This is a genomic window from Pseudonocardia alaniniphila, from assembly GCF_022524485.1.
Taxonomy (GTDB): Bacteria; Actinomycetota; Actinomycetes; order Mycobacteriales; family Pseudonocardiaceae; genus Pseudonocardia; species Pseudonocardia alaniniphila.
In genome coordinates this window covers 1-57485 of record NZ_JAKXMK010000011.1, presented here as the reverse complement: position 1 = coordinate 57485, position 57485 = coordinate 1, and the positions used below count along the sequence as shown (strand labels likewise).

The following is a 57485-nucleotide window of genomic DNA, read 5'->3' as shown; positions in this document are numbered from 1 at the left end:
CCGGCACGCTTACGGTCATCTCGTCCCGGCGGGAGTGTTGTGGAGGAGCGGAAATGATCGTCGTCACCGGAGTCACCGGCAAGCTCGGGGGAATCGTCGCGAAGGACCTGCTGACCCGCGTGCCGGCCGCCGATCTCGTTGCCGTGGCGAGAACTCCGCAGAAGGCCGCGGCCCTCGCCGAGCAGGGCGTCGAGGTCCGCGCAGGGGACTACGAGGACCCGGAGTCGCTGCGCGCGGCCTTTGCGGGCGCCGACGTCCTGCTGTTCGTCTCCTCGCCCGACATCACCCCGGGCACCCGGGTCCGCCAGCACGGCAACGTGGTCGAGGCGGCGCGCGCTGCCGGGGTCGGCCGGATCGTCTACACCAGCGCCATCGGAGCGCAGGACGGCGTGGGGTTCCTCGCCGACCACACCGCCACCGAGAAGATGCTGCGCGAGTCCGGCGTGCCCCACACGCTGCTGCGCAACACCTTCTACATGGAGGCGCTCGTGAACCCGGGGCTGCGTTCGGCCGTCGGGTCCGGCGAGCTGGTGGCCGCCGACGGCGGGCAGCCGGTCAACTTCGCGACGATCACCGACCTCGCGCTCGCCGCATCGGCAACGCTCACGGGCACGGAACACGAGGGCGTGGCGTACGAGGTGCGCGGCGCACTCTGGACGGTGCCCGACCTCGCCCGCATCCTCGGCGAGGTGTCCGGGCGACCTGTGGCCTACCGCGCGGTGCCGGCCGACGACCTCGGCCCCGCCGCGTTCGTGCACAACCTCATCGCATCGGGCCTGTTCGCGGAGCCCTCCGACGACCTCGAGAAGCTCCTCGGGCGACCGGCCACCGGCATGCGTGACGCCGTGGTCGCGGCGCTGGGCTGAGATTCGATCCCGCCTCGGCGCCGATGGGATCGCGCCTCGCAACCATCGGCTGCGAGGCCCGGCGCCCCCGGCCCTGAGCAACGACGGCAGCGGCGTACGGCCTGCACATCTCGACCGAGCGGATCAGCTCGTGGGACGGCCTGCCGTGAGCACCCGCGGCCCGTCGTCGGTGACGGCGATCGTGTGCTCGGTGTGGGCGGCCCTGCTGCCGTCGGCGGTGCGGAGGGTCCAGCCGTCGGGGTCGGGGCGGTAGTCGTCGGTGCCACCGGCCAGCAACATGGGCTCGATCGCGATCACCAGGCCTGGACGCAGGACGAGGCCACGACCCGCGCGGCCCTCGTTGGGCACGTGCGGGGCCTCATGCATCTCGCGCCCGACACCGTGGCCCCCGTGGTTGGCCAGGAGGCCGTACCCACCGGCGCGACCGACGACGCCGATCGCGTGGGCGATGTCGCCCATGCGGGCTCCCGGCACGGCGGCGGCGATGCCGGCGGCGAGGGCCCGCTCGGTCGTCTCGATGAGCTCGACGTCGCGCGGGTCTGCCTGACCGACCACGGTGCTGAACGCCGCGTCGGCACACCAGCCGTCCAGGTGCACGGCGAGGTCGACGCTGATCAGATCGCCGTCGCGCAGCGGCTGACGGCCCGGGATGCCGTGCACCACCGCGTCGTTCACGCTCGCGCAGATGACCGCCGGATAGGCCGAGGGGGCGGACCTCGGGTGGTAGCCCAGGAAGGTGGGCCGTGCGCCCGCGGCCGCGATCAGGTCGGCGGCCAGCGTGTCGAGCTCGGCGGGTGCGACGCCGGGGGCGACGTGCTCCCGTACAGCGGTGAGGACGTCGGCCACGATCTTCCCTGCGGCCTGGACGGCGTCGACCTCAGCCGGGGTCTTCATCTCAATCATGTCGATAACTATACCGGTATTACTATTGGTGTCATGGTGCGTGTCCCCCTGACCCCGGCCGACCGCGAGCGCGGGGAGCGGCTCGGCGCGCTGCTGCGCGCAGCGCGGGGCGACCGCAGCCTCGCGGACATCGCCGGCGACGCCGGCATCTCCGCGGAAACGCTGCGCAAGATCGAGACAGGCCGCATCCCCACACCTGCGTTCTTCACCGTGTCCGCGCTGGCAGGAGCACTGGGGCTGTCGCTGGACGAGCTCGTGGCCGCCACCACACCGGTGCCCGAGGAACGGAACGCGCAGGCCGTTTGACCTGGCACAACCGTCACGCCCGTCCCTCGGCGGCCCGCTTGATCACCTCCTCCGACGTGAGCGGGCTCGGCGGGTGGTGGCTCAGGCACATCGGCTCGTGCACCCTCTCGAACGCGAGGCCCTCGCTCGCGACGTAGAACTGGCCCGAGCTGAGCCGGGAGATGTCGCTCACCTGGCCGCCCTTGGCCCTGGCGAGCTCGGTGGCGGCGTTGATCTGCGCGCCCGAGTTCAGATAGCCGAAGAACTGGGTGGCGGCGTTTCCGGGGATCCGGTTGTGCAGGCCCTTCGGCGCCTGCGTGGCGAAGACCAGGCCGAGGCCGTACTTCCGCGCCTGCGACGCCAGGGAGATCGTGCTCTCGGTGCACGCGGTCATCGCACCGGACGGCGCGAAAGTCTGTGCCTCGTCCATGACGAAGAGGCCGCCGAGTGGCCGATCGCCCGCCGGGTTCGCCTTCACCCAGGAGAACAGCGCCATCTGCAGTTGGTTGACGAAGCTCTGGCGCTGCTCGTCGGCGGGCAGCCCGATGAAGCTGATCACGGAGATCCGCGCCGTCTTCCCCTCGCGCGGTGTGAGCAGCACCGACGGGTCGGCCGTCTCCCCGGACCCGCCGAACAGCGGGTCGTTGATCATGGCTGCCGTCAGCGCCTCCGCCATCTCGGCGGCGAGCTTCTGGCCGTTGCGCAGCCCGCTGATGCCCTCGGGCAGGTCACCGAGCAGGTCGATGAACCCGTCGAGGGACGAGGCACCGTGGCCGGCGTAGTAGGTGAGCACCTCCCGGAGCACCGCCCTGCCCGACTCGACCTTCCGCCCGGTCAGCTGCGCGCGGGGGGCGAGGCTCGCGACGGCCGCACCGACCGCGATGGCGAACTCGTCGTCGTCACCGAGGACGGCGCCGAAGTCCGGGAGCGGCTGGAACGCCAAGGGCCGCCCCTTCGAGCGGCCGGGCGTCCACACGACCACCTCGGTCTGTTCGAGGTAAGTGGCCGCCTTCTCCGCGTCGCCGTCGTGCCAGTTCTGCGGCGGTTGCGGCCATGCGTCGCCGAGGCGGGCCAGGTCGTTGTTCGGGTCGAGCACGATCGCCGACACCCCGTGGAGGGCGCACTCCTCCACCAGCCGCCGCAGGAGCACGGTCTTCCCCGAACCCGACCCGGCGAAGACGACGGTGTGCTTGCGCAGCGACTCGAGCGGCACGTGGACGTCTCGCTGGTGGGTGTCCGACCTGCCGACCGGCACCGTCGGAACACGGGGCCGGGGCACCGGGCTGGGCCGCCACCGCGGCGGCTCCGGCTGCTCGGCGGTCGACTCCTGGTTCCCGGCGGGCGGAAGATCGTCAGCCGGTGGAGGCAACGCGGGCTCGGCCACCGGCGCAGCATCGGCGTCCTCCGAGGGAGCGGCCGCGACCTGCCGGGGTGCGACATCGGCGAGGGTGCGCCGGAAGAGCTCGGTCGACCCCGCCGGCCTGCGAGCGGCGAGCCACTCCAGGAACCCCGGCTTCTGCGGCCGCTGCATGACCTCCAGCGCCGCGAAGGTGCGCAGGTCGTCCTCGCTGATCGGGACGACGATCCCGCCCTGCTCCTGCAGTTCGGCGACGACCCGGGCCGTCACCGGGCCGCTCGGCCAGGCGGTGTTGCGGATCAACACGAGCGTGCGCTTGTCCCCGCCCGCCCGCAGGCCGGCTTCGGTACTGGCCGAGCTGATCCGGCTCTGCACCGCACGGGCGTGCGTGTGCGCGATCCCGCGGAAGGCGACGTGCGCCTCGTCCTCGGTCCGCTCGTCGAGCGTCCGGCGCAGGCGGGCGTGCAACGCGGGTTTCCTCCCGCGCACCTGATCCACCGCCAGATGCTGTCCGGCCTCGCCGAGCTCGGCGATGTACGCGCTCAACCCCGCCGTCAGCAGCGGCGGCATCCAGTCGTCCTCGCTGTCCTGCCGAAGGGGCGTATCGACGTCGGCCTCATCGCGCAACCGCGCGAACCACGCGTCCATCGCCTGCAGCTCGCGGGGATCAGGCGGCTGAGGTGGGCCGACGGGAGGCTGCTCGTCCGCGAGATCGTCCAGCTCGCTGAGCTCACCGGAGTCGAGGCACGTGCGGATGTGCGCGTCGACGCGCTGCAGGAGGCGCCGCGGAGTGAAGGTCCGCGCGCTCGCGCTCTCGAACGCCGACGGCCGGACGGGCCACGTGTCGTACGGCGGGGTGAACCCGACCTCGGCGTACCACCCGCCGAGATGCTGCGCGACGATCGCCCGCGCGACGTCCGAGTCGGGCATCGCACCCTGCAGCGTCGACTCGCGGAAGCGATCGGCGGCGGAGTTGACCGCGCTGCTCCTGATCGTCTCCCAGGACGCCGGGATGCACGCGAGGATCGACAAGGTGCGCCGCGTCGCCTCCCGCAGCTCCATCAGCCCGTCGGCGATCTCGCCGACCAGTGCGCTGCGCTTCGCCGTGACGGACGCCGCGTCCTTCGTCGCCTCGTCGGACTGGTTGATCAGCCCGTCGATCTGGTCGACCGCGATCACGGTCGGCCCCGTGAGCGCCAGCAACCGGGAGAGATCGCGCAACACGAGCTGGCGCGACCGGGTGCCGCGCCGGAAGCCCCACTCCAGCCGCGCGGACTCCTCGACGTCGCCGTCGAGGGTCAGGTAGCCGTACCCGATCTCCTGCAGCTCCGGGTGGACGGCCCGATAGAGCACCAGCGCCCGCAGGGTGTTCTGGCACTCCATCCACACCTGACGATCGACGCTGCCGATACCGATGACGAGCGCGTCCAGGTCCTCGCGGAAGAGCGGGAGCATTCCTGCGATGCGGGTCTGCGCCAGCGGCGACATTCCCGCGAGCGCAGCGAGGCGGCGCAGGAGGGGCGTGAGCTGGTCGACCTGCCCGGCGAAGAAGCCGTCGACGATCCCGTGGACCGCGCTGCGCCAGAACTCATGGCCTTCGAGCAGCTTGACCAGGAAGAAGTACCCGTCGCTCTCCTGCACCTGCTGACGCACCCACCGCAGCAGGTGCGTCTTGCCCACACCGCGGTCGCCCTGCAGGACCACCCCGATCGGGCTCGCTCCCTGGCTCGCCCGCGCCGCCGACACGGAGTCCAGCACGGACTTCGCAACCCGCTCGTGCAGACCGTCGACGTGGTGCGTGACCGGGCTCCACACGTCGTCCGGAGCGACGGCCCAGTTGAACTGGACGGCTTCGAGCGCCATCCGCTCCTCGTCGGTCATTCCGCCTCGATCATCAGCATGTGCCGCTCGTCGCCCCCGAACCGGACGGCGGCGGCACGGTCGGCCTCGGTCAGCGTCTTCTGGTTGGACTCGGCCTGGATGTGCACACCAGGGCTGCTCGCCATCCGTTCGAGCTCGGCGTCGACCGCGGCTCGGGACACGCCCAGCAGCTTCTCCCGCAGCTCGGCGAGGCCGACCCAGCGGCCGGGTGCATCCGCGAGTTCCCGGTACGCATTCCGGATCAGCACCTCGACGTCCGGCGTGAAGATCTCGTGGAGCAGGCCGCCCCTGGCGACGTACCGCTGCAGCCCGGCGAGCACGGTGTAGAGCGCTCCGCCCAGCGAACCCGCCCGGTCGGGACGCTCCGTGGACAGTTCGGCGGTGCACCAGGCCCAGCCGTCGTCGGTCAGCTCGTGCGCGAAGCCGCGGCCGACCTTTCTGGAGGTCACCAGCTTCTGCTCGTTCAGCCTGCGCCGGTACCGGCCGTCGAGCGTGAAGCCTGCCGCGTCGCGCAGTTCCGCGTTCGTCAGCTCGCGGGCCTCGGCCATCAGGGCCAGCAGGGTGGCTCGCTCGCGCACGGTCAACTGGTCAGTGGGCACTTCTCGTCCTCCGAGATCGGGGTCTTCGAGGGTCGTTGTCCGGGCCGCCGTCGCAGGCCGGTTGCGGCGGCGCGGCTCACTCGGCGGTTGCGGCCGGTTCCCGAGCGCCGCGGACCGTGCCCCACCAGCTGCCTCCGAGCAGGAGCAGCCCGGGAGCCACACCGGCGACGACGGCGACAACCGCTTCGCCTGCACCGATCACAGCGACCAGGAGGCCGAGCACACCGCATGCCGCGAGGCCGGCCCCCACCCACACCAGCGACGGTGCGCGCCACACCTTGGCGAGCCCGAGGAAGTGCACGCCGACGACGAAGGTGATCCAGGGCAGGACGGCGAGCGGGAGGTCGAGCGGCCCGCGCAGCACTGCGGTGCCCGCGAAGAAGGCGACCACCTCGGCTGCGACGACGACCCAGTACCAGCGGCTGAACGCGACGGCATTACGTGCCGTGGTCGGCGACGACGCCGGGCGGGACCGGAACATGACGACCAGCAGCCCGACGAGGGCCGCGACACCCACCACCTGCAGAACCAGGCCGACCGGCGAACCCAGCGTGCCCGCGTTGACCACCACGTAGATCGTGCCGAAAACCGCACCGATCAGCAGGCCCAGCCGATTCGCCGTCACGGCGTCACTGTGCCTGCCTCGGTGCGCAGGCACCGCAGCGGGTGCCGGCGGCCGATCACGTCAGCTGACCCGGATCGCGACCTTGCCGCGGGTGTGCCCGGCTCCACGGTCAGCTGGTCAGTGGGCACGGTCGTCCTCCGGATCCGGGTGGTCGAGGGCCTGGTGTGGACTGCGCAGCTCGCCCCGCATCCGCCGACGTTCGGGGAGCCTTCGGCGGCGGACGGCTCCGCGGGGGTGGCAGCCCGGGACGGAGTCCGCGTCGAACATCCAACCTTCTCGAGCCGATCACACCAGGGCAGCGGAACCCTACGGGTGACGAACCGCCCCGGACAGATCCAACCGGGGGTTCTGTCCCGCCCCGGGCCGCCGGTGGGCCGGACGTCCGCGGCCCGGCCCACCGGTCCCGTCGCTCAGCCCAGAGGGAAGAGCACCTGTTCGTTGCCCGCCACGGCGAAGAGCAACATGTCGACCATCCGGAACGTGGCGGCGTCCGGGCCGAAAGAGGGGCGCCATGCCTGGTCACGCACGATGGAGTTGGCGCTGGCCTCCATCGCCGCGTGGAACACCTCGGCGACGATCCGGGCGCCCACACCTGTCACCTTCCCCTGCGCCACCTCGGCCTCGCGCAGGATGTAGAACCACAGCGGCGTGTGTTCCCCGAACCAGGCCTTCTGCTCGTCGGTGAGGCCGGGCTGGGTGTCCGAAGCGGTCGGCAGCACGGCACCGCCGTTGCCGGCGAGGATGACGTCCGGCTTGAGCACCTCCACACCGAGGAAAGCCGCCATCTGCTGTCCGGTGGCGAGCCTGACCATCCCGGCCCGCGTGAGGTTGCGGAAGGCCAGGTTGAGACCCCGCCCCACGGTCGACACGGCCGCGGTCCGCCCGTCGAACGCCCCTTCGGGCAGCTGACGCAGAGGGTCGACGAGGAGGGTGTCGATCCGCTTGGTCACGTTCACGAGGCCGTCCGCCGGCTTCAGGTCGGGCCGCTGGGCCTCCGAGAAGTCGTAGAGCCGGCGGAAGTCCGCGATCCAGTTGCTCGGCAGCCGCTCCGGGCCGGCAGCGTTCACGTCGTTGAGGTCGCTGAGGTCGGTGGCCGATCCGGGTGTGAAGTTCCCGCTGGTGCCGGTGAACCGGAACAGCAAGCCGAGCGGCGCCACTCCACCGGGGCCGCCCGTCCGGAACACGGCGTTCCATTCGTACGCGTCCCGCACCATGCTGTGCCCGAGCCGATAGGAGGCAACCGAGAACTCCACCGGCATCGTGGGCGCATCAATCGTTTCGCGGGTCTGTTGCTCGCCCGCACCGTCCGCCGACGTAGGCGGGACCTCGAAGAACTTGCGCCCGTTCGTGAAGACGTCGTCCAGGACCGCCTGGTCGACGATTCGCGGGAGGAAGTCGGTGCGCAGAATCCACTGGTAGTGCTTGGTGACCTCCGCACGCGCTTTCTCGAAGAGCGCGGTTCCGGTCAATCCCTGCTCGGCGAACTTGCCGGCCACGGTGTTGTGGAACCGAATGAACATGAGATGCGTCTGCGCCACCACGAGGTTCTCGTCGTTGCGCGAATCCGGGATGACCGGCGCACGTCGCTCCGCCGGCGTGGCCCCCTGTCCCGAACGCGGGAGGTCGAACCCGGCCTGATCGGCGTTCGCCACCGGGGTGTCCGGCGGAAAGGCGACGCCAACGGTCGAACCGGTGCGCAGGTGCACACCGTCGGGGTCGTAGAACTGCGGATCGCGCGCCGGCCCCAGCCCGTACAGCGAGTCGAGGTCCAGCGAGACCGAGCGGCCCTGGATCAGCTCGGCGACCGAGACGTCCTGGCCGAGGTGCACCGCGGTCTTGTCGAGGGTGAGATCGTGGTCGACGAACTGACCGAGATAGGTGAATCCGGCAGGAATGACGGGATCGTGCGAATCCGGATCTGTCACTCCCTTCCCGGCCATCACATCGGCCACTTGTTCGACGATCTGCCGCGCGGCGTCGTCCATCGGATCGCCCATCGGCCCGAGGCGGGAGAACCGGAACTTTCGATACTGATCCAGTGTGGACGGACGAGCGAGCAGCTGCGCGCCGTTCTGATCAGTTCGATAGACACCTTCCCCCACGACGTAGTAATCGTCCCGTTCATGTCGATTCATGCGTCACCCCTGATCACACCGCTGCCGGGCCGGCGTTCGTGCGGGCGCGACGGTAAGCAGTGGTCTGGGCACCGTAGTACGGATCTTGATCGAAGGGACAGCCGCCATTCACACCCGCGATACCACCGTCCACATCAGTCCCGGTCTTCCCTGTTGACCCGCACGGCGAACAGGGAGCAAAACCACCAAAGGGATCGATCTGCCACGGCGACTCCTGACTGTTCGCCAGAATGAATGCCGCGACGATCACCTCCCGCCACGGATGACATCTTGCCGAGGTCACGCGTGATGAGAATTCGCCGGCCGTTTATCGGCCCGGAACCGACCCACCGGAGAGGGGCGGAACGGGCAATGTCAGGAATGCTGCGGAAAAGCCTGGCCGGCACCGGCGCACTCGCCCTGACCGCGGCTGACGGCGAAGAACGTGCTGACCTACCTGTCGGTCGGGCCGGTCGCCCCCGGGCAGCGCGGTGACCATCTCCCGGGAGCTTTCGGTGCCGGGTTCGCCGAGGTCGCACGAGCCGCCGAGAGGCTGGGCGTGAACAACGTGGGCTGTGACGTCAGCGCGGAAGGGACCAGCCCGTTGCCGGCGAGAGGAGAGATAGCGATCGGGCAGACCGGGGAGAGCGGGCGGTGGTGGTCACGATGGACCAGGTGCTCAGACCGCTCACATGACCACCACTGCGGCGCGATCACCCGACCTCGATCACCACCTTGCCCCGGGTGTGCCCCGCCTCCACGGTGGCGAGCGCGGCACCCGCCTCGTCGAGGGGCCGGGTATCGGTGACGTTCGGGTCGAGCGCTCCGTCGGCGACCAGCTGCGCGAGCGCGGCGAGCACTCCCGTGCTGCGGTCGCGCTCCACCCCCTTGCCCCCGAGCTCGGCCGCGAGCGCCCGGTCGGCGATCGTCGCCAGGCGTGAGCGGTCGGCCAGCACCTCGGCCACAGCGCGCAGTGCGTCGCCGCCGACGGTGTCGAACACCGCGTCGACGCCCTGGGGTGCGGCGGCGCGGATCCGCTCGGCCACCCCGTCGCCGTACTCCACGGGAGTGGCGCCGTAGGACGCGACGAGATCGTGCTTGCCCTTGCTGGCCGTGCCGACGACGACGAGCCCACGGGCCCGGGCGAGCTGCAAGGTCACCACACCGACCCCACCACCGGCCCCGTTGACCAGCAGCGTCGAGCCGGGTGCGAGGTCGAGCCCGTTCAGAGCGTCGTAGGCGGTGCCGGCCGCCACCGGGAGCCCCGCCGCATCCGCCGGGCTCACACCCTCAGGACGGTGCGCGGCGAACGACGCCAGCACCAGCGCCTGCTCGGCCCAGCCGCCCACCATGCCCGGAGTGCCGCCGAACACCTCGTCGCCGACGGCGAAACCGCCGCAACCGGGACCGGCCGCGACGACCGTGCCGGCCACCTCCCGGCCCAGCACCGCGGGCAGCGCGGTGTTGCCGTAGCCACCGTCGCGCAGCTTCCAGTCGCCCGGGTTGACGCCGGCGGCGCGGACGCGCACCAGCAGCTCGCCCGGCCCCGGCGAGGGAACCGGCAGGTCGAGCATCGTCTCGTTCTCGGGGCCGCCGAACGCGGTGAAGCCGTACGCCCTCATGCCTGCACCGCCGATCGCAGAGCCGCCAGGCGGGACACGGCTTCCGTGAGCACCTCGTCGCGCTTGCAGAAGGCGAAGCGGACCAGTGAACGCCCGAGATCGGGGTCGGCGCAGAACACCGACACCGGGACAGCGGCGACGCCGATCCGTTCCGGCAGGCTCCAGCAGAACTCGGCCCCGTCGCTGAACCCGAGCGCCGTGACGTCGGTGACGACGAAGTACGTGCCGCCCGTGTCGAACACGGTGAAGCCCGCCTCCCGCAGCCCGTCGGAGAGCAGGTCCCGTTTGCGCTGCAGATCGGCCGCCAGGCCGGTGTAGAAGGAGTCGGGCAGCGCGAGCGCGGCGGCGATGGCGGGCTGGAACGGGGCACCGCTGACGTAGGTGAGGAACTGTTTCACCGCGCGCACCGCCGAGACGAGCTCCCCGGGCCCGTGCACCCAGCCGACCTTCCAGCCGGTGACCGAGAACGTCTTGCCGACCGAGGAGATCGTCAGCGTGCGCTCGGCCAGGCCCGGAAGGGTGGCCATCGGCACGTGGGGCCGCCCGTCGTAGGTCATGTGCTCGTAGACCTCGTCGGTGACGATCACCGCGTCGTGCTCGGCGGCCAGCTCGCCGATCAGGGTGAGCTGTTCACGGTCGAACACCGCGCCCGTCGGGTTGTGCGGGGTGTTCACCAGCACGAGCCGGGTGCGGGCGGAGAACGCGGCTCGCAGCTCGTCGGGATCGAACCCGAACGACGGAGGCCGCAGCGCGACCGCGCGCAGCTCCGCGCCGGCCAGGGCGATCGTGGCGGCGTAGGAGTCGTAGTAGGGCTGGAAGGTCACCACCTCGTCACCGGGCTCGCAGAACGCGAGCACGGCGGAGGCGATCGCCTCGGTGGCCCCGGTGGTGACGAGCACGGCGTCGGGGTCGACCTCGAGCCCGTAGAAGCGCCGTTGGTGCTCGGCCACAGCGGAGCGCAGCTCGGGGATGCCGATGCCCGGCGGGTACTGGTTGATCCCGCCCTGGATGTTCGCCGCGGCGTCGCTGAGCAGCGAGGGCGGCCCGTCGGTGTCGGGGAAACCCTGTCCGAGGTTGATCGCGCCAGTGCGCACGGCGAGCGCCGACATCTCGGCGAAGATCGTGGACGTGTGCGGGCGCATCCGATCGACGAGCATCCGCCCACCGTAACCGCTGGACCCGGCGGGAAACCGTGGATCAGGCGTTGAGCTGGTCCGCGACCATTGTCTCGATCTGTGCGCGGCCCGCCCCGCCGAGAGCTCCATCGAGCGCGGAAGCGAGCCGCTCGAACGGGTCCTCCAGATCCAACGTCTCCAGCCGCGCGGCCAGCTCCGGGACGGTCCACAACCCGCCGCTCTTGGTCACCTCGGCTCCACGGGACCATCCGACGTTCACCGTGATCGCGCCACCGCGGACCGACAGCACCTGGCCTGTCAGCGGGCACCCCGCGCTCGCGAGGTAGGCCACGAGCGGCGCGACGACCACGGGCGCCGTCGGGTCGATACCGCCCGCGCCCGCGGTCCGGTCCATTCCCGGCACGCCCGCCGTGAGGCGGGTGCTGACCATCGACGGGCTCACGCAGTTGACCCTGACCCCGAGTCGGGCCAGCTCCACAGCGTGTACGGACGACATCGCCGCCACGGCGGCGTTCGCCGCGGCGTAGCCGGAATGGGTGGGCAACGGGTTCAGCAGACCGGACCCGGACACGGTGTTGACGATCGCGCGGTCGGAAGTCACCCCGGCGGCCGCGCGGTCGCGCCAGTAGGCGGCCGCCCACCGGCTCACCGCGAACGTCCCCTTGAGCTTGACAGCGACGACGGCGTCGAAATCGCGCTCGGTCAGCCTCTCCAGCGCCTTGCTGGCCTCGATCGCCGCATTGTTGACCACCGCGTGCAGATCCCCGAACGCCTCGACCGCGACATCCACCATGCGGCGAGCGTCATCCCACACGGCGACACTGCCCGTGTCGGCCACCGCACGACCACCTGCCCCGACGATCTCCGCCACGACCGCCTCAGCCACCCGGCTGTCGCCACCCGAGCCGTCGATCTCCACGCCCGGGTCGTTGACGACGACGTTCGCGCCCTCCGCGGCCAGGTAGAGAGCCTCCGCCCGGCCGATGCCCCGTCCCGCTCCCGTGACCAGCACTGTGCGACCGCTCATTACACCCATGTCTACCCCCTCGATGCACTGAGCACATTACTACAGTTGATGAACTGATTCAGTCAATGTAGTACCGTGGATGAATGCAGGACGGGACGGGCCGCCGCGCTCGGAAGAAGCAGCACACCCGCACGGCGCTCATCGACGCCGCCACGAGGCTGTTCGACGAGAAGGGTTACGACGGCACCACGGTCGCCGACATCGCCGAGGAGGCAGACGTGAGCACCCGGACCTTCTTCCTGCACTTCCCCACCAAGGAGGACGTGGTACTCGGGGATCCCACAGCCAGGGTCGACGCGGGCACGCTCGCCATCTCCGAACGGAGCCCGGACGAACCGGTACGCGACGTGCTGGCCAGGGCATTGGACGTGATGATCGCCGACTCATGGGCCGGCGACCTGTCCAGCGGGCTCGCCGCTGTTCGCGCACGCCTGCTCACGTCCGTGCCGGCGGTTCAGGCGCGGCTGCTGCAGACATCCTTCACCGCGCAGACGCGGCTGGCCCAGGCTCTCCACGACACCTGTCCCGACGAGCTGGACGAGATCGACGCAGCGGCCCTCGTCGGCGCCGCCATGGGCGCGGTCAACGCCGCGGCGATCACCAGCCTCCGTCGCGGCGCATCACCCGAGCAGGTCAGGGCGGCGATGCAGCGGGCCGCCGCGATCGCGTTGGGCAGGCCTGCATAGCGCTCGAACTCACCAACCCCGCATGTCGACGTCCCAGGTCTCGAAAACCTCGGCACCGTCCACCACATGCATCCGCTCGTGCAGCACGACCGTCGGGTCGACGTGCGCCGGCAGAACCCTGACCCGTTCCCCGGCCCGCACGGGCGCCTGCGGCACGAACGTCGTGTGCTCGTCCGAGCAGAACCGCACCTTCGCGTCCGCGATGGTGGGGAGGCCGTGGTCCATCCCGAGCGCCTTGAGCCCGACGTCGGCGACCGCGTGCGTGGCCGCCACCGAGACCACCGTGCCGAGCACCGACAGCGCCTGCCCGAAGGGGTGCCCGATCGCTCCGTACGCGGTGTCCATGAGGGCGTACGAGCCTGCCTGGATCTCGGTGGCCCAGGTGTTGTCGGCGTACGTGCCGGTTCCGCCTGCGCTGATCACCTCACCGCCCACGTCGGCGGCTGCCGACATCAGGAGCGCCATCGCCTCCGCGGTCTTCCGGGCCCGGTCGGCCGGGTCGGCGACGAGCATGAGGTGGCCCTCGTAGCCCATCACGCCGCGCACCTCGAGCCCCGCCCGGCGGGCCGCGTCGGCGAGATCGCCCGCCTTCTGCGGCGGGCAGCCACACCGCAGCAGCCCGACGTTCACGTCGACGAGCACCTCGCGCACTCCGCCCGCCACAGCCGCAGCCACCGTCTCCGGCGAGTCGACGGCGACGGTGACGCGCGCTCCCGAACGCACGAGCGCTCCGAGGCGGCGCATGTCGAGCACCTCGTTGGCGAGCAGCAGGTCCTCGCCGAGCCCGGCAGCCGCCATCACCTCGCACTCCCGGATCGTGGCGCAGGTGAAGCCGGGGTGGCCGTTCGCGCGCTGGCGGCGCGCCAGCGCGCTGCATTTGTGCGCTTTGACGTGCGGGCGCAGCCTGGTCCCGGGCAGGGCGGCGCTCATCGTGTCGAGGTTGGACTCCAACAGGGCCCGCTCGACCAGCAACGCGGGCGTGGGCAGCTCGTCGATCCGCATGATCGCCACGCTAGCCAGCGTGGTGGTTGGCGCGCTGCGTCGCCGCGGAGGAGCCTGCCAGCTATGACCACCACTTCCGACGCGGTGCCCGACGCCCGGACCGTCGCCGCCGAGCTGTCCGATGCCGGTGTCGCAGGCGTGACGATCAGCTGGGCGGACAACAACGGGATCCCGCGCTCGCGCACCGTGCCCGTCTCCGCGCTGCCCCGGGTGGCAGAGACCGGCATCGGCGTGACCACGCTCTTCGCCGTGTTCGACAGCTCGGATGCGATCACGTACGCCCACGAAGGGCTCTCGTCACCGTCCGGGGACGTCCGGCTCGTACCGGTGCTCGACGGGCTCGTGCCGCTGGCCGGCCAGCCGGCGCTCGCCTGGGCGCCGGGCCGGATCCTCGACGCCGACGGTGCTCCCTGGCCCTACGACCAGCGCGCGGTGCTGGAGCGCCAGGTCGAGGAGCTGGGCAAGGCCGGGCTGACCGCGCTCGTCGGCTACGAGATCGAGTTCGGCGTGTACGCGGAAGGCGGCCCCGACGAGTTCGTTCCCGCCCATCCCGGGCCCGCGTACAGCCCGCACGCGCTCCTCGCGGTCGACGAGTTCATGGCGGACGTACTGCGCGACTTCACCGCGAACGGCCTCGAGATCGGGCAGCTGCACGCCGAGTACGGGCCGGCCCAGATGGAGCTGTCCCTCGCGCCGAGCGATCCCGTCACCGCCGCAGACCGCCAGCTCCTCGCCCGCCAGACGCTGCGCGCCGCCGCCCGCCGCAACGGGCTCCGGTTGAGCTTCGCGCCGCTCCCGGCCCAGGCCGCCGCCGGAAACGGCTGGCACATCCACAGCTCCGTCTGGCGCGACGGGCGCAACCTGCTCGCGGGCAATCAGGAGGGCCCCGGCGCAGAGGGCGCCGCCTACATCGCCGGGTTGCTGCGGGACCTGCCCGCCGTCGCGGCGATCACCGCACCGACCCTCGGGTCGCTGGCCCGCCTGCGGCCCGGGTTCTTCGCGGGGGCGTTCGCGTTCTGGGGTGTGGAGAACAGGGAGGCGCCGCTGCGGTACGTGCCGGGCTCGAAGTTCCTCGGGTCCGACCACGCGAACGTCGAGCTCAAGACGTCGGACGCGTCCGCCAACCCGTATCTCGCGCTGGCCGCCGTGCTCGCCGCGGGCGCAGCCGGTGTCGCCGACGAGCTCTCGCTCGAGCCGCCCGTGCAGGCCGACCCCGGGTCGTGGAGCGAGAAGGAGCGCGCCGAGCAGAAGATCGCCCTGCTCCCGCGGACCCAGGCGGAGCAGGAGGCCGCTCTGACGGGCAACCCGCGCATCCCGGCCGTGCTCGGCGACGACCTGCTGGGCGCGTTCCTCGCGGTCCGGCGATCCGACGCCGCGGCGGCCGAGGACCGATCACCCGATGACGTCCTGGCCGGGCTGCGCTGGCGCTACTGAGGCGCGGGCCGAGAGCTGGCTCACACGATCGGGTGATCGGGAACAGTCGTCGCTTGCCGCGGATTTCACACCGTCGTGACGCTGACTCCCGATCGTGTCGTGACGGCCGTACCGGACACCCGGGGGGCTCGCCTCCGGCTGGTGCTGGTGCTGGGCGCGCTCATCGCGCTGGGGCCCTTCACCATCGACATGTACCTGCCCGCGCTGCCGACGATCAGCACGGATCTGCTGACGTCCTCGGCCACCGTGCAGTTGACTCTCACCGGCACGCTGCTGGGCCTCGGTCTCGGGCAGCTGGTCATCGGACCGCTGTCGGACCGCTTCGGCCGGCGGCTGCCGCTCCTCGCCGGAACGGCCGTGCACGTGCTCGCCTCGGCCCTCTGCCTGATCGCGCCCTCCGTCGAGGTGCTCGGCGGGCTGCGCGTGCTGCAGGGTCTCGGCGCAGCTGCGGGTTCGGTGATCGCACTCGCGATCGTGCGCGACCTCTACTCCGGGCGGGCAGCCGCGACTCTGCTCTCGAGGCTGATCCTCGTGATGGGTGTGTCCCCCGTGATCGCTCCGACGGTCGGCGGCTACGTCCTCGCGTTCACGTCGTGGCGCGGGGTGTTCGCGGTGCTGGCCGTCATCGGGCTCGTGCTCATCCCCGTGGCGGCGCGGCTCCTGCCGGAGACGCTTCCGCCTGAGCGCCGCCAGACGAGCGGCGTGCTCGGCACGTTGCGCACCTACGGCGGGCTGCTGCGCGACCGCACGTTCCTCGGACTCGTGCTCGTCGCCGCGCTCGCGATGTCGGCGGTGATGGCGTACGTCTCCGGCGCCTCGTTCGTCTTCCAGGAGGAGTACGGGCTGAGCGAGCAGGTGTTCGGGCTGGTCTTCGGCACGGCCGCGATCTGGCTGATCGCGGCTACGCAGCTCAACCCGGTGCTGCTGCGCCGCTTCGAGCCGCGTCAGCTGCTGCTCGCCGCCGTCGCGGCGGGCTCGGTGGCCGGGCTGGTGCTGCTCACGGTCGCGCTGCTCGGCCTGGGCGGGGTCATCGGGTTCCTGGTCGCGCTGTGGCTGGTGCTGTTCGCCGTCGGCCTCGCCCTGCCCAACGCCCCGGCCGTCGCGCTGTCACACCACGGCGAGGCCGCAGGCACCGCCGCCGCCCTGCTGGGTGCGGTGCAGTTCGGAGTCGGCGCGCTCGTCTCGCCGCTGGTGGGCGTGCTGGGCAACAACGCCGTTGCGATGGGCACCATCGTCGCCGGCGGCCTGGTGCTCTCGACGCTCGTCCTCGTCGTCGTCGTGCGGCCGTGGCGGCTGCCCGACGTGGAGCCTTCGGCTGCGGCCATGGAAGCCGCGGTCGTGCACTGACCGGCGGGCAGCGGCCGCGGGCGTCGGGGGACGGCTCGGCGGCCGCTGCCGGCCGGTACGAACTAGCCGAAGGTCAGAAGACGATCTCGGCCGCGCGGGAGACCTCGTCGATGTCGTCGGTCGTCCCGATGAGGATGAACTCGTCGGCACCGAGGTCCTCGTACTCCTTGACGGCCTCACGCACGGCCTCCGGCGAGCCGCTCACGCCGGCCGCGGATCCGTTCGACATCTCCTCGCCCAGGAAGCTGTAGTAGTCCTTGACGTTGGCGCGACCCTGGTCCTCCGCGCCGAGGGCGAAGTAGCCGATCGCGACGATCCGGGGCTGGCCGGGGCGCCCCGCCTCCGTCCACGCCGCCCTGGCGGCCTCGAAGGACGGAGCGACCATGGACGCCGGCATCGAGGCGCCGACGTAGCCCTCGCCGATGCGCGCCATGCGCCCGAGCGCCGCAGGGCTGAAACCGCCGAAGAGCAGCGGGATCTGACGGGTGCCGGTGGGCACAGCGGGGTTGACGCCGCCCCCGACCGGGTCACCGTTCCAGACGCTGCGGTAGATCTCGAGGTCGCGGTCGAACCGCTTGCCGCGACCGCTCATCCCGTACCCGTCCACGACGAAGTCGTCCGGACGCCCGCCGATGCCGAGACCGAGCGTGAGCCGGTGGCCGGACACCCCGTCGATGCCTGCCAGTTCCTTGGCCAAGAGCTCTCCCGGCCACACCGGGGCGAGCATGACGTGGCTGAACAGCCCGATCGTGCTGGTCGCGCCCGCCGCAGCCGCGAGCGTGACCGTGTCGCTCACGCCGGGGTAGGCATAACGGCCGACGGTGCCCAGAGTGGAGAAGCCGGCCTCCTCGGCCTTCGCCGCCCACAGCGAAATCGTGTCGGGGCGTACGTTTCGGACCTGGTTCGGAAGCCCGAGACCGATCTTCATGAAATCTCCTTGGCCGATCGATGAGATGGTCGAGGCGCGGCGAGGCCGGCGCCGTCAATCCGTGCAGGCGCGTCGGTGAGCCTTCAACCAAGCCTAGGGCCGACTCCTGCCGCACCTGCGTCCGGTTGATCTTGTGGATCAGGAACCCTCACGTTCGCCTCGGCCGTCCCGCACTGTCAGCAGGGGGAGAAACGCCTGTGTGAGCGGCCCGATGGCGAGTGCGTAGAACACGGTGCCCACTCCGACTGTGCCACCGAGGAGCCACCCGGCGAAGAGCACAGTTGCCTCAATGCACGTCCGGACGAGCCGCACGGACCAGCCGGTGCGGCCGGCCAGACCAGTCATCAGTCCGTCACGCGGGCCAGGGCCGAGCCGCGCCCCGACGTAGGCCGCCGTGGCGACGCCGTTCAGAACGACGCCGCCCACCAGCAGCGCGATGCGCGCGGGGAGCCCCGCCGGCTCCGGGATCACCGCCAGCGCGGCGTCGACGACCAGGGCGATCACGACGACGTTCGCGACCGTCCCGATACCGGGCCGCTGGCGCAGCGGGATCCACAGCAGCAGCACCAGTACGCCGGTGATGGCCGTGACCGAGCCGAAGCTGAGCGGCGTCTGCTCCGTGATTCCCTCGTGCAGCACGTCCCACGGGTTGATTCCCAGTGCCCCGCGGATCTGCATCGCCATGCTGGTCGCGTACAGGACCAGCCCCACCAGCAGCTGCGGGATCCGCCTGGCCGGATGCCGGTTGACGGGGAGCGGGCGGAGATCGACAACGGCCATTGCCCCATCCTCGGGGGTCCCCCGGTCGTGACCAGGGCCAATCCCCGCCAGGTGGACTCCCGGCACAAAGGGCCGCGAGCCGACATGATGGCGACGTCCCCGGATAGCGGAGGTCGTCGTGCGCAGGTTGTCCCTCATCCCTGCCCTGCTCGCTGCGCTGCTGGCCGCCGGCGCCGGTGTGGCGCTCGCCGAGCCGCCGTTCCGGCTCGTCGACCGGGTCAGCGACCAAGCGCAGGTGCTCGGTCCCGGTCAGACGGCGCAGGTCAACGCCGCGATCCAGCGGCTGCGCGCCGAAGACGGCATCGACCTCTTCGTCGTCTACGTCAACTCGTTCGACGGAGCCTCCCCGCAGGCATGGGCCGACCAGACCGCGCAGCTGTCCCAGCTCGGCACCGAGGACGTCCTCCTCGCCGTGGCCACCGGGGACCGCGCGTACTACATCTCGGTCGCCGACGGGTTCCCGCTCTCGGTGGCCGAGACGGACCGCATCCGCACGAGGGACGTCGAGCCGCGGCTGGCAGCAGGCGACTGGGCAGGCGCGGCGATCGGTCTCGCGGACGGGCTGCGCACGGCCGGCAGCTCCGGTCCGGGGGTCCCGGTCGGCGTGCTGGTCGTCGGCGGCGCCGCAGTGCTCGGCGGCGGGGCGTACCTGTTCGCCCGTCAACGGAGGAAGGCGCGGGCCGACGCACCGGCGGCTGCCGGGGCGGGCCCACCTCCGCCCGCACAGCGCGACGAGTTCAGCGATGTCTCCACCGACGACCTCGCGTACCGCGCCAGCGCCGCCCTCATCGACGTCGACGACGCCGTGCGCACCTCCGAGCAGGAGCTGTCGGCGGCCCGCGCCCACTTCGGCGACCAGGCCGTGGCGGAGTTCGCGGCCGCGCTGGAGCAGTCGCGCGCTGACATGCTCGCCGCCTTCGAGGTCCGCCAGCAGCTCGACGACGACCAGCCCGAGGACGAGCCGACGAAGCGGTCGATGTACGGCCGGATCATCCGCACTGCCGGTGCCGCCGACAAGCGGCTGGACGCGCGAGTCGAGGCGTTCGACAAGCTGCGTGGCCTCGAGGCGAAGGCACCGGAGTACATCGCCGGGTTGGGTGGGCGGCTCGATTCCGTCACGGCCCGGCTTCCGGAGGTCGCGACGAGCTGGAGCGCGCTGCAAGGGCGCTACGCCGCCCCCGCGCTGGCGCCGGTGGCGGGCAACCTCGACCAGGCGCGCCAGCTGCTCACCGCGGCGCAGGCGGAGGTCGACGAGGCGCGCACCGAGCTCGCCACCCCCGGCCCGGCCGCGGCCGTGGTGTCCGGGCGGGCCGCGGAGGACGCGATCACGCAGGCCGAGACGCTGCTCGACGGGATCGGGCGGCGGGAGGCCGAGCTCGCCGACGCGGCAGGTCGGGTCTCCGCCGCCCGCGCGGAGGTGGTGCAGGACCTCGCCGAGGCCCGGGCGCTGTCGGCGTCGAACGATGCCGGCGACCTGGGCCCGGTCGTCGCACGGGCCGAGGCCGCTGTGGCGGCAGCCGACCAGGCCGCGTCAGCACAACAGCCCGACCCGATCTCCGCGCTGCGGCTCCTCGACGAAGCCGGTACCGCGCTGGATCAGGGCCTCGACCAGGCGCGGATGGCGAAGGACCGGGCCCGTCGCGCCGCCGCGGCCCTCGACCAGGCTGTGCTCACCGCCCGTTCCACCGTGTCAGCGGCTGGCGACTTCATCGCGACCCGGCGCGGCGCGGTCGGGAGCGAGGCGCGCACCCGGCTCGCCGAGGCACAGCGGCACCTGCAGCAGGCGGGCGCCGGCGGCGACCCGGTCGCCGCACTCCGGGAGGCGCAGCAGGCCGACGCCCTCGCACAGGAGGCCCTGCGGCTGGCGCAGACGGACGTCTCCCGCTGGTCCCGCCCGGTGCCGTCACCCACCGCGTCGAGCGGGATCGACCTCGGCAGCCTGATCCTCGGCGGGATCCTGGCCGGCTCCCGCGGCGGGGGCTACTACGGCGGCGGCCGCAGCCGCGGTGGCGGTTTCGGTGGTGGCGGTGCCCCCCGGAGGAGCCCCGGCAGCTTCGGTGGTTCCGCGACGCGCGGCCGCCGCGGTGGCGGCGGCCGCTTCTAGAGCGCGCTGAACAACTCGACCCTCCTGCGCGTCAGGCCCGGCTGATCGTCACCTCGACCAGCCGGCGGTCGGCCGAGCTCACCTCGTGGACGGGTCCGGTCAGCTCCACCGCTGCCGTCAGCACCGGGCTCTCGCAGTCCGTACCGACGAAGAGCGCGATCGTGCCCGGCTCGACCACCCGCACCATCCGCCGGTCGCTGAAGGCGAGCCGCTGAGTGGGCACGTCGAAGGTGACCTCGGCACTCTCGCCCGCGTCCAGGTGCACGCGGGCGTAGCCCAGCAGCTGCACCACCGGACGCGTCACGGTGGCGACGACGTCCGTGGCGTACAGCTGGACGATCTCCGTGCCGGCCCGCTCGCCGGTGTTGGTGACCCGGGAGACCACCTGGATCGCGCTGTCCGTGGCCACCTGCTCGGCGACGACACGCAGGTCGGCGTGCTCGAACGCCGTGTAGGAGAGCCCATAGCCGAACGGGCGCACGGGCTCGGTGTCGATGTTGCTCACCGAGCTGGCACCCCCGAGCTTCGGGTGCAGGTAGCTGTAGGGCTGGGCACCGACGGAGCGGGGCAGGCTCACCGGGAGCCGGCCCGAGGGGTTGACGCGGCCCGACAGCACCCCGGCGATCGCCGCGGCGCCCTCCTGCCCGGGAAAGAACGCCTGGACGACGGCCGCGCACCGGTCGAGCGCCCACCCGATGGCGTACGGCCGACCGGTGAGGAGCACGAGGACGACCGGGGTGCCGGTGTCCAGCAGCGCCTCCACGAGCTGCCGCTGCACGCCCGGGAGGTCCAGCGACTCGGCATCGCAGCCCTCACCGGAGGTGCCGCGGCCGAACAGGCCCGCCCGGTCGCCGACCACCGCGATGCAGAGCTCCGCGTCCCGGGCGGCGGCCACGGCGACGGACAGGCCGGTGGTGTCCGCGGTGTCGACGTCACAGCCGCGGGTGTACTCGATGTTCGCGCCGGTCAGCTCGGCTCGCAGCGCCCCGAGCACGCTCGACACGTCGAGGCCGAGCTCGGTGCCGGGGTGCTGGGCGAGCACGTGGTTGGCGAAGCTGTAGCAGCCGAAGAGCGCCGAGGTGTCGTCGGCGTTCGGGCCGACAACCGCGATCCGGCTCCCCGTGCCCGGGTCCAGCGGCAGGACGCCGTCGTTGCCGAGCAGCACCACCGACTCCTCGGCCAGCCGGGCGGCCAGCGCGCGGTGCCCGGCCGGGTCGAGATCGATGACGTCGTCCACGGCGGTCTCGTCGAACACCGCGTCGAGCAGACCGAGCCGGGCCTTCTGCCCCAGCACCCGGTGCACGGCACGGTCGACCACCTCCTCGGGCAGCTCGCCGGAACGCACGACGGCGGCGAGCGGAGCCAGGTAGGCCGTGCCGGTGGGCAACTCGACGTCGATGCCCGCCACGAGGGCCTGCGCCGCGGCGTCGCCCAGGTCGGCCGCCACGCCGTGCAGGGTGTGCAGGAACGCGACGGCGAAGTAGTCCGACACCACCGTGCCCGCGAACCCCCACCGCTCCCGCAGCAGACCGGTCAGCAGACCGGCGTCAGCGGCGACCGGAAGGCCGTCGATCTCGGCGTAGGAGTTCATCACCGAGTCCACGCCGCCGTCGAGCACCGCCATCTCGAACGGGGGCAGCAGGACGTCGGTGACCTCGCGCGGCCCGGCGTGCACCGGCGCGAGGTTGCGTCCTGCCCGCGAGTTCGAGTACCCGACGAAGTGCTTGAGGGTGGCCACGACACCGGTGCTCTGGACGCCTCGGACGTAGGCGGTGGCGACCGTGCCGACCAGGTAGGGGTCCTCGGAGATGCACTCCTCGACCCGGCCCCAGCGGGCGTCCCGCACCACGTCGAGCACGGGAGCGAGCCCCTGGTGGACGCCGAGCGCGGCCATCGACCGTCCGATCGCCGCGCCCATCTCCTGCACCAGTTCCGGATGGAAGCTCGCGCCCCAGGACAGCGGCGCGGGGAACGTGGTGGCCTTCCAGGCCGCGAGCCCCGTGAGGCACTCCTCGTGCACCAGCGCCGGAATGCCGAGACGGGTGTGCTCGGTGAGCCAGCGCTGCTTCGCGGCGAGGGCCCTGGCGCCCTCGACGGGGTCGACCGGCGCGGTGCCGAACGGGCGGGTCACATGTCCGAGCCCGTGCCGGGCGAACTCCTCGAACCCGCTCTCATCGGCCTGCATCGCGTCCTGCATCGGAGCGACGTCGCCGCCTGCGCCGGAGCCGCCACGCCCCTCCCACAGGCCCACCAGCTGGGCGAGCTTCTCCTCGAGCGTCATGCGGGCGACGAGCTCGGCGACCCGCGGGTCGTCGACGCCCGTCGCGGCGCTCGTGGTGGACACGTCGGTACTCATGACGTCCTCTCGGAAGTTCGGCGATCGGGGAGGTTCACTTGCCGGTGCCCGCGGTGAGGCCCGCGAGCAGGAAGCGGCGCCCGAGCAGGTAGACCACCAGCAGGGGGAGCAGGGAAAGGGTCACGGCGGCCGTCACCAGCGGCACGTTCGTGCCGTACTGACCCTGGAAGTCCCACAGGCCGAGCGTGAGCACCCGGACGGCCGGGTCCTGGGTCAGCACCAGGGGGAACAGGAACCCGTTCCAGGCCTGCAGTGCGGTGTAGATGCCGATCGTCGCCAGGCCGGGGCGCGACAGCGGGAGCACCAGGGAGAAGAGCGTGCGCATCGTGCCGGCCCCGTCGATGGCGATCGCCTCGTACAGCTCTGTCGGCACGTCCCGCAGGCTCGACGTCAGCACCACGATCGACAGAGGCAGCGCGAAGGCCGCCGTCGGCAGGATGATCGCGAGGAGAGAGTCGTACAGCCGCAGCTGAGTGATCATCAGGTACAGCGGCACGATCACCGCCTGGGCGGGCACCGCCAGCCCGAGCAGGACGACCGAGAAACCGGTGGAGACCAGCCGGCTTCGGCTGCGCACGATCGCGAACGCGGCGGGCAGCGCCAGCACCAGCACGATCGCGACGCACGCCGCCGTCACGAGCAGGTTGTTGAGGAAGTAGCGGGGGAACTCCGACGTGAGGACGGTGACGTAGTTCTCGGCGGTGAGGCTCGTCGGGAGCGCCATCGGGCCGTCGGCGAGATACGCACCGGACGCCCGGAGGCTGGTGACCGCCAGGAAGTAGAGCGGCACCGCCACGATGACGAGCCAGACTCCCGCACCCAGGCCTCCGACGACGTTGGGCCGCTGGTAGGCGCCCGAGCGCCGGGGGCGCCTGCGCGGCGACCACTGCGGCCCGGTGGGAGGAGCAGGCGGCGGCGCCGGGCGCGACGTCGAGGGACTCGTTGTCGTCACAGGCCCTCCTCGCTGACGCTCGTCGGACCCGTGCCGGGGCGTGCTGTGTCCAACGGTGACCTCGCAAGCTCGGTCACAAGCCCTCCTCGCTGACGCTCGTCGGACCCGTGCCGGGGCGTGCTGTGTCCAACGGTGACCTCGCAAGCTCGGTCACAAGCCCTCCCGCTGACTGGCCATCCGGCGGTAGCCCGTGACTCGGGTGATCACGAGCGAGAGCGCGGTGCCGATCACGAGCAGCACCACGGCGAGCGCAGCGGAGTAGCCCATCTGGAAGCTGCGGAAGCCCTCGATGTACATGTGCAGCGGCAGGATCCGGGTGGCGGTGCCGGGCCCTCCGTTCGTCAGGATCAGGACGATCTCGAAGTACGTCAGCGACCCGACGATGATGTGGACGCCGGAAGTGATGATCGTGTGCCGCAGCTGGGGCACCGTGATCGACCGGAACTGCCGCCACCGGCCGGCGCCGTCGAGGGTGGCCGCCTCGTAGAGCGACTCCGGGATCGCCCTGGCCGCCGCTTGGTAGAACAAGGTGTGGAACGGCATGAACTGCCACGAGATCACGAAGAGAACCACGTAGAACGCGAGTGACGGGCTGCCGATGAAGTTGCCGTCGGGCACCCCGACCAGCGGGCCCAGCACGCTCGCCAGCCCGAAGTTGGGATCGAACAGCGTGCCCCACAGCACCGCGATCGCGGCGCCGGACATCAGCTGCGGCACGAAGAAGATCGCCGCGAGCACCGCCCGTGTGCGCTGCTTACCCGCCAGATAGACACCGAGCGGCAACGCGACGGCCGTCTGAAACAACCAGGACAGCAGCGTGAGCATCCCGGAGAGCCGCAGCGAGTCGAGGAACACCTGGTCCCCGGCCAGCGTCCGCCAGTTCTGGATCCCCACCCACACCGGCGGGTTCAGCCCGTCGTAGGTCGTGAAGCTGAGGTAGATCAGCGCCAGCATCGGCACCAGGGCGAACAGCGCGAAGAACACCAGGGCGGGCACGACCCAGCCGAAGCCGGGCCGTGCCACGTCCACATTGGAGGTGGACCGACTCACCGCAGGACCTCGCTGCGCCCGGCCGACGCTTCGCGCGGTGCCCGTGACGTTGGTTCGCTCGCAAGCTCGCTCACTGCGCAGCCGCGTCCATCGCCTGACCGAACTGCTCCGGCGTCATGCTGCCCAGGAACACCTGCGAGAGGTTGGTGAGCATCGCCTGGGAGACGTCGGCCGGGAGGGCCTGGTCCCAGGACTGCGTGAAGCTCGGCGCGTCCTGCACCATCTTGTAGACGTACTGGTTGTAGTCGGCGAACTCGCCGGTGGCGATCTGCTGGTCCAGACCCTTGATCGCCGGCACCTGGCCGACGTCGATCATGCCCTTGACGTAGGCGGGGCTGGTCATGTTGTCGATCAGGAACTTCGTGGCCGCCGCGACGTTCGACGAGCTTGCGGCCACCGAGTAGAAGTTGCTGGGGTTGCCGACGATGACCTTGGGGTCACCGGCACCGCCCTCGACCGCGGGGAAGTCGGCCCAGCCGAGCTTGCCCGCCTTCACGAAGTCCGGGAAGTTGTCGTTGAGGCTCGTGACCTCCCACGAACCCATGAGCTCCATCGCGGCACGGCCGCTGGTGAGCAGCGCCTGCGAGCCCTGGTTGTCGTAGTTGACCGCCGAGAAGTTGCTGCCGAACGCGCCCCGGTCGATCAGATCCTTGATCTGGCGCAGCGATGTGACCACCGCGGCGTCGCTCCACGCACCCGGCGTTCCGTTGACGATCGCCTGGAACTTCCCGGGACCGCCGTTGCGCTCCAGCAGGTACTCCAGGTACATCAGCTCGGTCCACGGCTGGGAGCCGGCCAGGGCGATCGGCTGCACCCCGGCGGCCTTGAGCTTGTCCACCATCTCCAGGAAGCCCTGCCAGGTGGTGGGGAACGTGCCGATGCCGGCCGTCGAGAGGACGTCCTTGTTGTAGAAGAACGAGACGGGCTGCACGCCCTGCATCGGGATGCCGTAGACCTTGCCGTCGATCGTCCCGACGTCGAGCACGCTGGGCAGGAAGGCATCCTTCACCGCGGGGTTCGCGTCGAGGGCGGCGCTCAGGTCGGCCGCCTGACCGGCGTCGACATAACCCTTGAGGTTGCCGCCGCCCCAGTTGTAGAAGACGTCCGGCGCGTTCGGCGATCCGATCGCCGTCTGCAGCGCCGCCTTGTAAGGGTCGTTGACGTAGATCCGGAGTGCGATGTCCGGGCCTTCACCGGCGTTGAAGGAGTCGGCGGCGGCCTGCTGCACATCGTTGATGCCCTCGTTCTTGAGCGTCCACAACGTGAGGCCGCCCCCGCCTGCCCCCGCGGGGCCGGCGGTGCCACAGGCGGCGGTGGCTGTGACGGTCAGCGCGACGGCGGCTGCAGCCAGCGCCGTCCGCATGGTGGACCAGGTCGGCATGTGCTCTCCCTCGGGAGTGGAATCAGTGGTCGGTCGCGGCCTTTGCCCTCGTCAGGCAGCGGCCACGACCCGGGTGTCGGCGGGCTGCTGCGGGATGGTCCGCCGGGTGCGCGACTGCGCGGGAGCGTGCCGCTCGGAGTCGGCGGCGATCGGCCGCTCACCGAGGAAGAAGCCCACAAGTCCCGAGCACCGCAACGGGTCGGTGCCGCGCGAACGGCACCGCCGACCGGCCGGATCGAGCGGTAGTGCCGCTCGTCCTGCGATGCGGGACGAGGCGGCGCCCTGAGGTCGTCTGGTCACTGCGGACTCCCCTTCGAGCCAGGCGCCGAAACTTTCCGAGACTTGCGATTCAAGGTGGCCGACCGTAGGTTTCCGATCCGGCGATCGTCAAGCCCTCGACGGCCGACCGATATCGCGCCGTGACCGCCGCAGAAAGTTTCGGCTAGCATTCGCGCCGCCCTCGGCCCGAGCTCGGGAGGATCCCTGGACACGACCAGCAGCCGCGTGACGATCGCGGAGATCGCCGAGCACGCCGGTGTGTCGGTCCCGACGGTCTCCAAGGTCCTGAACGGGCGCTCCGACGTCGCCGAGGCCACCCGACTACGGGTCAAGCAGGTGATGGCCGACCGCGGCTACCAGCGACGCAAGCCCGGCATCCAGCGGCGGGTCGGCCTGGTGGACATGGTGCTGCCGAGCCTCGACTCGCCCTGGGTGGTCGAGGTGCTGCGCGGCGCCGAGGCCGAGGCCAGGAAGGCGGGCGCCCAGATCGTCCTCACCTCGGCGGAGAACCGTCCCGCGGGCGACCGGCAATGGCTCGACCACCTGACCGCCCGCCGCTCGGACGGCCTCGTTCTCGTAGTGAGCGAGCCCGACCCCGAGGTGGTGGAGCAGCTGGGCGCCCTGCACACCCCGATCGTGCTGCTGGACCCGGTGGGCGGAAGCGACCCGTCGTTCGCCACGGTCGGCGCCACGAACTGGGCAGGCGGGCTCAGCGCCGTCGAGCACCTGGTCTCCCTCGGGCACCGCCGGATCGGCGTGATCTCCGGGCGTCCGCAACTGGTGTGCAGCCAGGAGCGCGTCGAGGGCTACCGGGCCGCGCTGGGACGCGCCGGCATCGCGCCCGACGAGGACCTCGTGTACTTCGGCGACTTCCGGCCCCACGGTGGCCGGCTGGGTGCCCAGCAGATGCTCGACCTGGCCGAGCCCCCCACGGCGATCTTCGCCGGCTCGGACATGCAGGCCGTGGGTGTCTACCAGGAAGCTGCGGCGCGCGGCCTGCGCATCCCCGAGGACCTCTCCGTGGTCGGCTTCGACGACATCGCGTTCTGCGAGGACATGACGCCGCAGCTCACGACGGTGCGCCAACCCCTGGCGCGGATGGCGAGCGAGGCCGTGCGGCTGGCGCTGGCGGCCGAGGACACCACACCCCCACCCCGCGTGGAACTGGCGACGCACCTGGTGGTGCGCGAGAGCACGGGCCCAGCCCCCAAGCCCTGACGCCCCGCGAGCCACCGGTGCAGCAGCGACATGGACACGTGTCGCCGTTCGCGCGGCCCCCGTTCCGCGTCATGTGTCCATGTCGCGACGGGCGGGCTGCCGAAGCCGGACCCACCCCGCCAGAACCGGGTTCCGGCGAAGATCGTCGTGAGATCGGCATATCAGCCCTCGCCACGGCGGACATCTGGATCTCGGAGCGATCATCCGGGCGGCACCAGGGGGCGTCCCGCCGGCAACGCGCAACCAAGTCGCGCGCGACCCCGCTCCGGCGTGAGCCGGCAGCGTCATGGACACGTGTCGCTGTTTGCAAGGCCCCGTTCCGCGTCATGTGTCCATGTCGCGGGCTTGGCTACCCGGGCGCGGTGGGGGTCGGAAGTTTCGGAAATTTACGGATTGTGCGGTTGTTCATCCTGTGCGAACGTAGCAAGCGCTTTCCGCTCCCCGTCATCGTCGATCGGAGATCCGTGAGCACGCGCCCCCTGCCCCACGGAACAGACCGCTGATGTCCTGCACCGGCGCCGCCGGCCCTGGCGGGGGCCTGCAGGCCGAGCCCTCCCCCCTCGGGCTCGGCCTGCAGCACGACCACGGTGTTGACGCTGTCCGGCCCGCTGGTCCCTGACGCAGACCCGATTCCCTACCGACCTGGAGAAACGCATGCTCAACGGAGAGCGTCACCGGTCCCGGTTGCTGGCTGCGCTGGCCGCTGCCCTCCTGATGGTCCTCACCGCCTGCGGAGGAAGCGGCGGTGACGACGGCGGCGGCCCTGTCGAGCTCCGCTACTCGTGGTGGGGCAACGCCGATCGAGCCGAGCTCATGCAGCAGGCGATCGCGATCTTCGAGACCGAGCATCCCGACATCAAGATCGTCCCGAACTTCTCCGACTTCGCCGAGTACTGGCAGAAGCTCAACACCGAGTCGGCGGGCGGCGGCACGCCCGACGTCCTGCAGATGGACTTCAGCTACCTGCGCGAGTACGGCGACCGTGGCCTGCTGCTGAACCTCGACGAGGTGGAGAACCCCGTCCCCGTGAACGACCTGCTGCCCGGACTGCAGCAGGCGGGTGTGGTCGGCGGGGAGCGGTTCGCGGTGGCCCTGTCGGGCAACACCTGGGGGATGATCTACGACCCCGCGGCGTTCCAGGCCGCCGGCGTCGCGATCCCCGAGCGCTGGACCTGGGAGGAGTACGGGGCGGCCGTCACCCAGGTTGCCCGGACCGCCGGCATGGCGGGCGCGTGGGACTACACGTCGATCATGGGCGTCTTCGAGATCTGGCTGCGCCAGCAGGGCAAGGTCCTCTTCACCGAGGACGGCCGGATCGAGGCCACGCACGAGGACCTGCAGCGGTTCTGGCAGCAGGGCGTCGACCTGCGCGCGGCCGGTGCGTTCCCGCCCCAGGACAAGGTCGCCCAGGCCCTGCCGGTCACCGTGATGGGTGCCGACCTCGCGGCGTCCACCGTGAACCTCGACAGCATGCTCACCCGGTACGCGGGGGAGTCCGAGCGGAAGCTCGCTCTCGGCGCGCTGCCCAGCTCGAACCCCGACGACCTGGGGCTGCGGCTGCGTCCAGGCATCCTGCTCTCGGCGTTCAGCGGCACCGACCACCCGCGCCAAGCCGCGGAGCTGATCGACTTCATGGTCAACGACCCGCGCGTCGGGGAGATCTTCGGCGGTAACCGCGGCCTGCCGGCCAGCAACGCGCAGCGTGAGGCCGCCACTCCGAAGCTGTCGGCGACCGATGCGGCCGTGGCCGAGTACGAGAACACGATCGCCCAGTACCTGACGGTGCCCTCGACCCTCCCGCCCGCAGGTGTCGGCACCGCCGACTCCGCCTTCCTGCGCATCAACGAGGAGCTGGCCTACGGCCGCATCTCGGTGCAGGACGCCGCGGCGCAGTGGTTCAACGAGACCGAGGCAGCACTGCGGTGACGGCGGGGACCAGTGCGGGGCCCACTCTGTCCGGGAGCCCTCCGCCGAGCGCCGGTCCCCCTCGGGCCCACCCCCGGACGGGCGGGCGCGCACGGCGATCGCTGCGCTCGGACGGACCGGCCGGGTACTTCTTCCTGAGTCCGTGGATCCTCGGCATGGTCCTGCTGACGCTCGGGCCGATGCTGGCGTCGCTCTACCTGTCGTTCACCGACTACAACCTGTTCACGGCGCCGGAGTGGGTCGGGCTCGAGAACTACGTCGACATGTTCTCAGACCAGCGGTGGCGCCAGTCCGTGCTGGTCACGCTCACGTACGTGGTGCTCTCGGCCCCGCTCAAGCTGGCCGTCGCACTGGCTGTCGCGATGTTGCTGGCCCGGCCGCGCAGGGCTCAGGGGTTCTACCGCTCGGCGTTCTACGCGCCCTCGCTGATCGGCGCGAGCGTCAGCATCGCGATCACGTGGCGTGCCCTTTTCAGCGACGACGCCGCTGTCGACCGGGTGCTCACGGCGATCGGCTTCCCGTCGGGCGGGTGGGTCGGCGATCCGTCGCGGGCGCTGATGATCCTCGTGCTGCTCGCCGTGTGGCAGTTCGGCGCCCCGATGGTGATCTTCCTGGCCGGGCTCCAGCAGATTCCGCGCGAGTTGTACGAGGCCGCCGAGTGCGACGGCGCGGGCGCGTGGCGCAAGTTCTGGTCGATCACCCTGCCGACGCTGTCGCCGGTGATCTTCTTCAACGTGCTGATGGAGACGATCGGCGCCTTCCAGGCGTTCACCAGCGCATTCGTGGTGAGCAGCGGCAACGGTCTCGGCGGTCCTGCGGGCTCGACGCTGTTCTACACGCTCTACCTGTACGAACGCGGCTTCCAGGACTTCCGGATGGGATACGCGTCGGCGATGGCGTGGATGCTCCTTCTCGCCGTCGGGCTGGTCACCGCGGTGCTCTTCCGCACGTCGCGCTCGTGGGTGTTCTACAACGACGGGAGCAACTCATGAACGCGATGAGCACCCGTGTCCGCCGGGCGGTCTGGCACGCCGCCGCGCTCGCGATCCTCGTGGTCTTGCTCTACCCGGTGGCCTGGACGATCGGGGCGTCGTTCAAACCGTCGACGGACATCGTCGGCAGCCTCGAGCTGTTTCCCGCCGAGCCGACGGGGGCGAACTACGCCCGGGCCGCTGAGGGTATCGCCGGGGTGAGCGTGTGGACGTTCTTCCGCAATTCCGTGGTGCTGGCCGGGCTCGCCGTGATCGGCACGGTGGCGTCGTCGGCGATGGCGGGATACGCGTTCGCCCGGCTGCGCTTCCGTGGCCGCGGCCTCATGTTCACGATGATGATCGGCACGTTGTTGCTGCCGTTCCACGTCATGATCATTCCGCAGTACATCATCTTCCAGCGGGCCGGGCTGATCGACACGTTCGTGCCCCTGCTGATCGGCAAGTTCCTCGCCACCGAGGCGTTCTTCGTGTTCCTGATCGTGCAGTTCATGCGCACTCTGCCGAAGGAGCTCGACGAGGCCGCCACGATCGACGGCTGCGGCCACCTGAGACTGTTCTGGAACGTGATCCTCCCGCTGTCACGGCCGGCGCTGATCACCGTGTCGATCTTCACGTTCATCTGGACGTGGAACGATTTCCTCGGCCCGCTGCTGTATCTCAACAGCCCGGAGAACTACCCGCTCCCGATCGCGCTGCAGGCGTTCATCGACCAGACCACCACGTCCGACTACGGGGCGATGATCGCGATGTCGCTGCTGGCGCTCGTCCCCGTACTGCTGTTCTTCCTGGCCTTCCAGCGCTACCTCGTGGAGGGCGTGGCGACGTCGGGGGTGAAGGGATGACCACGGAGACCACGCACGTGAGCCGGCTGGAGCTCTTCGCCGAGTGCCTGCTTCTCGGCGTGCTGGTGGCAGTGGCGGCGTTGCCCGTCGTCACGCTTCCGGCAGCGCTCGCAGCCGGGTGCTCGGGCGTCCGCAGAATCGTCGACCATCGGGCCGGCGGTGCCCGCATCTTCGTCAGCGACCTGCGCGCAGCCCTTCGGACGAGCGCACCCGCAGCGGTCGGCGTCGCAGGCGGCGGGGCGCTCCTCGGGTTCGACGCGCTCGTCCTGCTCCGGGCTCCGGTGCCGGGTGGCGCGGCTGTGGCGATGGTCGTCGTAGCTGCCGGTGCGGGCGCGCTCGTCGTCCTCCTGCGCGCCGCGGCGCGGTGGCGTCCCGACGGGCCGTCGTGGCTCGCGCTGGTCCGGCTGGCGGCGTCCCGTGCCCGTGCCGATCTCTCCGGCAGTGCCCTGCTGGCCGGGGCGCTCGTCGCCGTCGCGGTGCTGACGTGGCAGCTCCCGGCGTTGCTGCCGCTGTCGCTGGGCTGCCTGGTGCTGGCGGGCGCGGCCGTCGAGACGCGTGCGGACGTCCGGCGGGGCTGACTCCACGTCCGCCGTCGGCCCCATCGGTCAACCCGCTCGGACGCCGTACTCCAGGTACCAGGTCTCGCCTGCCGCCCTCGCCCCCAGCGCCGCGACGACCCGGCGATGCAGCCACGGAGCCAGCCGGGGAGCGAGCTCGCCGGGCGGGACGTAGGTCCACGAGGCCAGCTCGTCGGACGGGAGGCTGATCGCACCGATCTGCCGGTCGTCCAGCACACCGCCGTCGAAGACGAACAGCACCCGGCTGACACCCTCGCGCGGGGCCCAGTCGACGACCAGCAGCGCACCGGGCGCCAGGTCGAGGCCGAGCTCCTCCCGCAGCTCCCGCACGCATCCCTCACGGGGTGTCTCGCCGTCCTCGACCATCCCGCCCGGGATCTCCCACGTCTCCTTGTACGTCGGCTCGACGATGAGCACGCGCTCTGCGGCGTCCACGAACAACGCTCCGGCCGCGATCAACGCTCGGGTCACCCGAGGAGTATAGTTGCTTGTTGGCAGGCAACTACATGAGGGGGCGACATGACGCAGACCTTCGACAACGACGACGTCATCAGGCTCCGGGTGGCTCTGTCCCGCATCGCGCGCCTGCTCGACCGCCAGTCCCGAGGCGCCTCACTGACCCGCACCCAGGCATCCGTGCTGGCCACGGTCTCCCGACTCGGGTCGGTACGGCTGTCCGATCTGGCCGACGCCGAGGGTGTGAACCCCACCATGCTGTCGCGCATCGTCGCGAAGCTGGAGGACCGCGGCCTGCTCAGGCGCAGCACGGATCCCGACGACCGGCGAGTGGCCCACGTCGAATGCACCGACGCCGGCACCGCGGAGCACCTGCGTGTGCGCAACGAACGCACCCAGCTGCTCAGAGAACGACTCACCGGGCTGTCCGAGGCCAGCGCGGCCGAGTTGCTCGCCGCCCTACCGGCCCTGGAGTCACTCGCAGACCAGTGCTCCCCACACAATCCACGCAAGGAGTCTCAATGACCGTAGTCGGCGAGCGGGCACTCGCCCCCCTGTATGCGCTGCGCCGACAGACTTTCGCGTCCCTGTCCAACAGCAACTACCGCCGCTACCTGACCGGCCAGTCGATCTCGCTCGTCGGCACCTGGATGCAGACGATCGCGCAGTCCTGGCTGGTCCTCCAGCTCACGGGCTCGGCCACCGCGCTGGGCGTGGTCGTCGCGCTGCAGACCCTGCCCACGCTCCTGCTCGGCCCCTACGGCGGCGTGATCGCCGACCGGATGGACAAGCGCAAGCTGATGATCGGCCTGCAGTCGATGATGGGCGTGCTCGCGCTGCTGCTCGGGCTGCTGACCATCACCGGAGCGGTCCGCCTGTGGGAGGTCTACGTCCTCGCCGTCCTGCTCGGACTGAACAACAGCTTCGAGAACCCCGCACGCCAGTCGTTCGTGCTGGAGATGGTCGGCCCGACGGACCTGCGCAACGCGGTCAGCCTCAACTCGGTGCTCGTCAACTCGGCCCGGGCGGTCGGTCCGGCCGTGGCCGGCATCGTGATCGCCACCGGCGGCATCGGCCTGTGCTTCCTGCTCAACGCGGCGAGCTTCGTCGCGGTCGTCGTGTCGCTCACCCGGCTCGACGTCTCGAAGCTCAGCCCCTCGACACCGGCGCCGCGGGCGCCCGGGCAGCTGCGCGAGGGCCTCAGCTATGTGAAGCGGACCCCGCGGCTCGCGGTCCCGCTGCTGATGATGGCGCTGGTCGGCTGCCTCGCGTACGAGTTCCAGGTGGTGCTGCCGATCGTCGCCAGCGAGACGTTCGCCGGAGACGCGCGCACCTACGGGTTCCTGACCGCTGCCATGGGTGTGGGCGCGGTCGTGGGCGGGCTCTACGTGGCTGCGCGTGGCCGCACCGGAATGCGGTCGATGGTGGTCGGCGCCGTCGCGTTCGGCGTGGCGATGCTCTTCGTCGCGCTCTCCCCGACACTGCTCGTGGCGCTGCTGGGCATGGCCCTGGTCGGTGCGGCGAGCGTCGCCTTCCAGTCCACCGGCAACAGCACGCTGCAGCTGACCGCCGCCCCGCACATGCGAGGGCGGGTGATGGCGCTGTGGGCCGTCGCGTTCCTCGGGTCCACCCCGATCGGCGGCCCGATCGCGGGCCTGGTCAGCGGACACTTCGGGGGGCGTGCCGGACTGATACTGGGAGCGCTGGCATGCCTTGTCGCGGCCGGGTTGGGAGCGATCTACGTCCGGCGGGAGTCAGCGGCCCGCGCTGCCGAAGTCATCGGGTGACACGTCGTCGAGGAACTCCCGGAAGTCGCGTAGCTGCTGGTCGGGCGGGGCGTCCGTGCCGTCGGGGAAGAGGTCGGTGATCGGCTGACCGACGTCGTCGAGGATCTCGTCGGCGACGCCGATCGACAGCCCGTACCGCACCGCGACGGCCAGTGCGTCGCTCGGCCGGACCTGCACCCGGGTGCTCGAGTCGAACACGAGGGCAGCGGAGAAGCGGCCGTCACGCAACTCCGTGATCTCCGCGCCGTCGAGCCGGTGCCCGAGACCCGCGACGACGGGCAGGAGCACGTCCTGGGTGAGCGGCGGGTCGGACTCGGTCCGGCGCCCGGCCGCGATCACCTCCGCCGGGGCGCGGTGCAGGAACACCGGCAGGCAGCGGTCGCCGTCGATCTCGCCGAGCAGGAGCACCGGCTCCCGCGTCCGCGTGTGGACCACCAACCGCAGCACACGCATCTCCCGCATCCCGGCAGTGTGGGACACCGCCTGCGGCCGCGCGACATCTCCTGTCCGTCCGCGGGGCTAGTGTCGCGGAAACGGGGTTCCTTGCCCGGATCCGGTGTCCAGGCGCGGTGTCCCTGCGGGACACCCGCACCCGGGCGATCGCAAGGCGGAGGAGGCGCCGATACCGCTGTTGTATCGGCGCCGAACGACAACGCCGCGAGGCGCTGCCTGGGCTGCGCTGTCGTCGGAGGCGGGTAAGACGACCTCGTTTCCTCGGCACTTGTGCTCAGGCCGGCCCGAGGAGGTCCCACCGGTTGCCTGCGATGTCGAGGAACACGGCGACACGGCCGTAGGCCTCGGTGCGGGGTGAGGTCACGAACTCCACGCCCGCCAAGGTCATCCGGGTGAAGGTGGCGTCGAAGTCGGGCACCTGGAGGAAGAACCCGACCCGGCCGGCCACCTGGTTCCCCACGGCGCCGGCCTGACGGTCTCCGTCCGCGCGGGCAAGGAGCAGCCCTGTCTGGGTGCCCGGCGGCCGGACGACGACCCAGCGCTTGGGCCTTCCGTCGTTCGTGAACGACGGCGAGTCCTCCACCAACTCGAAGCCCAGCACGTCGACGAAGAACGCGATCGCGGGGTCGTACTCCTCGACGACGATGGTGACGAGACCGATCCGCATCTGCACGCGACGATCATGCGCGACAACCGCGCGCCGAGCCCGGTCAGCGGGATCCGGGCGGGCGGTACGGCTGCCCTACAGCTCGGCGGGACCTTCCTGGGGATGCATGCCGAGCCGGTCGGCGACCTCGCCCATCACGTCCTGCACCGCGACCGTGTCGGCCAGTGGCATGACGGCACTTTCCTTGCGCCCCGCCAGGATGCAGTCGGTGACCTCGCGCAGCTCATGCGCATAGCCGCCCCCGGTGTGGGGCAGCGTCATCTCCTGCGGGCCGCGCTCGGTGCGGTGCAGCACGACGGTGTCGGGGTGGTGAAAGCGTGGCGGGACGTCGATCCAGCCCTCGGTGCCGTACACGCGCATCTGCCCCGGGGTGGCGCAGCGGAGCGAGCAGAAGAGGGAGGCGGTGCGCCCGTCGGCCCAGCCGAGGAGCACGGCCTCCTCGATGTCCACACCCGCGGCATCGAGCGTGCCGTGGGCGGCGACCGTGTCCGGCGTGCCCAGCACCATCTGCGCGAACGAGATCGGGTAGACGGTGAGGTCGAACAGGGCGCCGCCACCGATCGCGGCGTTGTAGTAGCGGTCCAGCGGGTCGGTGGGAGCGTTCACCCCCAACTCCCCCTGCACGCCGCGGACGTCGCCGATCGCGCCTTCGGCGATCAGCTCCCGCATCCGCACGACGGCGGGCTGGAAGCGCGTCCACATGGCCTCCATCGCGAAGACCCCGGCGTCGGTGGCCGCGGTCGCGATCTCCCGGGTGGCGGCGGGCGTCACCGTGAACGCTTTCTCCACGAGCACCGCCTTGCCCGCCTTGATAGCCGCCAGCGCCACGGCACGGTGCTGCGGGTGCGGAGTGGAGATGTACAGGACGTCGACGCTGTCGTCCTCGACGATGGCGCGGTAGGACGCGTGGTAGCGGCCGATGCCGTGGGCGTCGGCGAAGGCCTCGGCCCGCTCGGCCGAGCGCGATGCCACCGCGACGACCTCGGCCCCGGGCACATGCACGAAGTCGGCCACGACCTTCGCCGCGATGCGGCCTGGTCCCACCACTCCCCAGCGGACGATGCTCATTCTCCCATCCTGCCGGTCGGGCACTCCACAGCTGTGGACAACCCGGTGGACAACTTCGAACGCATGTTCGAGACAGTGGTGGATGTGATGTTCCGACTCTGATCGCTTGAATTGTCGATCCTTGCCTGGGATACCTATCAAGAGCGGCATCGAGATCCGGCCACGCAGTGGGGTGTCCGGCCGAACGATCGGAACGAAGGAGCGCAGTGGCAGAGGAATCGTCGCCTGACCGCCGAGGCACCGACCCGGACCAGCCGGCAGAGGGGCAGCGGTCCAGATCATCGCCGCGGCGCACGCAACGCGCGGCAGCTCAACCGGCCGGCACCGCCAGAACGGCGGGGACGACAGCCCGTAGCGCACAGGTCCGCGGCGAACAGGGCGAGCAGGGCCCCGCCGGCGAGCAAGGCCCCGCCGGCGAGCAAGGACCCCGCGGCGAACAGGGCGAACCCGGCCCCCGCGGGGAGCCGGGACCTGCCGGCACACCCGGCGACCAAGGACCCCCCGGCGAGCGGGGAGCACCGGGCGAGCGAGGCCCGCGCGGCGAGCCCGGTCCGCCCGGCCCCGCGGGACGGCCGGGAGGTCAGACCGGGACGTCCCACGGAGCCGACTGGCCCGTGCCGATGGAGCCCTTCAGGGCCCTCGCGGTGGGGATCGACCTGGCCTGGCGGCCCGTCACGCTCTTCTGCTCGATGGTCGACAGCGTGGCGAAGCTGCAGCAGGAGACCTGGCTGGCGATGACCGAGAGGGCGACCAGCCGCCTCCGAGCACGATCCGGCCGTTGATCCGGCACAGCGTCAGCCCTTGCGGACGTCGGGCGTGACCGCGTAGCCGAGGCGTTTCAGGACAGCCGCAGCAGCTTCGGGAGCGGCGCGGATCGCGCGGGCGAGTTCCTCCGCCGCCTCCGGCTGCTCGGCGGGCCTGCCCCGCCGGCGCAGCGGAGCGGGCCACAGCGACTGCACTGCCGCGTTGAGGTGCGCGCCCAGGACGATCGCGAGCGCGATGAAGAACATGCCGAGCAGGAACGCGATGGGCGCCGCCAGAGCGCCGTAGGTGTATCCGGTGCTGGTGATCCAGTCGAGGTAGAAGCGCAGCCCGGTGGCGCTGACGAAGAACACCACGACCGCCAGCACGGCGCCGGGCAGACCGCGGTACCACGGCGGCTTGAGCGGCAGCGCGATCTTGTAGAACGTGGTGAGCGCGAGCATGAGCACGACTCCGATCACCGGGTAGTAGAGCGAGCCGAGCACCAGCGCCGCGACGGGTTCCCACGTGTCGGGCAGGAGCGGCAGGAGACGGTCGGGCCCCAGCGCGACGATCGGCAGGACGACGATGCCGATGGCAAGGCCCACGAGGTAGAGCAGGATCGCGAGGATCCGCTGCCAGACGAGGTTGCGCAGCTGGTACTGGCCGTACGCCCGCGTGACCGCGTCGACGAACGCGGCCATCGCCGACGAACCCGACCAGAAGCTGAGCACGAACCCGAAGGAGACGACCTCGCCGCGAGCGGTGGTGAGGACGTCCGCGACGGTGGGCACGATGATCTGGTCCACAGCGTTGCGGCTGAACACCCCGCTCGTCAGGTTGATGATCCACTGCTGGACGGCCGTGACGGTGTCCGGACCGAACCAGCCGCCGGTGTAGCCGAGCAGTCCGAACAGGCCGAGCAGCAGGGGCGGCAGCGACAACGTCTGCCAGAACGCCGCGGATGCCGACTCGCTGAAGAGGTCGTCCTCCCACGCGCTGCTGACCGTGCGCCCCAGCACCCGGCGCACCGTATGGCTCCGCCCGGGGCGGATGTCGGACGTCGCCTCTACCGGGCGCTCGACGTCGAACACCGGCTCCTCGTCCTTCGGCCCCGTCATCGGGTAAGGATGCGCTGTTCGCTCCGGGCTGTCCCCGCGGGTAGTCGATCACGAAGGATCGTCAACCTCAGGTTGACGATAGGGCGATCGTCAACTTAGGGTTGACGCATGACGAATCCCGTCCGCATGACGAACCCCGTTCGGCTCGACGACCTGATCGACGCCATCAAGAAGGCCCACACCGGTGCTCTCGAACAGCTCGAGGGCGCCGTCGTGGTGGCCGGCGCCCTCGACGAAGTGGCCGACCACCTGATCGGCCACTTCGTCGACCAGGCACGGCGCTCCGGCGCGTCCTGGACCGACATCGGCCGGAGCATGGGCGTGTCCAAGCAGGCGGCCCAGAAGCGGTTCATGCCGAAGGCACCGGGTGAGGCGAACGATCTCGATCCGAGCCAGGGTTTCGGCCGGTACACGCCTCGGGCGCGGTTCGTGGTGGTGGGCGCCCAGAACGAGGCACGGGCGGCGAGCAACGCCGAGATCCGGCCGGAGCACCTGGTGCTGGGACTGCTGGGCCAGCCGGACTCGATCGGCGCGGAGGCGATCGTCGCGCAGGGCGTCTCGCTGGAGGCCGTGCGACAGGCCGCCACGGCAGCCCTTCCGGAAGCGGCCGCCGAGGTGCCCGCCCTCATCCCGTTCGACTCCCAGGCCAAGAAGGTCCTGGAGCTCACGTTCCGGGAAGCGCTGCGCCTCGACCACGACTACGTCGGCACCGAGCACATCCTGCTCGCACTGCTGGACGTCGAGGACGGCCAGGGACTGCTCTCCGGCCTCGGCGTGACGAGGGCGAACGCCGAGACCACGATCGTGGCCGCACTGGCGGCTCTCGTCGCGGCCCAGGAACGGCACTGACCGAGGCGTCCGTCAGTCGTCCTCGGGAGGCGCGAACCGGGCAAGTGCGGTGATCGCGGGAACCGTGTAGTACCCGCCGCTGACGGGCTGGGTGTAGCGGGTCAGCGCGTCGCGGACCCCGTCGCCCACGCCCGCCATCCGGCGCAGCATCTCCTCGAGCCGCCACTGGTCGAAGCTGAAGCCGACGAACGCCGTGCCGTGACACGACACGGTCCCGTAGGCGACGTTGCGACGGAAGATGTCCAGCTCGACGCCGTCGACCTCGAGCACGGTTCGTGCGACGTGGCTGTCGGCGGGCTTCACGTCGTCGTCGAGCTCGATGCTGTCGGGCTTGGTCCGGCCGATCACCCGCTCCTGATCCTCCTGCGCCAGTCCCTCCCACCCGTCGGTGTTGTGCTCCCACAGCTGGAACAGGACCACGCTGCTGTCCGCCCCGGGCGATCCGTCAGGGACCAGCGCGACCTCGGGCGCCTCCAGCAGCGACGGGTTCTCGGTGCCGTCGATGAAGCCGGTGAGGTCGCGGTCGTGGCGATACAGCCAGCCGGCCGTCTCCCGGCGCAGCACGGCAACCGCCGCCAGGCCCTCGATCACCGCGCGGCCGTTGTCGAAAACGGCGGTGCGGTCGCCACCTGCCAGCCACAACCAGGCGTCGTGCTGGGTGGCGGGCATCGTGAATCCGTCCGGGCCGACGACACCCTCCTGCCAGCTACGGGCTCCGGTGGGTACGTCGGCCCGGTCCGCCACCTCCGCCCAGAGCTCGGGGCGGAGACCGACGACCAGGTTGACGCCGCCGGTGGTGGACAGCGGCCCCACCAACCCCGCAGCCGCCGTGACCAGATCGACCGCACGTGCCCCGGGCCGAAGATCGAACTCCAGGTACCCGTGCTCCGGGGTACCGAGGGCGAAGATGCCCGGCTGCGCGCTCATGATCGCCATGCTCGCAAAGCACCGCCACCGCCCGGCGCCGCCCCTGGGGTCGATCAGCCCTCCTCGGGACTCACGGCCCGAGCCTTGCGCCGACGCCTGCGGAGCACGATCAGGAGCAGGAGGGCGACGGCCGCCCCAGCCGCCGCGCCCGGCCTCTCCCGGACGAATCGGCGCACGTCCGCGACCTTGCCCGTCATGAGGCGGCAGAGCTCGTCGACCTGCCGTAGCGCCGCCGCGACCGTCTCGTCCTTCCTGGCCTGCACCCGCGCCGAGACGTCGAAGCGCGAAGCGAGCTCCTCGACGGTGTCGCCGAGCTCGGCGCGCAGTTCCTCGATGTGCGCCACACGCTCGTCGCGGAGCTCCTCGACCTCCTCCCGGAGCTCTTCGGGCGACATCGTGCGACCGTCCACGACGGGACGGTCCGGGGCCACGGGCACCGCATCGTCCTCGCTGTCACCGCTGCCCTCACTCCTCGCTCCCGTGCCCATCTGGCGCCCCTTTCATGACTACGCCGTCCCCTGCCTGCCCTCCATGAAATGACCGTTTGCCGATCCCGCCAACCTCAGCGAGGGACGAACCAGGCAAAAGCGATCAATCTTCGATCATTATCCGACGACCGTCGTAACCCGCGCGGTCAATCGGCCCTGATCCGTCAATACGACGTTTGCGCCCTCGCCACCCAGGTAACGCTCTGATTCCATCTCGAGCAGCGCGCGAAGCGAGGAGGGGCCGTGGCAGGCAGGCCGAGGACCGCAGACAGGGGCACCGGCGCGCCGCGGTCGCCGGGAAAGCCCGCAGGCACTATCTCCGCTGGTGGCACCAGCGGTCTCACGAGGGAGGTGCGGCCGGACCGTCCGGCCGAAGGCCGCTTCGAGGGCAAGCGGTCGGCCACGGTCAACCTGCCGTTCATGACCGCCCAGTTCCGGGTTCCGGATATTCACATGCCGGAGATCCATATGCCGGAGATCCGCATGCCGGGGGTGCGTCCGCCGACCCGCGAGGATCTCGACTCGGCCGGACGAAAGGCGCTGTCCGTTCTGCCGCCGCCGAAGACGTTGTTGTTCTTCGGAGGCTTGGCGGCCACCGCGGTCGTCGGAGCGATCGAATGGCCGGTGGCGGCGGCCATCGGTATCGGAAGCGCTCTGGCCGCCCGGGGAGAGGGGAAACCCGAGCCGCGGGGCGACGGTCCACAGGTAGGTGGAATGCGCACGGCGAGGGCACGGAACTGACCTGATCCCTGGAGCGACGAGCCGCGGCAGAAGCCGTGGCTCGTCCGTTGCGTGCGAGGGCAGATGTTGCAGAGTGTGTTCAACCTTGCCGGTGGCGCAGTGGGCACCGTCCTCGGCGCAGCGAACGGGCTGGCCGAACTGGCCTACGCCGCTACCTCCGACGCCACGACGGTGGCGCCGGGCCGGGTGCACGTTCCCTTACGCGGGGTGCACACCAGCGACGCCGCCGTCGCCGCGGCCGTCGAGGAGCAGCTCGCCGAGCACCCTGCCGTCTGCCGCGCCGAGGTCAACGCGGCTCTCGGCCACGTCATGGTCGAGTTCGACCCGGACCTGCTCCCGGTGTCCGAGGCACTGGACCTCGTGGCGGACGTCGAGCAGGAGAACGGGCTCTCGTCGGAGCCGTACACGCGCCAGGAACATCCGGGGAACGCCCGCCGCGCGCTGCAGGAGGCCGCCCTGTTGGGCATCCACACCGCCGCGCTCGTCTACACGACGGTCGGCCGGGCGGTACCCGCCGCACCGGTCGCGCTGCCTGCGTCGGTCCTCGCGCTGATCGACGCCTCCCCCCGGCTACGCGGTTACGTCGCGAGAGCCGTGGGTGAACCCGCGGCCGACGCGCTGCTCAGCACCGGAGCAGCGTTGTCCAACGGGCTCGGCAAGCGCCCGCTCGGGCTGCTCGTCGACGCATGCCAGCGCTTCGTCCTCTACCAGGAGAGCCAGGCGCGCCGGCGAGCCTGGGCCGTGTGGGAGGACGCGCTCGCCGATCACGAGGGCGCCCATCGAGCCATGCCACGACCGGTGGGCCCGCGCCCCGCACCGATCCCGCCGGGGCCGGTCGAGAAGGTCGCCGACCTCACGCCGCTGGCCGCGCTCGGCGGCGCCGCCGCGCTGTTGGCCGCCACACGGTCCGTGCCGCTCGCGACCACCGCGCTCGCTCTCGGTGCCCCCAAGGCGGCACGGTCGGGCCGCGAGGGGTTCGCCGCTCAGCTCGGCCGCGATGCCGCTGCGAAAGGCACGCTCGTCCTCGACCGGAACGTGCTGCGCCGGCTCGACCGCGTCGACACGGTTGTTCTGGACGAGGACGTCCTGCTGACGGGCCGCCAGGCCGTGGACGACGTGGTGCCTCTCGCGGAGGAGCCGGGGTCCGGGCTGTCCGAGCTCGTCGAGCGGGCCCACGACCTGGTCGACCTGCGGAGGCCGCTGCGGGCGCGGACGAACGAGGGCTGGTCGGTCGAGCCGGCCGAACCGGAGCCGGCAGGGCGGCTGGGCGAGGTCGCCGCCTCGCTCGGGCGCCGGTCGTCCACGGTGCTGACCCTGCGGCGCGGCAGCGAACCGGTCGCCGTCATCGGCATCTCGCCCGCGCTGGACCCCTTTGCCGAGTCCGTGGTGGCCGCGGCCTCCCGGGCCGGCCTCGTGCTCGTCGGTGGCCCCCGCGCGCTCTCGCGACGCCTGGAGCTCGACGGCGCCGTACCCGGCGGGGCCACGCTGACGGACTCCGTGCGGGCACTGCAGACCGGCGGCCACGTCGTCGCCGTGGTCAGCCGGAACCATCGCACCGCGCTCGTCGCCGCGGACGTCGGGATCGGCGTGGTCGGGCCGGGGAAACCCCCGCCGTGGACCGCGGACGTGCTCACGCGGACGGCTGGAGAGGTGTGCCTGCTGCTGGACGCGATCGGGGTGGCTCAGCAGATCAGTCACCGGTCCGCCCAGCTCGCCGTCGGGGGGTCGGGACTGGGAGGACTCCTCGCCGTCCTCGGACCTCCGACCGGCGCCGCGGGGCGGGCCGCGATCCCCGTGCACACAGCCGCACTGGTCGCGCTCGGCCTCGGTACCTGGTCGGGGATCTCGCTGGCCAGGCGGCCGGGGCCGATACCCGCGGACCGCACGCCGTGGCACGCGATGTCGGCGCGCGCCGTGCTGCAGTCGTTGCACAGCGCCCGCACCGGGCTCAGCGAGCACGAGTCGCACCTGCGTCAGCGCGACCGGCCCGCCATCGATGAGCAGCACGATGTCGGGATCACCAAAGCGTCGCTGGAGGAGCTCGCCAACCCGCTCACCCCGGCGCTCGCAGCAGGCGCCGGTGTCTCGGCGGCGACCGGCTCGATCCTCGACCCGTTGCTGATCACCACGGTGCTCGCGGTGAACGCGCTGATCGGCGGCGTGCAGCGGGTCGGAGCACAGCGGGCTCTCCGCACGCTCCGGAAGAGCAGCGCGGCACGCGTCCACGTCCGGCGCGGCGAGTCCGATGTGGAGCTGCGGGCCGACCAGCTGGTCGAGGGCGACGTGATCCGGCTGCAGGCCGGGGACGCGGTACCGGCGGACTCCCGCGTGCTGACCGGCCATGACCTGGAGATCGACGAGTCGTCCCTGACGGGCGAGTCGGTGCCGGTGGCGAAGTCGAACCGCGCGACGAGCGCCCGGGCCATCGCCGACCGGAACTCCATGCTCTACGAGGGCACGGTGGTCGCGGTCGGCCGGACCGACGCGGTGGTCGTCGCGACCGGTGACCGCACCGAGGCAGGCCGGGCCATGCGTCAGAACGGCGAGCAGGCGCCGCCGACCGGGGTCGAGATCCGGTTGCGCAAGCTCACCGCCCGCGCCCTTCCCATCTCGATCGGTGCCGGGGTCGTGCTGGTGGTGTCCGACCTCCTGCGCCGACGGCCGGCAGGGATCGCGCTCACCCGCGCCGTCAGCCTCGCGGTGGCCGCAGTACCGGAAGGGCTGCCCTTCGTGGCGACGGTGGCCGAGCTCGCGGCAGCGCGCCGGTTGTCCGCCCGCGGAGCCCTGGTCCGCAACCCATCGACGATCGAGGCTCTCGGACGGGTCAACGTGCTCTGCTTCGACAAGACCGGCACGCTCACCGAGGGCCGGATCAGCCTGCGGCAGGTGTCCGACGGAACCGACACCGTGAGCGTCGACGAACCGCTGCGCCCCGACCTGCAGGACGTCATCGCCACCGCCGTGCGGGCGAGCCCGTTCCGGGCCGACCCCCACCAGGTCACCCACCAGACCGACCGGGCGGTGCTGCGCGGCGCCCGCACGCTCGGGGTGAGCGCGGAGAACGGTCACGCGGTCGTCGAGCAGCTCGACGAGCTCCCCTTCGAGTCCCGCAGGGCCTACCACGCCACCCTGTGGCGCGGCCGTACCGGCACGCGGATCAGCCTCAAGGGCGCTCCCGAGGTCGTCCTCCCGCTCTGCAGCGCCCGCAGACGCAACGGCGAGACCCAGCCGCTCGACGAGCGGACCCGCGCCGCGATCGACGAGGAGGTGCACCGGCTGGCCCTGCAAGGACACCGCGTGCTCGCCGTGGCCCAGCGGCGCATCGCGGACCGGACCCAGCTGACCGAGGACGACGTCACGGAGCTGGAGTTCCGCGGGCTCGTCGCGTTGGTCGACCCCGTCCGGCCGACCGCTGCCCAGAGCGTCGCGACCTTGCGCGCCGCCGGTGTGGAGATCGCCATGATCACCGGAGACCACCCGAGTACGGCGCAGTCGATCGCGAGCGAGCTCGACGCACTCAACGGGCGCACGGTGATGACCGGCGCCGAGCTCGAGGAGCTGACGGACTCCCAGCTCGTCGAAGCGCTGCCGCGCGCGGCCGTCTTCGCGCGCGTCACCCCCGCTCAGAAAGCCCGCATCGTCCAGGTATACCAGCAGCGCGGTCTCGCGGTGGCCGTCACCGGCGACGGCACCAACGACGCGCCCGCCATCCGCCTCGCTGACGTCGGCATCGCGCTGGGCGCCAGGGCCACCGCGGCCGCACGGGAGGCGGCCGACGTCGTGGTCACCGACGACCGGATCGAGACGATCACCGACGCGATCGTCGAGGGCCGCGGCATGTGGACCTCGGTGCGCGACGCGCTGTCCATCCTGCTCGGCGGGAACCTCGGCGAGATCGCCTACACGCTCGCCACCGGCATCGCAGGCAGCAACGGTGGCCTCAACGCACGGCAGCTGCTGCTGATCAACCTCCTCACCGACGTCCTGCCCGCCATGGCCGTCGCCGTCCGGCCACCCGCCGATGCCACGCCCGAGCAGCTCCTCGCCGAAGGCCCCGAACAGTCCCTGGGCGGCGCGCTCACCCGCGGCATCCAGGTCCGGGCCGCGATCACGGCGACTTCCGCTGGCATCGCGTGGCTGCTGGCCCGGCCCGTGAGCACGGCCGGGCAGGCGAGCACGACAGGGCTCGTCGCGCTCGTCGGCGCCCAGCTCGGGCAGACGCTCGCCGTGCGCGGGCGCACCCCGTTGGTGGCCGCCGCGGTTGCCGGCTCGATGGTGCTGCTGGCGGTCGCGGTCCAGGTACCCGGTGTGAGCCGGGTGGTCGGTTCCCGGCCGCTCCTTCCTCACCAGTGGGCCATCGCCCTCACCGCGGCCGTGGGGGCCACCGGGGCCCAGCTCTTGGCACAACGGCTACTGACCCGCGTCTGAACGCGCTCGTCATCTTCTCGCTACCGGACATCCAGTCCACCGGCGCCCAATGCTCATCACCGCCACCGATCCTGGAGCAATTCCTCGGAAGGCGGATGCGATGACTGAGATGCTCACCGCGGTGCTGGTCGCTGTTGCGGCTTCCCTGCTCGAGCGGCTCGCGGTGCGGGTCGCGCGGTCCCTCTGGGGAGCGCTGCGGCCTGCCACCGTCTGATCCACGGGTGGCGCACCGGCTTCACCTGCCGATCCCCGAAACCGGCGGATCGCTCCGCACGTCGTAGGTCGGTGACACCCCGCCGGTACGGGTGCTGATCGCCACGGCGGCGTCACGAACGGCGCGGCCGATCCTGTCGATCTCCTCGTCCGGCTTCCGGTCGGGCATCGCGAGCACCGTCACGATCATGCGAACGCGGCCGTCGGCGTCGAACGCGGCAGCCGCGGCGACGCCATGCGGCTGGTCGGCGGCCCCGGCACTGCGCCCGAACCCGTCCGCGCGTACCCGGGTGAGGCCCTCACCGTGATCGCGCATCTCCGGCGGGAGGCGATGTCTCGACGCCGCACCCGGCACGCCCCATGCGGCGACGACCTGGCGCACGGCGGTGGCGGGCTCCGGCAGCCGATCACCGATCCCGATGCTGACCCTGACCCCCTGCGTGCACTCACCCGTGGCGACGACGACGAACTCCCCGGAGCCGTCCGGCACGACGGCGACCGTGACGGCGCCCAGCCGCCGGCTCAGCTCGTCGAGCTCCTCACGCACGACCTCAGCCGTGTGTTCGCCGGTACGGGTGAGGGTGAGCAGCCGCGGCCCGAGCGTCCAGCCTGCCCGCTCGGGCGAGGCGCCCCATCCCTGGGCACGCAATGTGGCCAGGATTCCGTAGCAGGTGCTGCGATTGAGGGCCAGGTCGGCGATGAGCGTTGCCGGGGATACCGGACGTGGATACTCCGCGGCGAGGCGCTCCAGGATCCGGATGGCTTTCTCGACCGCGGGCACGTCCGACGACACCTGTACTCCCCCTGCTTTACGCGTGTACCGGTCGAACCTTCACTAGTATCACTGTAACTAGCGCGCGATCGGACGCATTCGCGGCGCCATCGCTGCGCCTGGCCGCAGGCTCACGCCGCCCGTTCGGCCCGCGGCAGCAGGGCGGGACCACCTCCGGTAGCAGTGCCGCCGGGCTGCACCGATCTCTGTGACACCGCAGATTCGGTCGTGATTCGGTGTTTACTCCGCTTCTACGGCGAAGCGCGGGCCGTTCCGTCACAGCGGGTGCACCCGCCTCGCCGCGCTCGCCGAGCGGCCTCCCCACCCCCGAACGCTCCGGCCTCGGACGATCGACGCGATGAATGAGGTCATAGCGAGAATCGTCCTCGACACTGTTGCCGGGCTCCCCTGCTATCCAGCACTGTTATTGCAGAAAGGGAAATCCCGACATTCAAGGAGATGACGATGGCGAAGGTGCTTTGCGTCCTGTACGACGACCCGGTCGACGGTTATCCGTCCACTTACGCCCGCGACACTCTTCCCGTGCTGGAGCGCTACCCGGACGGACAGACGCTTCCTACTCCGGCAGGCATCGACTTCACGCCGGGACAGTTGCTGGGCAGCGTGTCGGGCGAGCTCGGGCTGAGGAAGTACCTGGAAGGCCTCGGCCACGAACTGGTGGTCACCTCCGACAAGGAGGGTGCCGACTCGGAGTTCGACCGCCACCTCGCCGACGCCGAGGTCGTGATCTCCCAGCCGTTCTGGCCCGCGTACCTCACGGCGGAGCGGATCGCGAAGGCCCCCAACCTCAAACTCGCGCTCACCGCGGGCATCGGTTCGGACCACGTCGACCTCGACGCGGCGATCAGGCACGGTGTGACCGTCGCCGAGGTGACCTTCTGCAACAGCATCAGCGTCGCCGAGCACGTCGTGATGATGATCCTCTCGCTCGTGCGCAACTACCTCCCGTCGCACGAGTGGGTCCGCAAGGGCGGCTGGAACATCGCCGACTGCGTGGCCCGCTCCTACGACCTCGAGGGGATGGACGTCGGCACGGTCGCCGCAGGGCGGATCGGGCTCGCCGTGCTGCGCCGCCTCGCCCCGTTCGACGTCCGCCTGCACTACACCGACCGGCACCGCCTGCCGGCCGAGGTCGAGGAGGAGCTGGGCCTGACCTACCACGCCACCACGCAGGAGATGGCTCCGCACTGCGACGTGGTCACCATCAACGCACCCCTGCACCCGGAGACGCAGGGCATGTTCGGTGAAGAGCTGCTCTCGCAGATGCGCCGCGGGGCCTACCTGGTCAACACCGCCCGCGCGCTCATCGTCGACCGGGACGCGGTCGTGCGCGCCCTGGAGAGCGGCCAGCTCGCCGGGTACGCCGGTGACGTCTGGTACCCGCAGCCCGCTCCGTCCGACCACCCGTGGCGGACCATGCCCCACCAGGGAATGACCCCCCACATCTCGGGCTCGTCACTGTCGGCGCAGGCGCGCTACGCAGCGGGCACCCGGGAGATCCTCGAGTCGCACTTCTCCGGCACGCCGATCCGCGACGAGTACCTGATCGTCGACGCCGGAAAGCTCGCCGGCACCGGAGCGCACTCCTACAGCACCAACAGCTGACCCACCGGGGCACGGGCCCGGGGTGCCGCACGGCATCCCGGGCCCGTCCGTCATTTCCGCCGCTGCCGCGGGCGGTCGCCCGCCCGGCGACTCAGCAGAGTCCGGCGCGCCTGCGCACCCACGTCTCCGCCTCGTCGCACTCGTGGGCGATCCGCTTCCACGACAGGCCCTCGGCGCGACGGGCCGACAGATAGTCGTCGATGCTGTCGAAGCCGAAGCGGTGCGCGATGGCATCTGCCCGGCGTTGCGTGCGTGACCGCGAGGTCGCGTGCAGGTGCCGATCGATCCCGTGGCGCCGCATCGCGGACTCGACCGCGGGACGCGACATCCCGACCTCGACGCCGATCGCCGCCACCGTCCAGTGCTTGCGCAGGTGCCGGTCCTCCAGGTAGACGGCGACGTCCGGGAACCCGAGTGCCTCCACCACCGGCAGCCACGACTGATCCCAGCGGGCCCGGCGCCTGCCACGCACCTCGTCGTCGACGGCTGCGGCGGCCTCCGGGTCGACCGCGGCGAGGTGCCGGCTGAGCCAGTCCTTGTGCAGGCCGGCCGCACGGCTGATCGCGGCGAGGCTGGAACCGTCCCGGATGCGCTCACGCACCAGCGTGCCGATGTCGGAGAACCCGAGGCGCTGCGCCGCGGCCGTGGCCGTCTCGCGCAGCCGCTCGTCCGCGTACCGGCGGGTGGCGGCGGCCCGCTTCTCCAGGGAGATCGCCGCCAGCGTGGCCAGCGTCTTGCGACGGCGCTGCTCGGGCTGCGGCCTGCCGCGTGCCGCCAGCGCTGCGGCCCTGCTCAACCCGCCGGACTTCGCCCAGCGCATCCCGACATCGCACCCTTCACGGATCGCGGGATCGGTCGACCTGCGGACGGTCAGCGCGGCCGCCCGGCGCTCCCGGGTGGAGGTGCCCTCCAGGGGCTGCCCGCGTTCGAGACCGAACGCCGTCCGGTAGGCCTCCTGGCTCCAGCCGTGGGAACGCAGGTGCGCCAGCACCGACCGGAACCACTCCCCGCAGAGGTGGCACATCACCACCGGCCCGTCGCCGATCACCACGCCGATCGGGGCGTAGTGAACGGTTCCGTCCGGTAGTACCCCGGCCACTTCGTGCACAGATCGACCGCGCGCCCACGTCGACGGCACGTATTCCGGCGGATGCGGCAGCGCCGTCCACGCTGTCTCCGCTGATGACATGAGGCCTCCCGAGGCGGGGAACGATGGCCACTAGTATCACTGAGACTAGCCTCGGACGAACCTCCCGGGCGAGGTCGTCCGGTGTCGCGTTTCCTCGGCACTAGGCTGAGCCGATGCATCTCGGTCTGGCCGAGTGGATCGTGCTCAGCGTGATCGACGAGCGACCGGTGCACGGATTCGCCGTGGCCGCGTTGACGGCCCGCGACGGCGAGCTCGGACGGGTCTGGCACCTTCCTCGCCCGGTCGTGTACCGCGCGCTCGGCAGGCTGCTCGAAGCCGAAATGGTGCGGCCCGATGCGGTGGAGTCCGAGGCCGGGCCGCAACGCACGGTGTACGCGAGCACCCCGCTCGGCCATCGCGAGGCCGAGAAGTGGCTCCAGACCCCGGTCGAGCACGTCCGGGAGATGCGCTCGCACTTCCTGGTCAAGCTCGCACTGCTGGACCGCCGCCGCGGCGACCCCGCCCCCGTACTCGCCCAGCAGCGCGAGACATTGGCGACCATCGCACGAGCGCTGGACTCGGAGGCCGCCCGGCACACCGGTTTCGACGCCGTGCTGTTCAGCTGGCGCCGGGCGACCACCGCATCGGCCCTCGACTTCGTGGAGGACCTGTCCCGCGCATCGACCACCCGCTGACAAATCAGCTCAGGTCGGTGATCACCGTCTTGGTCTCCATGTAGTTGTTGAAGACGGCCTGGCCCATCTCCCGGCCCCACCCGGATTCCTTGTAGCCGCCGAACGGGAGGGTCGCGTCGAACACGTTCCAGGTGTTGACCCACACCGTGCCTGCCCGCAGCCGCCGGGCGGTGCGGTAGGCCTTGCCGATGTCGCGGGTGAACACCCCGGCACCCAGCCCGAAGTTCGTGTTGTTGGCGGTGGGCAGGATGTCGCGGTCCGCGTTGAACGGCGCGGCGGCCACGACCGGACCGAAGATCTCCTCCTGAACGGCCTTCATCTCCTCGCGAGTGCCGGTGAGGATCGTCGGGGCCACGAAGTATCCCTTGTCGCCCACCCGCTCACCGCCGATGATGTTCGCGCCCTCGTCGCGGCCCGAGGTGATGTAGCCGGTCACCCGGTCGAACTGCTCGGACGACACCAGCGGGCCCATCATGGTCGACTCGTCGAGCCCGTTGCCGACCTTGATGTTGCGGGCCTGCTCGGCAACGCCTTCCACGACCTGGTCATACACCGACTCCTCGACGTAGAGCCGGGAGCCCGCGACACAGCACTCGCCCTGGTTGAAGAAGATCGCGTTGGCCGATCCGGCGATGGCCTTCTCGATGTCCGCGTCGGCGTAGACGACGTTGGGCGACTTGCCGCCCAACTCCAGGGTGACCTTCTTCAGGTTGCCCGCCGCTGCCTGCACGATCTGCTTGCCCACCTCGGTGGACCCGGTGAACGCCACCTTGTCCACGTCGGGGTGCGCGGCCAGTGCCGCGCCCGCGTCACCGAAGCCGGTGACGATGTTGAGCACGCCCGGCGGCAGCCCCGCCTGCATCGCCAGCTCACCGAGAAGCAACGCCGACAGCGGCGTCTGCTCGGCGGGCTTGAGGACGATCGTGCACCCCGCCGCGAGCGCGGGGGCCACCTTCCACGCGGCCATCAGCAACGGGAAGTTCCACGGAATGATCTGCGCCGCCACCCTGACCGGCTCCCGCAGGGTGAACCCGAGGTAGGCGTCCGGGTCGTGCGCCGAGATCGGCAGCGTGCTGCCCTCGATCTTGGTCGTCCAGCCCGACATGTAGTGGAACATGTCGGCCGCCAACGGCACGTCCGCCGCCTTGGCCACCGCGAAGGGCTTTCCGTTGTCCAACGACTCGAGGAGTGCGAACTCCTCGAGGTGGTCCAGGATCAGGTCACCGAGCTTGTGGATGATCCGGCCGCGCTGCCCGTGGGGCATCTTGCGCCACGCCGAACCGTCCTCGAACGCGGCACGCGCCGCACGTACGGCCCGGTCGGCGTCCTCCGCCTGACCGTGCGCCACCGAGGCGAGCACCTCCTCCGTGGCCGGGTTGACGCTGTCGAACGTCGAACCCGACGCCGCATCGACCCATTCGCCGTTGATCAGCATCTTGCGGCTGAGCGATCCCACGACCTCCTGGATGCGGGGTGCCTCGAACGCCAGGGTCATCATCGTCCTCCTCGCTGGAATCAGACTGGTTCGCCGCCACGACCCAGAACGCCATGGAACCACCGCATCTGCGGAAGGTCGATAGAGATGGACCCGCAAAAGCGGACTCTCCACAGTTGTCCCCGCCCATCCGGCCAGGTACGAGGCGAACGATCACGGGGCGGGCGCAGGGCTCCCGCCGGGCCCGCGGGGCAGGTATTGACCATGCGCCGAAGGCGGGCTCCCGGCCGCCCTCGCGGTCGCCGAGATGACGAGCGCCGAACGGCATCGCACGAGGGGTGACTGACCGAACACGACCAGGTGAAATGGCCGTTGCATTACGCCTACTGCTCGTCGCTCTCCGTCGTTCGGCCGCCGCGTAGCCACCCGAACGGGGCAGTTCGAGCCATCCCGTTCGATTGACTTACCCCGCCCCGGAGTCGGGGCCGATCACCGAGTGCCTCCTGGAGCTCCCCGATGTACCGATCTCTCCCTGCACCCGCACGCGACTGGGTACTGCTGATCACTCGTGTCGTGATCGGCGTCGTGATGTTCGCCCACGGCTACCAGAAGCTGGCGATCGACGGGATCGGCCAGACCTCCCGGGGCTTCGAGAACATGAGCATCCCGCTCGCCATCATCTCCGCGTCGTTCGTGACGGTCGTCGAGTTCGCCGGCAGCATGCTGATGATCGCCGGCGTGGCCACGCTCCTGGTCTCAGGACTGGAGCTCATCACGATGGCGGGTGCCGCGGTCTTCGTGCACATCCCCAACGGCATCTTCGTCGCCGACGGCGGGTGGGAGCTCGTCGGCGTGCTCGGCGCCGGCCTCCTGGGTATCGCGGCCACCGGGCCGGGGCGCTACAGCGTGGCCCACCTGCTGCGCATGCGTGAGGAGACGCCGGCTGTCGGCGTGCGCTGACGAAGGAGGGCCGGTCCGCACACCGGGCGCGTCGGCGCCCTTCCACCAGTCGAGAGCCCGATCGAACCCGGAGATCCCATGACCCTGTCCCGTCCTGCCGATGACATCGCCGTCCTCGTCGCCCGCGTCCTCCTCGGCGTCGTGCTCGTCGCGCACGGCCTCCAGAAGCTGCTCACGGACGGCATCGGCGCCACCGGCGCGGCCTTCGGATCGATGGGCGTCCCGTTGCCGACCGTCTCCGCGATCTACGCGATGGTCGCCGAACTCGGCGGCGGCCTGCTGCTGCTCGTCGGGCTCGTCACCACGGTGGCCGCGGGCCTGGTCGCGTTGGACATGCTGGGCGCACTGATCATCGTCCACGTCCGCAACGGCGTGTTCGTCGATCAGGGCGGCTGGGAGCTCGTCGGCCTGATCGCGGTGGTCGCGCTGCTGGTGGCGGCAGTCGGTGGCGGGCGGTACAGCCTCGACGGCCTGCTTGCCGCGCGACGCCACTCGATCACGGCAGCCTCGTCCGGCTGAGGCGAGGGCACCGCGCTACAGCGACTGGTAGGCGCGGCTGCGCAGCTGGCGGCGGGAGGTGATGTTGAGCTTCCCGAAGATCCTGCTCAAATGCCATTCCACCGTGCGCGGACTCAAGAACAACCGTGCCGCAATCTCCGGGTTCGACAACCCCTCTCGCACCAACCGGACGATCTGCGCTTCCTGAGCGGTCAGCTCACTGCTGGTCTCCACATTCCGCTTCCGCGCCGTCTCCCCGGTCGCCCCCAACTCACGAGCCGCACGCCCAGCAAACGCCTCCATCCCCATCGCCGAGAACGACTCGAAAGCGATCCGCAACTGCTCACGCGCATCCAACCGCCGACGTTCCCGGCGCAACCATTCGCCGAACACCAGATGCGCCCGCGCAAGCTCGCCCTTGATGCGGGTCCGGCCCAGCCGCTCGATCGCCTCCCGATAGGCGTCCTCGGCCCCACCGGCCTCACTCATCAGCGCACGACAGCGCGCCTCGATCCCCAGCGCCCAGTCCGTGCCGCTGGCCCGGGTCGTCTCGACGAGCTGCTCCAGAGCTCCTGCAGCCTGTTCGGGCCGCCCGCCCCGGGTGGCCGCCTCGATGAGCTCGACCAGCACGCCCCACGGTTCCACTCCCATCACCGGCGGGTACTCACTCGCCCGCCGCGCCGCGGCGTAGGCGTCCTCGTACCGTCCCAAGCTGTTGCAGAGCAACGCGTCCGCGGCACCCGTGATGATCAGCCCGAAACCCTCGCCCCGGCGGAGCACCTCCTCGGTGGTGGTCTCGATCAGCCGGAACGCATCGGCTTCCCGGCCGCGCCAGGCAGCGAGCAAGAGGGCGCCGTAGGGCGCGACGGGGATCCCGGTCGCCGCGCTCACCGACTCCACCTCCTGGAGCAGCCCGGCGGCCTCGGCGAGCTCGCCGAGGTACACGAGCGAGCCGATACGTGAGGTCAGGGCGAGGGGCAGCGTGGTGAGCGCGCCCGCATCCCGGGCGAGCTCCAGGTGGCGCGACGTCTCCAACGTCGCCTCGTCCCACAGGTTCCCGGCCGTGATGTGGGCGAGCCAGAGCCAATGCAGCTCCGACGCACAGAGCTTCGGGCTGCGGAAAGCACACAGGGCCTGCCGGAGTATCGGCACTCCCGCGGCATAACCGTCCGTGAAGCGGATCGCGAGGCCGTCGAGGAGCAGATCGGGCGCGCGCGGGGGCTGCACGGGTGCAGGCGCCGCACGGGCGGCCTCGGCCGCGGCGCGCACGCCGTCGTCGGCCAGCGCGCCGGCGAACATCGTCGCCAGCAATGCGTCCAGGTAGGTCTCGCGGGCCAGCCGGACGTCGAGTGGCTCGAGCTGTTTGGCGGCGCCGAGCAGCAGCGGCGGGGCTTCCCGGCCCCGGTTCACGGTCAACGCGATCCGGGCGCGCAGCAGGTCCATCTGAGCGGCCTGGAGCTTGTCCAGTGGGAGCGCCTCCACGAGGGCGAGCAACCGCCGGGTCGCATCGGGCATCCCTGCGTGGTGCGTCGCCTGAGCCGCGGCGAGGGTGCGGTCGGCCCGGCGCGACGGCTCAGGAGTCAGTTCGGCCGCGCGTTCCAGGAACGCGGCCGCCGCGGCCAGCCCGCCACGCGCCTGCGCCCGATCGGCCGATCGCTCCAGCTCCGCGGCGACGACCTCGTCCGGAGCGGACGCGGCCTGCGCGTGGTGCCAGGCTCGCCGGTCGGGATCCGTCTCGGCATCGGTGGCGTCCGCCAGCGCCTGGTGCGCGTTGCGCCGCTCCTCCGGCGACGCCGCCCAGTAGATCGCCGACCGCACCAACGGGTGCCGGAACCGCACCACCGTGCCGATCTCGACGAGCCCGGTGGCGACGCTCGGCGCCGCCGCTGCGGAGCCGATTCCCAGCCGCTCGGCTGCACGCCACACCAGGACCGGGTCGCCGACCGGCTCTGCAGCGGCCACCAGCAGCAGCTGCCGGGCCTCGGCATCGAGCGTGGCAACCTGTCGCCGGAAGCTCTCCTCGATCTGCCGCGGAAGCGCCTGCGCACCCGACAAGCCGAACCCCGCCACCAGCTGCGCGGACGTCAGCCCGCGTGGCAGCTCCAGCAGCGCCAGCGGGTTGCCCCGCGTCTCGGCGACGATCCGGTCGAGAACCCGGTCGTCCACAGGCCCGCGCACCACCTCGCCCAGCAGCGCTCGCGCCTCGTTCGGGGCCAACCCGGTGACCTCGAGCTCCGGCAGATCCTCCAGCTCCACGACCTTGTCGGGGAGCCGGGAAGCGAAGACCATCGCCACCGACTCGGCCTCCAGCCGGCGCGCGACGAAGGCCAGCGCCTGGGCCGAGGCGTGGTCGAGCCATTGGGCGTCGTCCACGACGCAGACCAGCGGGCGCTTGCAGGCCACCTCGGCGATCAGGCCGAGCACGGCCAGCCCCACCAGGAAGCGATCCGGGGCAGGGCCGTCGCTCAGCCCGAAAGCCGTGCACAGCGCCCGGCGCTGCGGCCCGGCCAGCCGCTCGGCCCGGTCCAGCATCGGCCCGCACAACTGGTGCAACCCGGCGAATGCGAGCTCCATCTCCGACTGGACACCGACGACCCGTGCCACCAAGAGCCCGCGCCGGGTCGCCCGCTCGGCCATGTACTCGAGCAGGGCCGTCTTGCCCACACCCGATTCGCCGCGCAGGACCAGCGCGCGACTCTCACCCGACTGAACGGCCTCCAACAGCCGGTCGAGCGTGCCGCGCTCGCTGTGCCGGTCACGTAACAACAGGTCACACCACCAGTGTGTGTCTTCGACGAGCCACCTACCGAGTATCCGCACGCCGTCATGCGGACCGCCACATGTCGGCCCTGCCGCGCCGGGGCACGGCGGCGGCGGCTCCGACCGCCGGGCCTCGTACCAGCGCTTGCGGGTGCCCGGCAGTCTCGCGAGACGGGTGTCACGTATGCCCGGCAACGAGCCGTCACATGGCGCCGACGCCGCACGGGTCCCGGGACTTTCACGGGTTCGATCGAGTCGCGACGCCGCCGATCGTGCCTCTGCCAGATGGCCCAGCACAGAGGAGACAACGTTGGCCACCCCCGAGTACTTCGACAAATACGACAACCTCGCCTTCGGGCGAGACAGCGAGGGTGTGCTCCTGCTGCGCTTCCACACCAACGGGGGCCCGGTGGTGTTCACCGGCCGGACCCACCAGGACTTCCCGGCTGCACTCGAAGAGATCTCGCTGGACAGGGACAACAAGGCCCTGGTCATCACCGGCACCGGCGACGCGTTCATGGATCAGATCGACGGGCCGAGCCTCGGGGAGATCTTCAAGCCTGCCGCATGGGAGAAGACGCGGAGCGAGGGCTCGAAGGTGCTCCAGCGTCTGATCGAGCTGCCGATGCCCGTGGTCGGCGTCGCCAACGGCCCCGCGACCGTCCATTCCGAGTATCTGCTCGTCGCCGACATCCACATCGCCTCGGAGCGGGCGACGTACGGCGACTCCCCACACCCCGAGTTCGGCATCACCGGCGGCGACGGCGTGCAGGTCGTCTGGGAGGAGATCGCGGGAACGGCCCGTGCCAAGTGGCTGCTCTGGACGGGCGAGCAGATCGACGCGCAGACAGCCCTGCAGTGGGGCGTCGTGAGCGAGGTGGTCGCCCATGACCACGCCCTCGAGCGTGGCGTGCAGATCGCACGTGGCCTCGCCGCGAAACCGGCGCTCTACCGCGCCCTGCAGAAGCAGACGCTGAACGCCAACCTGCGCCGCCGGATCCTCCAGGACGTCCCCTTCGGCATGGCGCTCGAAGGTCTCACCGCGGCCGACCTGCCCTACCAGAACCAGACGTGACGCCCGGGCCCGCGTTACGGGCCCTGCAGGTCATCCGCCCCCCAGCGGTGTGTTGTCCCGGGTGCACGGGGCCGGCACCCGGGACGACACGCCAGAGACTTCCACGGGTGCGATGGGCGTGGCCCGAATGTGACGCTGAAACGCATACACGGCCCCCGGATGAACGGTCGCGAGCCGTGACGAGGTCCCCATATCACGCCGGTGGACACCGGCGGAGGGAGACGCACGCAGAAAGACGATCTGACACGAAACATCTGGAGGAGAAGTGAGCACGATGACCAACGGACGCACAGCCGACACCGAGACCACAGACCACGCCTTCTGGC

The 57485-nt window shown here is 71.2% G+C and carries 49 protein-coding genes; 22 read left to right on the top strand and 27 right to left on the bottom strand.

The window, feature by feature from the left end; genetic code table 11:
• Positions 1 to 53 precede the first annotated feature (53 nt).
• Positions 54 to 866, top strand: coding sequence for an NAD(P)H-binding protein (locus MMF94_RS13995; RefSeq protein ID WP_241036833.1), 813 nt, complete (start codon positions 54 to 56; stop codon positions 864 to 866).
• A gap of 123 nt (positions 867 to 989) precedes the next feature.
• Here MMF94_RS13995 and map read toward each other — a convergent pair whose 3' ends face one another.
• Positions 990 to 1769 (bottom strand): type I methionyl aminopeptidase, encoded by a 780-nt coding sequence (gene map / locus MMF94_RS13990; RefSeq protein ID WP_241036832.1) that lies wholly within the window; start codon positions 1767 to 1769, stop codon positions 990 to 992.
• 33 nt (positions 1770 to 1802) lie between these two features.
• On the opposite strand from map, the gene MMF94_RS13985 reads away from it, so the two are divergent.
• The gene (locus MMF94_RS13985) at positions 1803 to 2075 is read left to right on the top strand and encodes a helix-turn-helix domain-containing protein (protein ID WP_241036831.1); all 273 of its coding nucleotides are present in this window, start codon (positions 1803 to 1805) and stop codon (positions 2073 to 2075) included.
• A gap of 13 nt (positions 2076 to 2088) precedes the next feature.
• Here the strand turns inward: MMF94_RS13985 and MMF94_RS13980 are convergent, their stop codons facing one another.
• From MMF94_RS13980 to MMF94_RS13950, 7 genes are all read right to left on the bottom strand, one after another.
• A complete protein-coding gene (locus MMF94_RS13980; RefSeq protein ID WP_241036830.1) occupies positions 2089 to 5292 on the bottom strand; it encodes an ATP-binding protein in 3204 nt (1067 codons plus the stop codon).
• The gene (locus MMF94_RS13975) at positions 5289 to 5891 is read right to left on the bottom strand and encodes a hypothetical protein (RefSeq protein WP_241036829.1); all 603 of its coding nucleotides are present in this window, start codon (positions 5889 to 5891) and stop codon (positions 5289 to 5291) included. The genes MMF94_RS13980 and MMF94_RS13975 overlap by 4 nt, the downstream gene beginning before the upstream one ends.
• 76 nt (positions 5892 to 5967) lie before the next feature.
• The gene (locus MMF94_RS13970; protein WP_241036828.1) at positions 5968 to 6516 is read right to left on the bottom strand and encodes a hypothetical protein; all 549 of its coding nucleotides are present in this window, start codon (positions 6514 to 6516) and stop codon (positions 5968 to 5970) included.
• 410 nt (positions 6517 to 6926) lie between these two features.
• Positions 6927 to 8651: a peroxidase family protein gene (locus tag MMF94_RS13965; protein WP_241036827.1), complete on the bottom strand. Its 1725-nt coding sequence runs from the start codon at positions 8649 to 8651 to the stop codon at positions 6927 to 6929.
• 692 nt (positions 8652 to 9343) lie between these two features.
• Positions 9344 to 10252 (bottom strand): NADP-dependent oxidoreductase, encoded by a 909-nt coding sequence (locus MMF94_RS13960; protein WP_241036826.1) that lies wholly within the window; start codon positions 10250 to 10252, stop codon positions 9344 to 9346.
• The gene (locus tag MMF94_RS13955) at positions 10249 to 11409 is read right to left on the bottom strand and encodes a pyridoxal phosphate-dependent aminotransferase (RefSeq protein WP_241036825.1); all 1161 of its coding nucleotides are present in this window, start codon (positions 11407 to 11409) and stop codon (positions 10249 to 10251) included. Before MMF94_RS13955 ends, MMF94_RS13960 begins: the two co-directional genes overlap by 4 nt.
• 40 nt (positions 11410 to 11449) lie before the next feature.
• On the bottom strand, positions 11450 to 12415 hold the full coding sequence (locus MMF94_RS13950) for an SDR family NAD(P)-dependent oxidoreductase (RefSeq protein ID WP_241036824.1): 966 nt from the start codon (positions 12413 to 12415) through the stop codon (positions 11450 to 11452).
• An 83-nt stretch (positions 12416 to 12498) separates the two neighbouring features.
• On the opposite strand from MMF94_RS13950, the gene MMF94_RS13945 reads away from it, so the two are divergent.
• Positions 12499 to 13101 (top strand): TetR/AcrR family transcriptional regulator, encoded by a 603-nt coding sequence (locus MMF94_RS13945; RefSeq protein ID WP_241036823.1) that lies wholly within the window; start codon positions 12499 to 12501, stop codon positions 13099 to 13101.
• A 9-nt stretch (positions 13102 to 13110) separates the two neighbouring features.
• Here MMF94_RS13945 and MMF94_RS13940 read toward each other — a convergent pair whose 3' ends face one another.
• Positions 13111 to 14103, bottom strand: coding sequence for an alanine racemase (locus tag MMF94_RS13940; RefSeq protein ID WP_241036822.1), 993 nt, complete (start codon positions 14101 to 14103; stop codon positions 13111 to 13113).
• 63 nt (positions 14104 to 14166) lie between these two features.
• Here MMF94_RS13940 and MMF94_RS13935 point away from each other — a divergent pair, with 63 nt between their 5' ends.
• Positions 14167 to 15537 (top strand): glutamine synthetase family protein, encoded by a 1371-nt coding sequence (locus tag MMF94_RS13935; protein WP_241036821.1) that lies wholly within the window; start codon positions 14167 to 14169, stop codon positions 15535 to 15537.
• Positions 15538 to 15636: 99 nt separating this feature from the next.
• Entirely contained in the window at positions 15637 to 16884 is a 1248-nt protein-coding gene (locus tag MMF94_RS13930; RefSeq protein ID WP_241036820.1) for a multidrug effflux MFS transporter, read from the top strand.
• Between the two features lie 73 nt (positions 16885 to 16957).
• On the opposite strand, the gene MMF94_RS13925 is transcribed toward MMF94_RS13930, so the two are convergent.
• Together MMF94_RS13925 and yczE are read right to left on the bottom strand one after the other, a co-directional pair.
• Positions 16958 to 17812 carry an LLM class flavin-dependent oxidoreductase gene (locus tag MMF94_RS13925; protein ID WP_241036819.1) on the bottom strand — a complete coding sequence of 285 codons (855 nt, stop codon included), beginning with the start codon at positions 17810 to 17812 and terminating at the stop codon, positions 16958 to 16960.
• A 138-nt stretch (positions 17813 to 17950) separates the two neighbouring features.
• Complete coding sequence (yczE, locus tag MMF94_RS13920) at positions 17951 to 18592, bottom strand: membrane protein YczE (RefSeq protein WP_241036818.1); 642 nt, start codon at positions 18590 to 18592, stop codon at positions 17951 to 17953.
• Between the two features lie 118 nt (positions 18593 to 18710).
• Between yczE and MMF94_RS13915 the strand changes: the two genes are divergently transcribed.
• Positions 18711 to 20696: a TPM domain-containing protein gene (locus tag MMF94_RS13915; protein WP_241036817.1), complete on the top strand. Its 1986-nt coding sequence runs from the start codon at positions 18711 to 18713 to the stop codon at positions 20694 to 20696.
• A gap of 31 nt (positions 20697 to 20727) precedes the next feature.
• Here the strand turns inward: MMF94_RS13915 and MMF94_RS13910 are convergent, their stop codons facing one another.
• From MMF94_RS13910 to MMF94_RS13890, 5 genes are all read right to left on the bottom strand, one after another.
• A complete protein-coding gene (locus tag MMF94_RS13910) occupies positions 20728 to 23052 on the bottom strand; it encodes a beta-xylosidase/alpha-l-arabinosidase (protein WP_241036816.1) in 2325 nt (774 codons plus the stop codon).
• A gap of 34 nt (positions 23053 to 23086) precedes the next feature.
• The gene (locus tag MMF94_RS13905) at positions 23087 to 24004 is read right to left on the bottom strand and encodes a carbohydrate ABC transporter permease (protein WP_241036815.1); all 918 of its coding nucleotides are present in this window, start codon (positions 24002 to 24004) and stop codon (positions 23087 to 23089) included.
• A 150-nt stretch (positions 24005 to 24154) separates the two neighbouring features.
• Positions 24155 to 25054: a carbohydrate ABC transporter permease gene (locus MMF94_RS13900; RefSeq protein ID WP_241036814.1), complete on the bottom strand. Its 900-nt coding sequence runs from the start codon at positions 25052 to 25054 to the stop codon at positions 24155 to 24157.
• A gap of 70 nt (positions 25055 to 25124) precedes the next feature.
• Entirely contained in the window at positions 25125 to 26435 is a 1311-nt protein-coding gene (locus tag MMF94_RS13895; RefSeq protein ID WP_241036813.1) for an extracellular solute-binding protein, read from the bottom strand.
• Between the two features lie 51 nt (positions 26436 to 26486).
• Positions 26487 to 26735 carry a hypothetical protein gene (locus MMF94_RS13890; RefSeq protein ID WP_241036812.1) on the bottom strand — a complete coding sequence of 83 codons (249 nt, stop codon included), beginning with the start codon at positions 26733 to 26735 and terminating at the stop codon, positions 26487 to 26489.
• Positions 26736 to 26939: 204 nt separating this feature from the next.
• On the opposite strand from MMF94_RS13890, the gene MMF94_RS13885 reads away from it, so the two are divergent.
• The 5 genes from MMF94_RS13885 (at position 26940) to MMF94_RS13865 (ending at position 32270) form a co-directional block, all read left to right on the top strand.
• Complete coding sequence (locus MMF94_RS13885) at positions 26940 to 27932, top strand: LacI family DNA-binding transcriptional regulator (RefSeq protein ID WP_241036811.1); 993 nt, start codon at positions 26940 to 26942, stop codon at positions 27930 to 27932.
• A 654-nt stretch (positions 27933 to 28586) separates the two neighbouring features.
• The gene (locus MMF94_RS13880) at positions 28587 to 29858 is read left to right on the top strand and encodes an ABC transporter substrate-binding protein (protein ID WP_241036810.1); all 1272 of its coding nucleotides are present in this window, start codon (positions 28587 to 28589) and stop codon (positions 29856 to 29858) included.
• Positions 29859 to 30013: 155 nt separating this feature from the next.
• A complete protein-coding gene (locus tag MMF94_RS13875) occupies positions 30014 to 30850 on the top strand; it encodes a carbohydrate ABC transporter permease (RefSeq protein ID WP_338104203.1) in 837 nt (278 codons plus the stop codon).
• Positions 30847 to 31692: a carbohydrate ABC transporter permease gene (locus tag MMF94_RS13870; protein ID WP_241036809.1), complete on the top strand. Its 846-nt coding sequence runs from the start codon at positions 30847 to 30849 to the stop codon at positions 31690 to 31692. Before MMF94_RS13875 ends, MMF94_RS13870 begins: the two co-directional genes overlap by 4 nt.
• Positions 31689 to 32270 (top strand): hypothetical protein, encoded by a 582-nt coding sequence (locus MMF94_RS13865; protein ID WP_241036808.1) that lies wholly within the window; start codon positions 31689 to 31691, stop codon positions 32268 to 32270. The genes MMF94_RS13870 and MMF94_RS13865 overlap by 4 nt, the downstream gene beginning before the upstream one ends.
• Positions 32271 to 32297: 27 nt before the next feature.
• On the opposite strand, the gene MMF94_RS13860 is transcribed toward MMF94_RS13865, so the two are convergent.
• The gene (locus tag MMF94_RS13860; RefSeq protein WP_241036807.1) at positions 32298 to 32741 is read right to left on the bottom strand and encodes an NUDIX domain-containing protein; all 444 of its coding nucleotides are present in this window, start codon (positions 32739 to 32741) and stop codon (positions 32298 to 32300) included.
• 48 nt (positions 32742 to 32789) lie between these two features.
• Here MMF94_RS13860 and MMF94_RS13855 point away from each other — a divergent pair, with 48 nt between their 5' ends.
• The gene (locus MMF94_RS13855; protein ID WP_241036806.1) at positions 32790 to 33251 is read left to right on the top strand and encodes a MarR family winged helix-turn-helix transcriptional regulator; all 462 of its coding nucleotides are present in this window, start codon (positions 32790 to 32792) and stop codon (positions 33249 to 33251) included.
• A complete protein-coding gene (locus tag MMF94_RS13850; RefSeq protein ID WP_241036805.1) occupies positions 33248 to 34513 on the top strand; it encodes an MFS transporter in 1266 nt (421 codons plus the stop codon). Before MMF94_RS13855 ends, MMF94_RS13850 begins: the two co-directional genes overlap by 4 nt.
• Here MMF94_RS13850 and MMF94_RS13845 read toward each other — a convergent pair.
• The 3 genes from MMF94_RS13845 to MMF94_RS13835 all read right to left on the bottom strand — a co-directional run bounded on the left by MMF94_RS13845 (position 34481) and on the right by MMF94_RS13835 (position 36701).
• Positions 34481 to 34975 (bottom strand): bifunctional nuclease family protein, encoded by a 495-nt coding sequence (locus MMF94_RS13845; protein ID WP_241036804.1) that lies wholly within the window; start codon positions 34973 to 34975, stop codon positions 34481 to 34483. The two genes, MMF94_RS13850 and MMF94_RS13845, sit on opposite strands and share 33 nt — an antisense overlap.
• A 265-nt stretch (positions 34976 to 35240) precedes the next feature.
• Positions 35241 to 35633 (bottom strand): VOC family protein, encoded by a 393-nt coding sequence (locus MMF94_RS13840; protein ID WP_241037100.1) that lies wholly within the window; start codon positions 35631 to 35633, stop codon positions 35241 to 35243.
• Positions 35634 to 35708: 75 nt separating this feature from the next.
• Positions 35709 to 36701: a Gfo/Idh/MocA family protein gene (locus tag MMF94_RS13835; protein ID WP_241036803.1), complete on the bottom strand. Its 993-nt coding sequence runs from the start codon at positions 36699 to 36701 to the stop codon at positions 35709 to 35711.
• Positions 36702 to 37315: 614 nt separating this feature from the next.
• Between MMF94_RS13835 and MMF94_RS13830 the strand changes: the two genes are divergently transcribed.
• Positions 37316 to 37483: a hypothetical protein gene (locus tag MMF94_RS13830; RefSeq protein WP_241036802.1), complete on the top strand. Its 168-nt coding sequence runs from the start codon at positions 37316 to 37318 to the stop codon at positions 37481 to 37483.
• Between the two features lie 12 nt (positions 37484 to 37495).
• Here MMF94_RS13830 and MMF94_RS13825 read toward each other — a convergent pair whose 3' ends face one another.
• Entirely contained in the window at positions 37496 to 38563 is a 1068-nt protein-coding gene (locus MMF94_RS13825; RefSeq protein ID WP_241036801.1) for a YihY/virulence factor BrkB family protein, read from the bottom strand.
• A 108-nt stretch (positions 38564 to 38671) separates the two neighbouring features.
• On the opposite strand from MMF94_RS13825, the gene MMF94_RS13820 reads away from it, so the two are divergent.
• Complete coding sequence (locus tag MMF94_RS13820) at positions 38672 to 39412, top strand: Clp protease N-terminal domain-containing protein (RefSeq protein WP_241036800.1); 741 nt, start codon at positions 38672 to 38674, stop codon at positions 39410 to 39412.
• A gap of 12 nt (positions 39413 to 39424) precedes the next feature.
• Here the strand turns inward: MMF94_RS13820 and MMF94_RS13815 are convergent, their stop codons facing one another.
• Positions 39425 to 40339, bottom strand: a complete 915-nt coding sequence (locus MMF94_RS13815; RefSeq protein WP_241036799.1) for a Dyp-type peroxidase — start codon at positions 40337 to 40339, stop codon at positions 39425 to 39427.
• Between the two features lie 53 nt (positions 40340 to 40392).
• Complete coding sequence (locus MMF94_RS13810) at positions 40393 to 40827, bottom strand: DUF3618 domain-containing protein (RefSeq protein WP_241036798.1); 435 nt, start codon at positions 40825 to 40827, stop codon at positions 40393 to 40395.
• 243 nt (positions 40828 to 41070) lie between these two features.
• Here MMF94_RS13810 and MMF94_RS13805 point away from each other — a divergent pair, with 243 nt between their 5' ends.
• Both MMF94_RS13805 and MMF94_RS13800 read left to right on the top strand, forming a co-directional pair.
• Positions 41071 to 41568, top strand: coding sequence for a hypothetical protein (locus MMF94_RS13805; RefSeq protein ID WP_241036797.1), 498 nt, complete (start codon positions 41071 to 41073; stop codon positions 41566 to 41568).
• A gap of 63 nt (positions 41569 to 41631) precedes the next feature.
• Positions 41632 to 45996 carry a cation-translocating P-type ATPase gene (locus MMF94_RS13800; RefSeq protein ID WP_241036796.1) on the top strand — a complete coding sequence of 1455 codons (4365 nt, stop codon included), beginning with the start codon at positions 41632 to 41634 and terminating at the stop codon, positions 45994 to 45996.
• Positions 45997 to 46231: 235 nt separating this feature from the next.
• Here the strand turns inward: MMF94_RS13800 and MMF94_RS13795 are convergent, their stop codons facing one another.
• Entirely contained in the window at positions 46232 to 47002 is a 771-nt protein-coding gene (locus tag MMF94_RS13795; RefSeq protein WP_241036795.1) for an IclR family transcriptional regulator domain-containing protein, read from the bottom strand.
• A 444-nt stretch (positions 47003 to 47446) separates the two neighbouring features.
• On the opposite strand from MMF94_RS13795, the gene MMF94_RS13790 reads away from it, so the two are divergent.
• Positions 47447 to 48607, top strand: coding sequence for an NAD-dependent formate dehydrogenase (locus MMF94_RS13790; RefSeq protein WP_241036794.1), 1161 nt, complete (start codon positions 47447 to 47449; stop codon positions 48605 to 48607).
• A 91-nt stretch (positions 48608 to 48698) separates the two neighbouring features.
• Here MMF94_RS13790 and MMF94_RS13785 read toward each other — a convergent pair whose 3' ends face one another.
• Complete coding sequence (locus tag MMF94_RS13785; RefSeq protein ID WP_241036793.1) at positions 48699 to 49796, bottom strand: MucR family transcriptional regulator; 1098 nt, start codon at positions 49794 to 49796, stop codon at positions 48699 to 48701.
• Between the two features lie 113 nt (positions 49797 to 49909).
• Here MMF94_RS13785 and MMF94_RS13780 point away from each other — a divergent pair, with 113 nt between their 5' ends.
• Entirely contained in the window at positions 49910 to 50431 is a 522-nt protein-coding gene (locus MMF94_RS13780; RefSeq protein WP_241036792.1) for a PadR family transcriptional regulator, read from the top strand.
• A gap of 4 nt (positions 50432 to 50435) precedes the next feature.
• On the opposite strand, the gene MMF94_RS13775 is transcribed toward MMF94_RS13780, so the two are convergent.
• Positions 50436 to 51926, bottom strand: coding sequence for an aldehyde dehydrogenase family protein (locus MMF94_RS13775; protein ID WP_241036791.1), 1491 nt, complete (start codon positions 51924 to 51926; stop codon positions 50436 to 50438).
• Between the two features lie 456 nt (positions 51927 to 52382).
• Between MMF94_RS13775 and MMF94_RS13770 the strand changes: the two genes are divergently transcribed.
• Complete coding sequence (locus tag MMF94_RS13770; RefSeq protein WP_241036790.1) at positions 52383 to 52826, top strand: DoxX family protein; 444 nt, start codon at positions 52383 to 52385, stop codon at positions 52824 to 52826.
• A 78-nt stretch (positions 52827 to 52904) separates the two neighbouring features.
• Positions 52905 to 53345, top strand: a complete 441-nt coding sequence (locus MMF94_RS13765; RefSeq protein ID WP_241036789.1) for a DoxX family protein — start codon at positions 52905 to 52907, stop codon at positions 53343 to 53345.
• 15 nt (positions 53346 to 53360) lie between these two features.
• Here MMF94_RS13765 and MMF94_RS13760 read toward each other — a convergent pair whose 3' ends face one another.
• Positions 53361 to 56090 (bottom strand): ATP-binding protein, encoded by a 2730-nt coding sequence (locus MMF94_RS13760; protein ID WP_241036788.1) that lies wholly within the window; start codon positions 56088 to 56090, stop codon positions 53361 to 53363.
• 304 nt (positions 56091 to 56394) lie between these two features.
• Here MMF94_RS13760 and MMF94_RS13755 point away from each other — a divergent pair, with 304 nt between their 5' ends.
• Positions 56395 to 57159: an enoyl-CoA hydratase/isomerase family protein gene (locus MMF94_RS13755; RefSeq protein WP_241036787.1), complete on the top strand. Its 765-nt coding sequence runs from the start codon at positions 56395 to 56397 to the stop codon at positions 57157 to 57159.
• Positions 57160 to 57485: the final 326 nt, after the last annotated feature.

Coding starts and splice junctions, on each gene's coding strand:
- MMF94_RS13995 (WP_241036833.1), top strand. CDS start 54: ATGATCGTCGTCACCGGAGTCACCGGCAAGCTCGGGGGAATCGTCGCG.
- map (WP_241036832.1), bottom strand. CDS start 1,769: ATGATTGAGATGAAGACCCCGGCTGAGGTCGACGCCGTCCAGGCCGCA.
- MMF94_RS13985 (WP_241036831.1), top strand. CDS start 1,803: ATGGTGCGTGTCCCCCTGACCCCGGCCGACCGCGAGCGCGGGGAGCGG.
- MMF94_RS13980 (WP_241036830.1), bottom strand. CDS start 5,292: ATGACCGACGAGGAGCGGATGGCGCTCGAAGCCGTCCAGTTCAACTGG.
- MMF94_RS13965 (WP_241036827.1), bottom strand. CDS start 8,651: ATGAATCGACATGAACGGGACGATTACTACGTCGTGGGGGAAGGTGTC.
- MMF94_RS13960 (WP_241036826.1), bottom strand. CDS start 10,252: ATGAGGGCGTACGGCTTCACCGCGTTCGGCGGCCCCGAGAACGAGACG.
- MMF94_RS13955 (WP_241036825.1), bottom strand. CDS start 11,409: ATGCTCGTCGATCGGATGCGCCCGCACACGTCCACGATCTTCGCCGAG.
- MMF94_RS13950 (WP_241036824.1), bottom strand. CDS start 12,415: ATGAGCGGTCGCACAGTGCTGGTCACGGGAGCGGGACGGGGCATCGGC.
- MMF94_RS13945 (WP_241036823.1), top strand. CDS start 12,499: ATGCAGGACGGGACGGGCCGCCGCGCTCGGAAGAAGCAGCACACCCGC.
- MMF94_RS13940 (WP_241036822.1), bottom strand. CDS start 14,103: ATGCGGATCGACGAGCTGCCCACGCCCGCGTTGCTGGTCGAGCGGGCC.
- MMF94_RS13935 (WP_241036821.1), top strand. CDS start 14,167: ATGACCACCACTTCCGACGCGGTGCCCGACGCCCGGACCGTCGCCGCC.
- MMF94_RS13925 (WP_241036819.1), bottom strand. CDS start 17,812: ATGAAGATCGGTCTCGGGCTTCCGAACCAGGTCCGAAACGTACGCCCC.
- yczE (WP_241036818.1), bottom strand. CDS start 18,592: ATGGCCGTTGTCGATCTCCGCCCGCTCCCCGTCAACCGGCATCCGGCC.
- MMF94_RS13910 (WP_241036816.1), bottom strand. CDS start 23,052: ATGAGTACCGACGTGTCCACCACGAGCGCCGCGACGGGCGTCGACGAC.
- MMF94_RS13895 (WP_241036813.1), bottom strand. CDS start 26,435: ATGCCGACCTGGTCCACCATGCGGACGGCGCTGGCTGCAGCCGCCGTC.
- MMF94_RS13880 (WP_241036810.1), top strand. CDS start 28,587: ATGCTCAACGGAGAGCGTCACCGGTCCCGGTTGCTGGCTGCGCTGGCC.
- MMF94_RS13875 (WP_338104203.1), top strand. CDS start 30,014: ATGGTCCTGCTGACGCTCGGGCCGATGCTGGCGTCGCTCTACCTGTCG.
- MMF94_RS13870 (WP_241036809.1), top strand. CDS start 30,847: ATGAACGCGATGAGCACCCGTGTCCGCCGGGCGGTCTGGCACGCCGCC.
- MMF94_RS13865 (WP_241036808.1), top strand. CDS start 31,689: ATGACCACGGAGACCACGCACGTGAGCCGGCTGGAGCTCTTCGCCGAG.
- MMF94_RS13855 (WP_241036806.1), top strand. CDS start 32,790: ATGACGCAGACCTTCGACAACGACGACGTCATCAGGCTCCGGGTGGCT.
- MMF94_RS13850 (WP_241036805.1), top strand. CDS start 33,248: ATGACCGTAGTCGGCGAGCGGGCACTCGCCCCCCTGTATGCGCTGCGC.
- MMF94_RS13845 (WP_241036804.1), bottom strand. CDS start 34,975: ATGCGGGAGATGCGTGTGCTGCGGTTGGTGGTCCACACGCGGACGCGG.
- MMF94_RS13840 (WP_241037100.1), bottom strand. CDS start 35,633: ATGCGGATCGGTCTCGTCACCATCGTCGTCGAGGAGTACGACCCCGCG.
- MMF94_RS13835 (WP_241036803.1), bottom strand. CDS start 36,701: ATGAGCATCGTCCGCTGGGGAGTGGTGGGACCAGGCCGCATCGCGGCG.
- MMF94_RS13825 (WP_241036801.1), bottom strand. CDS start 38,563: ATGACGGGGCCGAAGGACGAGGAGCCGGTGTTCGACGTCGAGCGCCCG.
- MMF94_RS13820 (WP_241036800.1), top strand. CDS start 38,672: ATGACGAATCCCGTCCGCATGACGAACCCCGTTCGGCTCGACGACCTG.
- MMF94_RS13815 (WP_241036799.1), bottom strand. CDS start 40,339: ATGAGCGCGCAGCCGGGCATCTTCGCCCTCGGTACCCCGGAGCACGGG.
- MMF94_RS13810 (WP_241036798.1), bottom strand. CDS start 40,827: ATGGGCACGGGAGCGAGGAGTGAGGGCAGCGGTGACAGCGAGGACGAT.
- MMF94_RS13800 (WP_241036796.1), top strand. CDS start 41,632: ATGTTGCAGAGTGTGTTCAACCTTGCCGGTGGCGCAGTGGGCACCGTC.
- MMF94_RS13790 (WP_241036794.1), top strand. CDS start 47,447: ATGGCGAAGGTGCTTTGCGTCCTGTACGACGACCCGGTCGACGGTTAT.
- MMF94_RS13785 (WP_241036793.1), bottom strand. CDS start 49,796: ATGTCATCAGCGGAGACAGCGTGGACGGCGCTGCCGCATCCGCCGGAA.
- MMF94_RS13780 (WP_241036792.1), top strand. CDS start 49,910: ATGCATCTCGGTCTGGCCGAGTGGATCGTGCTCAGCGTGATCGACGAG.
- MMF94_RS13775 (WP_241036791.1), bottom strand. CDS start 51,926: ATGACCCTGGCGTTCGAGGCACCCCGCATCCAGGAGGTCGTGGGATCG.
- MMF94_RS13770 (WP_241036790.1), top strand. CDS start 52,383: ATGTACCGATCTCTCCCTGCACCCGCACGCGACTGGGTACTGCTGATC.
- MMF94_RS13765 (WP_241036789.1), top strand. CDS start 52,905: ATGACCCTGTCCCGTCCTGCCGATGACATCGCCGTCCTCGTCGCCCGC.